The 55,206-nt window shown below is 66.2% G+C and carries 51 protein-coding genes, 1 tRNA gene, 2 pseudogenes and 1 riboswitch (2 of these 55 only partly in view); of the genes and pseudogenes, 26 read left to right on the top strand and 28 right to left on the bottom strand.

Features of this window, described 5'->3' with window-relative positions:
- A protein-coding gene (locus QYL93_RS19545; protein WP_305745204.1) for a TRAP transporter large permease subunit crosses the window boundary here: on the top strand, nt 1–1,708 show its 3' portion. Its footprint begins 74 nt before the window's first position; 1,708 of the gene's 1,782 nt are visible here — the last part of the coding sequence; its start codon lies off the left edge, out of view; the stop codon is at nt 1,706–1,708.
- 460 nt (nt 1,709–2,168) lie between these two features.
- Here QYL93_RS19545 and QYL93_RS19540 read toward each other — a convergent pair whose 3' ends face one another.
- The 5 genes from QYL93_RS19540 to xseB all read right to left on the bottom strand — a co-directional run bounded on the left by QYL93_RS19540 (nt 2,169) and on the right by xseB (nt 7,967).
- Nucleotides 2,169–3,251 (bottom strand): TRAP transporter substrate-binding protein, encoded by a 1,083-nt coding sequence (locus tag QYL93_RS19540; protein WP_305745203.1) that lies wholly within the window; start codon nt 3,249–3,251, stop codon nt 2,169–2,171.
- A gap of 218 nt (nt 3,252–3,469) precedes the next feature.
- The gene (locus QYL93_RS19535; protein ID WP_305745202.1) at nt 3,470–4,552 is read right to left on the bottom strand and encodes a TRAP transporter substrate-binding protein; all 1,083 of its coding nucleotides are present in this window, start codon (nt 4,550–4,552) and stop codon (nt 3,470–3,472) included.
- A gap of 181 nt (nt 4,553–4,733) precedes the next feature.
- Nucleotides 4,734–6,617 (bottom strand): 1-deoxy-D-xylulose-5-phosphate synthase, encoded by a 1,884-nt coding sequence (dxs, locus tag QYL93_RS19530; protein ID WP_305745201.1) that lies wholly within the window; start codon nt 6,615–6,617, stop codon nt 4,734–4,736.
- 166 nt (nt 6,618–6,783) lie between these two features.
- On the bottom strand, nt 6,784–7,728 hold the full coding sequence (locus tag QYL93_RS19525; protein ID WP_305745200.1) for a polyprenyl synthetase family protein: 945 nt from the start codon (nt 7,726–7,728) through the stop codon (nt 6,784–6,786).
- Entirely contained in the window at nt 7,725–7,967 is a 243-nt protein-coding gene (gene xseB, locus QYL93_RS19520; RefSeq protein WP_057264615.1) for an exodeoxyribonuclease VII small subunit, read from the bottom strand. The genes QYL93_RS19525 and xseB overlap by 4 nt, the downstream gene beginning before the upstream one ends.
- 332 nt (nt 7,968–8,299) lie before the next feature.
- Between xseB and QYL93_RS19515 the strand changes: the two genes are divergently transcribed.
- The 5 genes from QYL93_RS19515 (at nt 8,300) to flhC (ending at nt 12,626) form a co-directional block, all read left to right on the top strand.
- Complete coding sequence (locus tag QYL93_RS19515; protein ID WP_305745199.1) at nt 8,300–9,439, top strand: aromatic ring-hydroxylating dioxygenase subunit alpha; 1,140 nt, start codon at nt 8,300–8,302, stop codon at nt 9,437–9,439.
- 126 nt (nt 9,440–9,565) lie between these two features.
- The gene (locus tag QYL93_RS19510; RefSeq protein WP_305745198.1) at nt 9,566–10,477 is read left to right on the top strand and encodes a DMT family transporter; all 912 of its coding nucleotides are present in this window, start codon (nt 9,566–9,568) and stop codon (nt 10,475–10,477) included.
- 68 nt (nt 10,478–10,545) lie between these two features.
- Nucleotides 10,546–11,448, top strand: coding sequence for a sulfurtransferase (locus QYL93_RS19505; RefSeq protein ID WP_305745197.1), 903 nt, complete (start codon nt 10,546–10,548; stop codon nt 11,446–11,448).
- 247 nt (nt 11,449–11,695) lie between these two features.
- Nucleotides 11,696–12,022 carry a flagellar transcriptional regulator FlhD gene (gene flhD, locus QYL93_RS19500; protein ID WP_007853391.1) on the top strand — a complete coding sequence of 109 codons (327 nt, stop codon included), beginning with the start codon at nt 11,696–11,698 and terminating at the stop codon, nt 12,020–12,022.
- Nucleotides 12,023–12,071: 49 nt separating this feature from the next.
- The gene (gene flhC, locus QYL93_RS19495; protein WP_305745196.1) at nt 12,072–12,626 is read left to right on the top strand and encodes a flagellar transcriptional regulator FlhC; all 555 of its coding nucleotides are present in this window, start codon (nt 12,072–12,074) and stop codon (nt 12,624–12,626) included.
- 100 nt (nt 12,627–12,726) lie between these two features.
- Here the strand turns inward: flhC and QYL93_RS19490 are convergent, their stop codons facing one another.
- Together QYL93_RS19490 and QYL93_RS19485 are read right to left on the bottom strand one after the other, a co-directional pair.
- Nucleotides 12,727–13,293: a FlgO family outer membrane protein gene (locus QYL93_RS19490; protein ID WP_305745195.1), complete on the bottom strand. Its 567-nt coding sequence runs from the start codon at nt 13,291–13,293 to the stop codon at nt 12,727–12,729.
- Nucleotides 13,290–14,072 (bottom strand): hypothetical protein, encoded by a 783-nt coding sequence (locus QYL93_RS19485; protein ID WP_305745194.1) that lies wholly within the window; start codon nt 14,070–14,072, stop codon nt 13,290–13,292. Before QYL93_RS19485 ends, QYL93_RS19490 begins: the two co-directional genes overlap by 4 nt.
- Before the next feature lie 205 nt (nt 14,073–14,277).
- On the opposite strand from QYL93_RS19485, the gene QYL93_RS19480 reads away from it, so the two are divergent.
- A complete protein-coding gene (locus tag QYL93_RS19480; protein ID WP_305745193.1) occupies nt 14,278–15,609 on the top strand; it encodes an AI-2E family transporter in 1,332 nt (443 codons plus the stop codon).
- 86 nt (nt 15,610–15,695) lie between these two features.
- Here the strand turns inward: QYL93_RS19480 and QYL93_RS19475 are convergent.
- The 3 genes and pseudogenes from QYL93_RS19475 to ppc form a co-directional block, all read right to left on the bottom strand.
- A pseudogene (locus QYL93_RS19475) lies at nt 15,696–15,944 on the bottom strand (hypothetical protein); the annotation flags it as partial.
- A gap of 27 nt (nt 15,945–15,971) precedes the next feature.
- Nucleotides 15,972–16,322, bottom strand: coding sequence for a hypothetical protein (locus QYL93_RS19470; protein WP_305745192.1), 351 nt, complete (start codon nt 16,320–16,322; stop codon nt 15,972–15,974).
- Nucleotides 16,323–16,411: 89 nt separating this feature from the next.
- Nucleotides 16,412–19,201 carry a phosphoenolpyruvate carboxylase gene (gene ppc / locus QYL93_RS19465; RefSeq protein ID WP_370877005.1) on the bottom strand — a complete coding sequence of 930 codons (2,790 nt, stop codon included), beginning with the start codon at nt 19,199–19,201 and terminating at the stop codon, nt 16,412–16,414.
- A 112-nt stretch (nt 19,202–19,313) separates the two neighbouring features.
- Between ppc and hemC the strand changes: the two genes are divergently transcribed.
- The 7 genes from hemC to QYL93_RS19430 all read left to right on the top strand — a co-directional run bounded on the left by hemC (nt 19,314) and on the right by QYL93_RS19430 (nt 25,605).
- Nucleotides 19,314–20,264 carry a hydroxymethylbilane synthase gene (gene hemC / locus QYL93_RS19460; protein WP_305745191.1) on the top strand — a complete coding sequence of 317 codons (951 nt, stop codon included), beginning with the start codon at nt 19,314–19,316 and terminating at the stop codon, nt 20,262–20,264.
- Nucleotide 20,265: 1 nt separating this feature from the next.
- Nucleotides 20,266–21,069 (top strand): uroporphyrinogen-III synthase, encoded by an 804-nt coding sequence (locus tag QYL93_RS19455; RefSeq protein ID WP_305745190.1) that lies wholly within the window; start codon nt 20,266–20,268, stop codon nt 21,067–21,069.
- Nucleotides 21,066–22,142: a uroporphyrinogen-III C-methyltransferase gene (locus QYL93_RS19450; RefSeq protein WP_305745189.1), complete on the top strand. Its 1,077-nt coding sequence runs from the start codon at nt 21,066–21,068 to the stop codon at nt 22,140–22,142. The genes QYL93_RS19455 and QYL93_RS19450 overlap by 4 nt, the downstream gene beginning before the upstream one ends.
- Before the next feature lie 15 nt (nt 22,143–22,157).
- On the top strand, nt 22,158–23,435 hold the full coding sequence (locus QYL93_RS19445) for a heme biosynthesis protein HemY (RefSeq protein ID WP_305745188.1): 1,278 nt from the start codon (nt 22,158–22,160) through the stop codon (nt 23,433–23,435).
- Nucleotides 23,436–23,741: 306 nt separating this feature from the next.
- Complete coding sequence (locus QYL93_RS19440; RefSeq protein ID WP_305745187.1) at nt 23,742–24,317, top strand: cytochrome b; 576 nt, start codon at nt 23,742–23,744, stop codon at nt 24,315–24,317.
- A 62-nt stretch (nt 24,318–24,379) separates the two neighbouring features.
- Nucleotides 24,380–24,952 carry a YceI family protein gene (locus QYL93_RS19435; RefSeq protein WP_305745186.1) on the top strand — a complete coding sequence of 191 codons (573 nt, stop codon included), beginning with the start codon at nt 24,380–24,382 and terminating at the stop codon, nt 24,950–24,952.
- 68 nt (nt 24,953–25,020) lie between these two features.
- On the top strand, nt 25,021–25,605 hold the full coding sequence (locus QYL93_RS19430; protein ID WP_305745185.1) for a YceI family protein: 585 nt from the start codon (nt 25,021–25,023) through the stop codon (nt 25,603–25,605).
- A gap of 60 nt (nt 25,606–25,665) precedes the next feature.
- Here QYL93_RS19430 and QYL93_RS19425 read toward each other — a convergent pair whose 3' ends face one another.
- A complete protein-coding gene (locus QYL93_RS19425) occupies nt 25,666–26,418 on the bottom strand; it encodes an ATP-binding cassette domain-containing protein (RefSeq protein ID WP_305745184.1) in 753 nt (250 codons plus the stop codon).
- Between the two features lie 225 nt (nt 26,419–26,643).
- Here QYL93_RS19425 and QYL93_RS19420 point away from each other — a divergent pair, with 225 nt between their 5' ends.
- A complete protein-coding gene (locus QYL93_RS19420) occupies nt 26,644–27,264 on the top strand; it encodes a VOC family protein (RefSeq protein WP_305745183.1) in 621 nt (206 codons plus the stop codon).
- Nucleotides 27,265–27,333: 69 nt separating this feature from the next.
- Here QYL93_RS19420 and QYL93_RS19415 read toward each other — a convergent pair whose 3' ends face one another.
- From QYL93_RS19415 to QYL93_RS19405, 3 genes are read right to left on the bottom strand one after another with little or no spacing between them, the layout of a single operon-like run.
- On the bottom strand, nt 27,334–27,498 hold the full coding sequence (locus tag QYL93_RS19415; RefSeq protein ID WP_305745182.1) for a hypothetical protein: 165 nt from the start codon (nt 27,496–27,498) through the stop codon (nt 27,334–27,336).
- 39 nt (nt 27,499–27,537) lie between these two features.
- Complete coding sequence (locus QYL93_RS19410; protein WP_305745273.1) at nt 27,538–27,975, bottom strand: ATP-binding cassette domain-containing protein; 438 nt, start codon at nt 27,973–27,975, stop codon at nt 27,538–27,540.
- A 6-nt stretch (nt 27,976–27,981) separates the two neighbouring features.
- Entirely contained in the window at nt 27,982–28,110 is a 129-nt protein-coding gene (locus QYL93_RS19405; RefSeq protein WP_305745181.1) for a hypothetical protein, read from the bottom strand.
- Between the two features lie 36 nt (nt 28,111–28,146).
- Here QYL93_RS19405 and QYL93_RS19400 point away from each other — a divergent pair.
- Nucleotides 28,147–28,530 (top strand): annotated as a pseudogene (locus tag QYL93_RS19400) (aldehyde dehydrogenase family protein); the annotation flags it as partial.
- A 55-nt stretch (nt 28,531–28,585) separates the two neighbouring features.
- Here QYL93_RS19400 and QYL93_RS19395 read toward each other — a convergent pair.
- The 4 genes from QYL93_RS19395 to QYL93_RS19380 all read right to left on the bottom strand — a co-directional run bounded on the left by QYL93_RS19395 (nt 28,586) and on the right by QYL93_RS19380 (nt 35,930).
- Nucleotides 28,586–30,208 (bottom strand): SpoVR family protein, encoded by a 1,623-nt coding sequence (locus tag QYL93_RS19395; RefSeq protein WP_370877008.1) that lies wholly within the window; start codon nt 30,206–30,208, stop codon nt 28,586–28,588.
- A gap of 5 nt (nt 30,209–30,213) precedes the next feature.
- Complete coding sequence (locus QYL93_RS19390) at nt 30,214–31,485, bottom strand: YeaH/YhbH family protein (RefSeq protein ID WP_305745179.1); 1,272 nt, start codon at nt 31,483–31,485, stop codon at nt 30,214–30,216.
- A gap of 326 nt (nt 31,486–31,811) precedes the next feature.
- Entirely contained in the window at nt 31,812–33,734 is a 1,923-nt protein-coding gene (locus QYL93_RS19385; RefSeq protein WP_057201290.1) for a PrkA family serine protein kinase, read from the bottom strand.
- Between the two features lie 339 nt (nt 33,735–34,073).
- Nucleotides 34,074–35,930 carry a M48 family metallopeptidase gene (locus QYL93_RS19380; RefSeq protein ID WP_305745178.1) on the bottom strand — a complete coding sequence of 619 codons (1,857 nt, stop codon included), beginning with the start codon at nt 35,928–35,930 and terminating at the stop codon, nt 34,074–34,076.
- Between the two features lie 296 nt (nt 35,931–36,226).
- Here QYL93_RS19380 and QYL93_RS19375 point away from each other — a divergent pair, with 296 nt between their 5' ends.
- The gene (locus tag QYL93_RS19375) at nt 36,227–39,124 is read left to right on the top strand and encodes a valine--tRNA ligase (RefSeq protein ID WP_305745177.1); all 2,898 of its coding nucleotides are present in this window, start codon (nt 36,227–36,229) and stop codon (nt 39,122–39,124) included.
- 85 nt (nt 39,125–39,209) lie between these two features.
- Nucleotides 39,210–40,097, top strand: a complete 888-nt coding sequence (gene galU, locus QYL93_RS19370) for a UTP--glucose-1-phosphate uridylyltransferase GalU (protein WP_305745176.1) — start codon at nt 39,210–39,212, stop codon at nt 40,095–40,097.
- 124 nt (nt 40,098–40,221) lie between these two features.
- On the opposite strand, the gene QYL93_RS19365 is transcribed toward galU, so the two are convergent.
- From QYL93_RS19365 to cysM, 3 genes are all read right to left on the bottom strand, one after another.
- Complete coding sequence (locus tag QYL93_RS19365; protein WP_305745175.1) at nt 40,222–40,461, bottom strand: sulfurtransferase TusA family protein; 240 nt, start codon at nt 40,459–40,461, stop codon at nt 40,222–40,224.
- A gap of 5 nt (nt 40,462–40,466) precedes the next feature.
- Nucleotides 40,467–41,033 carry an NUDIX domain-containing protein gene (locus QYL93_RS19360; RefSeq protein ID WP_057201294.1) on the bottom strand — a complete coding sequence of 189 codons (567 nt, stop codon included), beginning with the start codon at nt 41,031–41,033 and terminating at the stop codon, nt 40,467–40,469.
- 124 nt (nt 41,034–41,157) lie between these two features.
- The gene (gene cysM / locus QYL93_RS19355; RefSeq protein ID WP_305745174.1) at nt 41,158–42,060 is read right to left on the bottom strand and encodes a cysteine synthase CysM; all 903 of its coding nucleotides are present in this window, start codon (nt 42,058–42,060) and stop codon (nt 41,158–41,160) included.
- 41 nt (nt 42,061–42,101) lie between these two features.
- Here cysM and QYL93_RS19350 point away from each other — a divergent pair.
- The 4 genes from QYL93_RS19350 (at nt 42,102) to QYL93_RS19335 (ending at nt 44,826) form a co-directional block, all read left to right on the top strand.
- Nucleotides 42,102–42,186: transfer RNA gene (locus QYL93_RS19350), tRNA-Leu, on the top strand.
- 455 nt (nt 42,187–42,641) lie between these two features.
- A complete protein-coding gene (locus QYL93_RS19345; protein ID WP_305745173.1) occupies nt 42,642–43,367 on the top strand; it encodes a DUF433 domain-containing protein in 726 nt (241 codons plus the stop codon).
- Nucleotides 43,368–43,372: 5 nt separating this feature from the next.
- On the top strand, nt 43,373–43,780 hold the full coding sequence (locus tag QYL93_RS19340) for a hypothetical protein (protein WP_145695279.1): 408 nt from the start codon (nt 43,373–43,375) through the stop codon (nt 43,778–43,780).
- Between the two features lie 821 nt (nt 43,781–44,601).
- Nucleotides 44,602–44,826: a hypothetical protein gene (locus tag QYL93_RS19335; RefSeq protein ID WP_305745172.1), complete on the top strand. Its 225-nt coding sequence runs from the start codon at nt 44,602–44,604 to the stop codon at nt 44,824–44,826.
- A gap of 12 nt (nt 44,827–44,838) precedes the next feature.
- Here QYL93_RS19335 and QYL93_RS19330 read toward each other — a convergent pair whose 3' ends face one another.
- Nucleotides 44,839–45,510 (bottom strand): GntR family transcriptional regulator, encoded by a 672-nt coding sequence (locus tag QYL93_RS19330; RefSeq protein WP_305745171.1) that lies wholly within the window; start codon nt 45,508–45,510, stop codon nt 44,839–44,841.
- A 164-nt stretch (nt 45,511–45,674) separates the two neighbouring features.
- Here QYL93_RS19330 and pcaC point away from each other — a divergent pair, with 164 nt between their 5' ends.
- Nucleotides 45,675–46,073 (top strand): 4-carboxymuconolactone decarboxylase, encoded by a 399-nt coding sequence (gene pcaC / locus QYL93_RS19325; RefSeq protein WP_305745170.1) that lies wholly within the window; start codon nt 45,675–45,677, stop codon nt 46,071–46,073.
- Nucleotides 46,074–46,422: 349 nt separating this feature from the next.
- Here pcaC and QYL93_RS19320 read toward each other — a convergent pair whose 3' ends face one another.
- From QYL93_RS19320 to QYL93_RS19310, 3 genes are all read right to left on the bottom strand, one after another.
- A complete protein-coding gene (locus tag QYL93_RS19320) occupies nt 46,423–46,629 on the bottom strand; it encodes a hypothetical protein (protein WP_305745169.1) in 207 nt (68 codons plus the stop codon).
- Between the two features lie 101 nt (nt 46,630–46,730).
- Entirely contained in the window at nt 46,731–46,964 is a 234-nt protein-coding gene (locus QYL93_RS19315; RefSeq protein ID WP_305745168.1) for a hypothetical protein, read from the bottom strand.
- A 226-nt stretch (nt 46,965–47,190) separates the two neighbouring features.
- Nucleotides 47,191–48,120: a LysR family transcriptional regulator gene (locus QYL93_RS19310; RefSeq protein WP_305745167.1), complete on the bottom strand. Its 930-nt coding sequence runs from the start codon at nt 48,118–48,120 to the stop codon at nt 47,191–47,193.
- Between the two features lie 209 nt (nt 48,121–48,329).
- On the opposite strand from QYL93_RS19310, the gene QYL93_RS19305 reads away from it, so the two are divergent.
- From QYL93_RS19305 to QYL93_RS19295, 3 genes are all read left to right on the top strand, one after another.
- Complete coding sequence (locus QYL93_RS19305) at nt 48,330–49,529, top strand: acyl-CoA dehydrogenase (RefSeq protein WP_305745166.1); 1,200 nt, start codon at nt 48,330–48,332, stop codon at nt 49,527–49,529.
- Nucleotides 49,530–49,631: 102 nt separating this feature from the next.
- Nucleotides 49,632–50,885 (top strand): CaiB/BaiF CoA-transferase family protein, encoded by a 1,254-nt coding sequence (locus tag QYL93_RS19300; protein ID WP_305745165.1) that lies wholly within the window; start codon nt 49,632–49,634, stop codon nt 50,883–50,885.
- Nucleotides 50,886–51,126: 241 nt separating this feature from the next.
- Entirely contained in the window at nt 51,127–52,728 is a 1,602-nt protein-coding gene (locus QYL93_RS19295; protein ID WP_305745164.1) for a methyl-accepting chemotaxis protein, read from the top strand.
- Between the two features lie 157 nt (nt 52,729–52,885).
- On the opposite strand, the gene QYL93_RS19290 is transcribed toward QYL93_RS19295, so the two are convergent.
- From QYL93_RS19290 to QYL93_RS19280, 3 genes are all read right to left on the bottom strand, one after another.
- Nucleotides 52,886–53,401: a 6,7-dimethyl-8-ribityllumazine synthase gene (locus QYL93_RS19290; RefSeq protein ID WP_305745163.1), complete on the bottom strand. Its 516-nt coding sequence runs from the start codon at nt 53,399–53,401 to the stop codon at nt 52,886–52,888.
- 179 nt (nt 53,402–53,580) lie between these two features.
- Nucleotides 53,581–53,778: riboswitch (FMN riboswitch) on the bottom strand.
- Nucleotides 53,779–53,862: 84 nt separating this feature from the next.
- Entirely contained in the window at nt 53,863–54,348 is a 486-nt protein-coding gene (locus QYL93_RS19285) for a hypothetical protein (protein WP_305745162.1), read from the bottom strand.
- Between the two features lie 175 nt (nt 54,349–54,523).
- A protein-coding gene (locus QYL93_RS19280; RefSeq protein ID WP_305745161.1) for a LysR family transcriptional regulator crosses the window boundary here: on the bottom strand, nt 54,524–55,206 show its 3' portion. 295 nt of this gene lie beyond the right edge of the window; 683 of the gene's 978 nt are visible here — the last part of the coding sequence; its start codon lies off the right edge, out of view; it ends in the stop codon at nt 54,524–54,526.

The raw sequence follows: 55,206 nt of genomic DNA, 5'->3' as shown, positions 1-55,206 counted from the left end.
CGTGGCCTTCAGCTTGGGGGCCTGCGGCCTGTTCTTCGCCTTCATCGGCGTGGAGCTGGGCGTCCTGCCCGAAGCCCTGCTGCAGGCCGTGCCGCTGCGGATCTTCGGCATCATGCAGAACGACACCTTGCTGGCCATTCCGTTCTTCACGCTCATGGGACTGATACTGGAGCGAAGCGGTATGGCGGAAGACCTGCTGGAGACCATTGGCCAGCTCTTCGGTCCCGTGCGCGGCGGCCTGGCCCTGGCCGTCATCTTCGTGGGCACCCTGCTGGCGGCCACGACCGGCGTGGTCGCGGCTTCGGTGATTTCGATGGGCCTGATCTCCCTGCCCATCATGATGCGCTACGGCTATGACCGGCGGCTGGCCACCGGGGTAATCGCTGCCTCCGGCACGCTGGCGCAGATCATCCCCCCGTCCCTGGTGCTCATCATCCTGGCCGACCAGCTGGGACGTTCCGTGGGCGACATGTACAAGGGCGCCTTCCTCCCTGGCCTGATGCTGTGCGGTTTCTATGCCGTGTACGTGATCCTGATCGCGATCTTCAAGCCCAGCTGGGTGCCAGCTCTGCCGCCAGAAGCCCGCACCCTGCGCGAAGACAACGGCAACAACGGACTGCCCTCGCTGGCGGTGCTGACCATCGTCTGCACGGCCGCTTCGGTGTACGTAGCCAAGAACATGCCCGCGCTGCACACCTGGTGGTCCGGCGAAGCGGTGGAGCGCGTGGCACTGGACGAAACCATCGTGGTGTCCATGTGCTTCGGCGTCGCCCTGGCATTCGTCGCGGCCATGGTCAACAAGATCACCCGCCTGGGCCTGCTCTCGCGAGTGGCCGAGCGCGTGACCTTCGTGCTGATCCCGCCGCTGCTGCTGATCTTCCTGGTGCTGGGCACCATCTTCCTCGGTGTGGCAACCCCCACCGAAGGCGGCGCCATGGGCGCGCTGGGCGCGTTCATCATGGCCCTGGTGCGCGGCCGCCTGAGCATGACGCTGCTCAAACAGGCCATGCAGACCACGACCAAGCTGTCGTGCTTCGTGGTGTTCATCCTGGTGGGCGCCACCATCTTCGGCCTGACCTTCCAGGGTGTCGATGGCCCGCTGTGGGTGGAGCACCTGCTCACCGGCCTGCCGGGTGGCCAGTTGGGCTTCCTGATCGTGGTGAACATCATGATCTTCTTCCTGGCCTTCTTTCTGGACTTCTTCGAGCTGTCGTTCATCGTGGTCCCGCTGCTCGCGCCGGTGGCCAACAAGCTGGGCATCGACCTGATCTGGTTCGGCGTGCTGCTGGGCATCAACATGCAGACCTCGTTCATGCACCCGCCCTTCGGCTTCGCCCTGTTCTACCTGCGCAGCGTGGCGCCGACCAAGGAGTACATAGACAAGGTGACCGGCAAGCTGACCCAGCCGATCACCACCATGCAGATCTACTGGGGTGCCGTGCCGTTCGTGATCATCCAGCTGATCATGGTGGGCCTGGTCATTGCGTTCCCGGGCATCGTCTCCAGCGGGCTGGACAAGGAGGTCGTGTATGACCTCGACAAGGTCCGCCAGGAAATGGAAGCCACCATGCAAACCGCACCTGACGCTGCGGACCCGACGGCAGGCATGGAAGGCAGCGCGCCAGCGGCCCCGTCCTCGGACGCCGCACCTGGGGCCGATGACCCGATGAAGGCACTGCAAGACTCGATGTCCACCGACAAGAAGTAGGCAATACACCAGCACCGGGTGGGACCATGACGGCCCCATCCAGCAGCCCCTGCAGATGGAGACATGCTCTCTGGACCTGCAGGGGCTTTTTTGTTGGCGGCCTGCATTCATTGCCCAGGCGCGCCCGGGCAGCGACTCCGTGGCATCAGCGTGCTTCGTTGCCCTGCCAACCTGGGCCTGTCTGCTTGTGCGCGCACAACAAGCGCGCACAACAAAATGGGCCGCTGGTGGCGGCTTCGGGGACTTGACCCCACGCGCGAGCCACTGGCATGCGCAGGAAACTGGCGCCATGGGGTTCGTGGGCAGAGCTCCCGCGATAGACAGGCCATCGGAGACCATGGCTGCACGTGCCATCGCGCTGCTCGGCATCAAAAGGCGGGCGAAAAAAAACCCGCCAATGAAGGGCGGGTTTTCGGGCCATGGCGCGGCAGCGGCTGCCGTCGCCACGCCTGGGCAGGCCTCAGAGCTTCTGGGCAGCCATGAAGGTGTCGAAACGCGATTCAGCGAAGCGGAACCACAGAACCTGGTCACGCTGGAAGGAGCGCATGTCCGCGTAAATCTTCTTCCACTCGGGGCTCTTGGCGTCGTTCTCGGCGAACACTTCCATCGAGGCCTTGAACGATGCCTCCAGGATAGGTTGCGAGAAAGGCAGCACCTTGGTCTTGGCGGCCACCAGTTGCTTGAGGGCCGTGGGGTTCAGCGCATCGTACTTGGCCAGCATGTCGACGTGGGCCACCTTCGTGGCGGCGTCGACGATGGCCTTGTTCTCGGCCGACAGGCCGTCGAAGGCCTTCTGGTTGACGTAGAAGTCCACTTCAGGACCACCTTCCCACCAGCCGGGGTAGTAGTAGAACGGAGCGACCTTGTTGAAGCCCAGCTTCTGGTCGTCGTAAGGACCCACCCACTCGGCGGCATCCAGCGTGCCCTTTTCGAGCGCCTGGTAGATTTCACCGCCAGGAATGCTCTGGGGCACGGCGCCCATCTTCTGCATCACTTCACCGATCAGGCCGCCGCCCAGGCGCATCTTCAGGCCCTTGAAGTCGGCCGCCGCCTTGATTTCCTTGCGGAACCAGCCGCCCATCTGGGTGCCGGTGTTGCCACCAGCAAAGCTGATCATGTTGTAGCCCGCATAGAACTCGTTCATGAGCGTGCGGCCGTTGCCGTGCATCATCCAGGCGGTCATCTGGCGGGCATTCAGGCCGAACGGCACGGCCGAACCCAATGCGAACGCGGGGTTCTTGCCATAGAAGTAGTACGGCACAGTGTGCGCCATTTCGACGGTGCCCTGCTGCACGCCATCCACCACGCCGAAGGGAGGCATCAGCTCGCCACCAGCATGCACGGAGATTTCGAACTTGCCGCCCGACATGGCCTTGACGGCCTTGGAGAACACATCGGCACCGCCGTAGATGGTGTCCAGCGACTTGGGGAAGCTGGAAGCAAGGCGCCAGCGAATGGCGGCCTGTGCGTGGACGGCCGGCGCAATGCCTGCGGCCAGCACGCCAGCGATGCCGGCATTCTTGATGATTGAGCGACGATCCATGAGGTTCTCTCCAATGTATTTGATTGCAAAACCCGGGCAGCACGCGTTGTGCACGAAAAGCCCAGGACTGGTTTCAGCCGAGATCATTGTAGGAACATGCCCCCCTGCAGATTTGCGGGTTTTCCCGTGAAATGCCGGCTATCGCACGAGGGCTTCAGGGTTCTGCAAGCAACAGTGCCAAGCCTCCCCGGCAGGCGAGGCCCATCAGGGCTGGCCCGTCAGATCTTCTGCGCCGACATGAAGGTGTCGTAGCGCGACTCGGCAAAACGGAACCACAGAATCTGGTCGCGCTGGAAGTTGCGCATGTCGGCGTAGATCCGCTTCCACTCAGGGCTCCTGGCGTCGTTGTGTGCAAAGGCCTCCATCGATGCGCGGAACGCCGCGTCCAGGATCGCGGAAGAGAACGGCAGCACCTTGGTCTTGGCGGCCACCAGTTGCTTGAGCGCATTGGGGTTGAGCGCGTCGTAGCGGGCCAGCATGTCAGCGTGCGCGAAGGAGGCCGCCGCTTCGATGATGAAGCGGTAGTCGGGCGTGAGCGCGTCGTAGGCCTTCTTGTTCACGAACAGGTCCACCTCGGGCCCGCCCTCCCACCAGCCGGGGTAGTAGTAGAACGGCGCAACCTTGTTGAAGCCCAGTTTCTGGTCGTCGTAGGGCCCGATCCACTCGGCCGCGTCGATGCTGCCCTTTTGCAGCGCCTGGTAGATCTCGCCGCCTGGAAGACTCTGGGGAATGGCGCCGAGCCGCTGCATGACCTCGGCCACCAAACCGCCGCCCACACGGATCTTGAGGCCCTTGAAGTCTGCGGGGGTCTTCACCTCGCGCAGGAACCAGCCGCCCATCTGCGTGCCGGTGTTGCCACAGGCAAAGCTCACGATGTTGAACCCGGCATAGAACTCGTTCATGAGCCGGCGCCCGTTGCCGTGCAGCATCCAGGCGCTCATCTGGCGCGCGTTGAAACCGAAGGGCACGGCGCACCCCAGGGCAAACGCCGGGTTCTTGTCGTAGAAATAGTATGGCACCGCGTGGCACATCTCCACCGCACCGCTCTGCACGCCATCCACCACATCGAAGGGCGGCATCAGCTCGCCACCGGGGTGCACGGAAATCTCGAACTTGCCGTTCGACAGGGTGCGCACCGCCTTGGCAAACACCTGGGCGCCGCCGTAGATGGTGTCCGAGGACTTGGGGAAGCTCGATGCAATGCGCCACCGCAGCGTGGCCTGGGCGTGCACGGCCGGCGCGACGCCAGAGGCCAGTACACCCGCCAGGCCGGTGTGCTTGATGAGCGAGCGGCGATGCATACGGCTGGTCTCCTGTTTCCGCGGGGGATGGATGCGGCAGCGACTGCTGCGCAGGGGCGCGCGTGCAGATCCATGCAGCGCGCCTGCATTGTAGGAGGTGCCCCGCCAGCGGCTGTGCGGGTTTTCGACAGCACCCGCGCAGCGGGACTGCCCAGGGCCGCACTTCTCAGGCCGTAGCCTTTCAGGCCAGGAAGCGGGCGCGTACCGCGCGCTCGATGCCTGCCGCATCCAGCCCCTGCAGCGACAGCAGCTTGGCCGGGTCGCCGTGCTCGATGAACACATCGGGCAGGCCCAATTGCAGCACCGGGCGCACGATACCAGCCTCGTTGAGCGCCTCGGTCACGGCGCTGCCGGCCCCGCCCATGGTGGCACCTTCTTCGAGCGTGACCAGCACGTCGTGGCGCTCGGCCACGTCGCGCAGCAACTCCACGTCGATGGGCTTGGCCCAGCGCATGTTGGCCACCGTGGCGTCGAGCGCCTCGGCGGCTTCGAGCGCGGGGTACAGCAGCGTGCCGAAGGCAAGGATGGCGATGCGCGGGCCCTGCGCCCCATCAGCGGCCTTGCGCTCGCGGCGGATCTCGCCTTTGCCGAAGGGCAGGCCTTCCAGGCCCGCGAGCGGCGCCACGCCGGCCCCGCTGCCGCGCGGGTAGCGCACGGCCACAGGGTGGCTTTGCCCGAAGGCGGTGCTGAGCAACTGGCGGCACTCGCGCTCGTCGGCCGGGCAGGCCATGCTCATGTTGGGGATGCAGCGCACGAAGGGAATGTCGTAGGCACCGGCATGGGTGGCGCCATCGGCCCCCACCAGGCCGGCACGGTCAAGCGCGAACACCACGGGCAGGTTCTGCAGCGCCACGTCGTGGATCAACTGGTCGTAGCCGCGCTGCAGGAAGGTCGAGTAGATGGCCACCACGGGCTTCAAGCCCTCGCAGGCCATGCCGGCCGCAAAGGTGACGGCATGCTGCTCGGCAATGCCCACGTCGTAGTAGCGCTCGGGAAAGCGCTTTTCGAACTCCACCATGCCCGAGCCCTCGCGCATGGCAGGCGTGATGCCCACCAGGCGCTGGTCCTGCGCGCCCATGTCGCACAGCCACTGGCCAAACACCTGGGTGAAGGTCTGCTTGGGGGTCGCCGTGCTCTTGACCAGGCCCACGGCCGGGTCGAACTTGCCCGGGCCATGGTAGGCCACGGGATCGGCCTCGGCCAGCTTGTAGCCCTGGCCCTTCTTGGTGACCACGTGCAGGAACTGCGGGCCCTTGAGGCCCTTGATGTTCTCGAGCGTCGGGATCAGCGAGTCAAGGTCGTGGCCATCGATGGGCCCGATGTAGTTGAAGCCGAACTTCTCGAACAGCGTGGCCGGCACCACCATGCCCTTGGCCTGCTGCTCGAAACGCTTGGCCAGTTCCAGCAGGGGCGGCACCGGGCGCAGCACGGTCTTGCCCACGTTCTTGGCGGCGGCATAGAACTGGCCGCTCATGAGCTGGGCCAGGTAGCGGTTGAGCGCGCCCACGGGTGGGCTGATGCTCATGTCGTTGTCGTTGAGCACCACCAGCAGGTTGGCATCGGCCACGCCGGCGTTGTTCAGCGCCTCAAAGGCCATGCCGGCCGTCATGGCACCGTCACCGATGATGGCCACGGCATGGCGGTTCTCGCCCTTGACCTTGGCCGCCAGCGCCATGCCCAGCGCGGCCGAGATGCTGGTGCTCGAATGCGCCGTGCCAAAGGTGTCGTAAGGGCTTTCGGCGCGCTGCGGAAAGCCCGAGATGCCGCCCATCTGGCGCAGCGTGGCCATGCGCTCGCGCCGGCCGGTCAGGATCTTGTGCGGGTAGGTCTGGTGGCCCACGTCCCACACCAGCCGGTCTTCCGGCGTGTTGAAGACGTGGTGCAGGGCCACGGTGAGCTCCACCGTGCCCAGGTTGGAACTCAGGTGCCCGCCCGTCTGCGACACGCTTTCGAGCACGAAGGCGCGCAGCTCGGTGGCCAGGGCCTTGAGATCGGCGCGCGACAGGGCCCGCAGGTCCGACGGGTCGTTCACGTTCTGCAGCAGGGGGTAGGAGGTCGTGGACATTGCTGTTCTTGTTGGATCATCCAGCGCATGCAGACAGATCTGCGGAGCTGGTAGTTTCGTCATGCATCGTATCAATCCGCGCGGCCCAGGCTGGGGGCGTCCCCCTCCCGACTCGCCCAGCGAGACGAGAGAGGGGGAAGGCGCGAAGCGACTCAGGGGGTGCCATTCAGTGGGTGCGGTCAACCACCATGTCCGCCAGGGCCGCCAGCGCGCGGGTGTCGGCCAGGCCGCTGCGCGCCAGGGCGGCATGGGCCTGCACCTGCAGCTCGCGAGCATAGGCCTGGGCGGGCGCCAGGCCGAGCAGCGAGACGTAGGTGGGCTTGTCGCTCGCGGCATCCTTGCCGGCGGTCTTGCCCAGCGTGGCGGAGTCTGCCACCACGTCGAGGATGTCGTCCACCACCTGGAAGGCCAGGCCCATGACGGCGCCGTAGTCGGACAGGGCCTCTTGCGCCTGCGCATCCGCCGGGCCGCAGGCCACGCCCATCATCACGCTGCCCTGCAGCAACGCGCCGGTCTTCAGGCGGTGCATGTGGCGCAACTGGTCCTCGGTGAGGGCCACGCCCACACTGGCCAGGTCGATGGCCTGGCCGCCGGCCATGCCGGCCGAACCGGCCGCACGCGCCAGCAGCCGGCACAGGGTGGCCTGCATCGCCGGGGGCACGCTGCCGTCGTCGGGGGTGAGCAGTTCGAAGGCAAAGGCCTGCAGCGCGTCGCCGGCCAACAGGGCCTGGGCCTCGCCGAACTGCACGTGCACCGTGGGCTTGCCGCGGCGAAGCACGTCGTTGTCCATGCACGGCATGTCGTCGTGCACCAGGGAATAGGCGTGGATCAGCTCGACGGCACACGCGGCACGCAGCGCCGCGCCGTCAGACACAGCATGGGCCGACGCCGCGATGTCGGCGCCACTGCACACGGCCTCCTCGGCCGCCAGCACCAGCAGCGGGCGCAGGCGCTTGCCGCCGTCGAGCACCGCATAGCGCATGGCCTCGCCCAAGCCGGCGGGCGCACCTTCGCCCACCCAGCGGGAGAGGGCTTCTTCGACGCGGGCCAGGTGCCGCTGGCTCCAGGAAGCCAGGTCCAGGGGGGAGTTCACCACGGGCGCCGCGCTCATTCGGGCGTCCAGGCGTGCAGGCCGCCTTCGTCCAGCACCTTGATCTGGTCCTGCACGGCATCCAGGCGCTTGCGGCAGAACGCCAGCAGCGCGGCACCACGCTGGTAGCCCGCGAGCATCTGGTCCAGGGGCAACTGGCCCGACTCGATCCGGCCCACGAGCTGCTCCAGCTCTTCCAGCGCCGCTTCGTAGCTGGCGGGTTCGGCGGGGGGCACGGGGGTGGCGGTGGCCTTGGGCATGGGTGGGGGCGGCAGCACCGCGAATGGAAAAACCCCTGATTTTAGGCCCAGCGAACCAGCGGCCGCCGCACAGGGCCCGGTTTGGAGAGCATTGCCGGCAAACGTTGCCACCGCATTGAACGCAGGCACGCCCGGCCGACCCCACACCATCGGCGCGCGCACCGCTGCCAGCGCACCAATACACGCAGGGGGGGTGCGGGAATGGGGGCACCGAATAACCCCATTGGCTATAATCCCATTCTCGTCCAGCCGGCCTATGCGCCGGTTTCTTTTTTCCAGATGTGCCAACCGTGGCACACCTCCCTGTGGGGAGTCTTTAGGTCAGGTCACCCATGTCTGATTTAAGTCTTCAACTGCAGCAGGCCGCAAGCCAACTACCAGTTTCAAGCTACTTTGACCCAGCGCTGTTCCAGCGCGAGCTGGACACCATCTTCCAGCGCGGGCCCCGCTATGTGGGGCACCAACTGTCCGTGCCCAACGCGGGCGACTACTACACCCTGCCTCACGAGGCCGAGGGTCGGGCCCTGGTGCGCAATGCCCAGGGCGGGGTGGAGCTCGTCTCCAATGTCTGCCGCCACCGCCAGGCCATCATGCTCAAGGGCCGCGGCTCGCTGCACACGCAGCAAAAGGGCAGCGCGGGCGGCAACATCGTGTGCCCGCTGCACCGCTGGACGTACAACGCCAAGGGCGAGCTGCTGGGTGCGCCGCACTTTGCCGATGACCCCTGCCTGAACCTCAACAACTACCCGCTGCGCGAGTGGAACGGCCTTTTGTTCGAGGACAACGGCTGCGACGTGGCGGCCGACCTGGCCCGGATGGGCCCGCGCGCCGACCTGGACTTCGGCGGCTACGTGCTCGACCACGTGGAGCTGCACGAGTGCAACTACAACTGGAAGACCTTCATCGAGGTCTATCTGGAGGACTACCACGTAGGGCCCTTCCACCCGGGCCTGGGCAGCTTCGTGACCTGCGACGACCTGCGCTGGGAGTTCGGCAAGAACTACTCGGTGCAGACCGTGGGCGTGGCCAACCGCCTGGGCAAGGCCGGCAGCCCCGTGTACGAGCGCTGGCACGAGGCGCTGCTCGCCTTCCGCGGCGGCAAGCCGCCCAAGCACGGCGCCATCTGGCTCACGCTGTACCCGCACATTATGGTGGAGTGGTACCCGCATGTGCTCACCGTGTCCACGCTGCACCCCATCAGCCCGACGAAGACGCTGAACATGGTGGAGTTCTACTACCCCGAGGAGATCGCCGCCTTCGAGCGCGAGTTCGTCGAGGCACAGAAGGCCGCCTACATGGAGACCTGCATCGAGGACGACGAGATCGGCGAACGCATGGACGCCGGCCGCAAGGCCTTGCTGGCACGCGGCGACAACGAAGTGGGCCCTTACCAGAGCCCCATGGAAGACGGCATGCAGCACTTCCACGAGTGGTACCGCAACGCCATGGGTGAGGCAGTCCCCCAGCGCTGAAAACCTGAACAGCAAGGTAAACGCCGCCGAATAGCGGCAATTGCCCAAAGCGCTCTCATTACAATAGCTGCCAGTGCTTGGCCTTCAAGCACTGCAGCTATTTTCACTTTCGAGTTCCATTTCCCCATGCAAGCCCTCTGGATGGTGTTGGCCGCGTTCCTCTTTGCGAGCATGGGGGTGTGCGTGAAGATCGCTTCGGCCCATTTCAATTCGGCCGAACTGGTCTGCTACCGGGGCCTCATCGGCATGGCCATCCTGTGGCTGCTGGCGCGCTCGCAGAAGGTCACCTTGGGCACCGCCTACCCGGGCATGCATGCCTGGCGCAGCCTGGTGGGAGTGTTGTCGCTGGGCGCCTGGTTCTATGCCATTGCCCACCTGCCCCTGGCCACGGCCATGACCCTGAACTACATGAGCAGTGTGTGGATTGCCGCCTTCCTTGTCGGCGGCACGCTGCTGGCGTGGCGCCCCTCGGCCGCCACGCCGCGCCCGGCGCTGCAGGGCACGCTGATCGTCACCGTTCTCACCGGATTCGTCGGCGTGGTGATGATGTTGCGCCCCAGCCTGGACCAGAACCAGGCTTTTGCCGGCATGATCGGGCTGATGTCGGGCCTGTCGGCCGCGTTTGCCTACATGCAGGTAGTGGCCCTGTCACGCCTGGGCGAACCCGAGTCGCGCACGGTGTTCTATTTCGCGGTGGGCTCGGCGGTGGCGGGCGGCGTGGCCCTGCTGTTCACGGGCACCTCGGCGTGGCCGGGCTGGCAGGCCCTGTGGCTGCTGCCCATCGGCATCCTGGCGGCCGGCGGCCAACTGTGCATGACCCGCGCCTACGCCAGTGCCAAGACGCAGCGCGGCACGCTGGTGGTGGCCAACCTGCAGTACTCGGGCATCGTCTTCGCGGCCATCTACAGCGTGGCGCTTTTCGGTGATGACCTGCCCCCGATCGCCTGGGCCGGCATGGCGCTCATCGTGGGCAGTGGCATCGCGGCCACCGTGCTGCGCGTTCGCGCGGCCCCAGGAGCGCCGGCAGAAGAACATTGATACGCCTTTCGGGGCCAACCATTGACACAATGCAGGGCATTCCCTTCGCCATTGCCCCAACCGCTGCCATGACCTACACCACCCTGATCTCCGCCACCGAACTGCAAACCCTGATCGCCAGCGGCGCGCCGCTGATGGTGTTCGACTGCAGCTTCGACCTGATGCAATCGAGCGCAGGCGCGCAGCAGTACGACCAGGCCCATATCCCGGGCGCGGTGTACGCCGATCTCAACGAGAACCTGAGCGCAAAACACGGCGTGCCCGGCGCCTCCGGCACCGTGTTGACAGCCCAGGAGGCGGACATGCCTGCATCGGGCGGCCGCCATCCGCTGCCCAGCCGCGAGCGCTTTGCCATCTGGCTGTCGAGCGTGGGTTTTGCCAATGGCATGCAGGCTGTGGTGTACGACCGCCAGGGTGCCAACTACTGCGGCCGCCTGTGGTGGATGCTCAAGTGGGCCGGGCACGATGCCGTGGCCGTGCTCGATGGCGGCCTGCAGGCCTGGCAGGCCGCGGGCGGCGCAGTAGCCAGCGGCGAAGATCCCGCGCACTTCCAGTCCAACTTCGAACTCAAGGAGCCGCTGCGCCGCCTTGCCACGGCCAGCGACGTGCTGGTCAGCCTGCAGCAACCCGGGCAGACGGTGGTGGATGCACGTGCGGCCCCCCGCTACCGGGGCGAGGTGGAGCCGCTGGACCCGGTGGCCGGCCATATTCCCGGCGCCTTGAACCGCCCCTTCGTCGAGAACATCGGCCCTGACGGCAAGTTCAAGCCTGCGGCGGTGCTGCGCGCCGAGTTCGACGCCCTGCTGGCGGGCCGCGATCCGGCCAGCGTGGTACACCAGTGCGGCAGCGGCGTGAGCGCGCTGCCCAACCTGATCGCAATGGAAGTCGCCGGACTCGGAAAAACATCGCTTTTTGCCGGCAGCTGGAGCGAATGGGTGAGTGATTCTTCGCGTCCGGTGGAACGCGGCTGAGCGGGTTGCATACGGTTTGAGCGCTGTGCGACAGCAGGCCGCAACACTCTCTTGCGCAGGACCGGGGCTTGGGCTCTTGTAAGGCAAATTCCTACACGCACCATCCCGAAACGAGACACTCGGCACAGAGCAACGCCGACTTAATTTTTGATTGGCCCGGTTTCACAATCCATTTCAACGGATCACGCAAAACATGCAAACAGCATGGCAAGGCGAGGACCCGGAACTGGAACAAAGGAACCCTGCCATGACCAACGAACAACTGCTCGCCGAAATCCGGGAAGCCAACCTGACCTACCTGATGCTGGCGCAGAACCTGATTCGCCACGACAAGGCAGAAGCAGTGTTCCGTCTGGGCATGAACGAAGACGCTGCCGATATTCTGGCATCGCTGTCGGCCGCACAAGTGCTGAAACTGGCCTCCAGAAACACGCTTCTTTGCAGCTTCCGCGTGGACGACAACCTGGTGTGGAGCTTGCTGACCAACCACACGGCCAAGAAGGTGGGCAACGAAGCCACCAACACCCTGCACGCCAACATCCTGATGGCCAGCCGCGTGTCGGAAGTGCTCTGAAGCACTGCCCTCCTGCCCCGTTCGTCCACCGCACCTCCGAAAGCCTGCCATGACCGCCACTCCCGCCAAAGCCCCAGCCAAGAGCGTTCTCAACGAATCCAAGCAGATCGAGCGCGCTGCGATGCTGATCGGCATGGGGGCTCGCATGCAGGTGCTGGAGTCCGAAACCACGCTGTCGTACGAACGCCTGATCCGCCTGTACAAGGAGATCGCTGGCAAGTCGCCTTCCAAGGGCCAACTGCCCTTCTCGACCGACTGGTTCCTGACCTGGCAGGAAAACATCCACAGCTCGCTGTTCCTGAACATCTACGAATACCTGTCCAAGGGCGTGGACCTGGACTCGGTGGAGCTGCTGACCAAGGCCTACCGGCTGTACAACGAGCAGGTCATCACGGCCGAGATCGAGCCCCTGCTGTCCTTCACCCGCGCCTGGCGCCTGGTGAAGTTCGTGGACGCCGGCATGCTCACCCGCACCCAGTGCTCTGACTGCAAGGGCCAGTTCGTGTCCGAACTCTATGAAAACCGCCACTACACCTGCGGCCTGTGCAACCCGCCCGCCCGTGCCGGCAAGAGCAAGAACGCTGGCGCCCTGATGTTGCATTGATCCCCCAGCCCGGCAACGCCGGACTGCACAAGAATGACAAAGCCCCGCCGGTTTCGCCGTGCGGGGCTTTTTGCTGAAAAGCGCCTGTACCGGCCGAGGCCTACCGCGCCGCCAGGAGCGAGCGCACGTTCTCGTCCACCGGCATCGCATAGTCGTGCGCGGCCACCACGGTGTTGCCCACGGGGTTCACGATCTTCAGGCTGATGAACAGCGTGGTGGTTGAAACGGCGTAGGTGCCCACCACTACGGCCTGCGCATCGTGCGCGCGGCTGACCTCGCGCACCTCGCGCGAAAGCAGCAGCTCGCCGGTGCCGCGCTGCATGGCCACGTTCTCGCGCAGCTTGAGTTCGGTCACGCGCAGGCCGCGCTGCACCAGGCGAGAGCCGATCTGCTCGGAAAAGATGCGCCCCAGGCGCGAGGATTCATTGAGCCGGTCCACATTCACCAGCGTGGCCACCAGCACCGCATGCTGCGGGTCCAGCGGCGCCTGCAGCAGCAATGCGTCGGCTGCGCGGTGGTTGCGTTCGATGGTGCTGGGGGTGATGAGGTCCATCAGCCCGCCACCGCCACCACCGGACTTGTCACCGTAATAGTACGAGGCACAGCCCGGCAGGGCCAGCACCGGCAGCAGCGCGCCGACCGTGCGCAACAGGGCGCGCCGCTTCATGGCGCCACCATCATCATCACCGGCGGGCTCACCACCTGCCAGGTCTTCACCGGGGTAGGCGGTGGTGGCGGCGGCGGTGGAGCGGGCGGCTGCTGCACCTGGTAGAGCACGGCATCGTCCTGCTCGATGTAGTACACGTCGGAGGTGCGGGCCAGGTAGCGGTCGCCGCTTTCCAGCGAGGTGGTGATGAGCACCTCGGTGCGCGTGGGGCCGCCTGCGGCGGGGCCGTCGGTGGTGTACTGCGCGGCATCGGCCAGCGCCCCGATCGCGATCGTCCCGGCCACGATGGAGCCGGCGCCGGGCGCACGGTGGGCCCAGTCGCGCGCCACACCCACGCCCAGGGCCAGCCGGGTCCAGGGCATGGGCAGGCTGTTGGAAACACGGGTGGGGTGCTGCACCAGCTGGGTTTCGAACGCCAGGGTCACGGCCGAGGGCTGGTTGGTGAGCACCACGCCCCGGTCCAGCAAGCGGGTGATCAGCAGCTTGCGAAAGCCGTTGTTGAAGCTGGTGTCGCCCGAGGCGGACACATAGATGGGATGTTCGCCCGCAGGCCAGTCGCGGATCTTGCCGGTGATGCGCGTGGCGACATCGTCGGCCAGCACGTCCCAATGGTGCACGGCACGCGCCTTCTTCTGATTCGATGCCGGGTAGTTGTCGGCGCGCGGTACGTCCAGCGACGAACAGCCGGCCACCAGCAGCGAGGCGACCGCCAGCAGCGGCACGACCACGCGGTGCACGACGGGTCGGGCACGGACATCGCCGCGCGCGGTCACTGCCATGCCGGACTGCCCGGCGGGTAGCCGTCCTTGGGATGGGCCTTGCGGCAGACCGCCAGGCAATGGTTCAACTTGCATGCAGCCATGCTAGCGGCCCGGTGGCGCCCCCATCGCGCGAATAACGAGGCATTTGCGTTGCATTTGCGCGGCCAGCGCGTTGGCGCCGGCACCTACACAACATTTGCTCACAGTGCGTGACAATCCCCGCATGACCGCCGTGCCCGCCCCCTCACAGACCAACGCTCCACCCACGGCTCTGCCGCAGCAGCCGCAGGCTGCCGACGCGCGCGAAGGAACAGCGCCGGGAGGCCCGCAGGCAACGTCCGGCACCGGCGATCAACAACCGGAACCGGAAACTGGGCCCGACCGCGTTGCCAGCCCGCCCGAGGCCGCTACCCTGGCCGCCTCGCCGGCTGCGGCGGCCCCTGCCACGCTCAGCCCGCTGATGCTGCAGATGCCGGTGGACGTGCGCAACATGTCCCTGGCGCTGTTGGCCCTGTTCGCCGGCGTGGCCCTGCTGCACTGGGCCAGCGCGGTGTTCATCCCCCTGATGCTCAGCCTGCTGCTGACCACGGCGCTGCGCCCTGCCGTCAACATCCTGCGCCGCTGGCACCTGCCGCGCCCCCTGGGCGCCGCCCTGCTGCTGATTGCCATCGTGGGCGGCATGGCCAGCATGGCCTGGTCCCTGAGCGACCAAGCCGTGCAACTTGTCGACTCGCTGCCCGTGGCGGCCAAGAAGGTGCGCGACAACCTGCGGGCCCAGGCCGGCATGCCCAGCAGGCTGGACACGATGCAGAAGGCCGCCGCCCAGATCGAACAGGCTGCCGCCGAGAACAGCGCCGCAGCCCCCGCCCGGCGCGGCGTGCAGCGCGTGGTGGTGGAGCGCCCGCCCTTCAACATCCGCGACTACCTGTGGAGCGGCACCATGGGCCTGGTCTCCGCCGTGGGCCAGCTCACGGTGGTAGTGTTCCTGACCTACTTCGCCCTCGCCTCGGGCAACCTGTTCCGCCAGAAGCTGGTGCGCATTGCGGGCAGCAGCCTGGAGCGGCGCAACATCACCATGCAGGTGCTCGACGACATCACCGGCCAGATCCAGCGCTACCTGCTGGTGCAGGTGTTCACCAGCATCCTGGTGGGCGTGGCCACGGGCTGCGCCTACTGGGCGTTGGGGCTGGAGAATGCCGCCGTGTGGGGCGTGGTGGCCGGCGTGCTCAACCTCGCGCCCTACATCGGCTCGGCCCTCACGGCCGGCGCGTCGGCGCTGGTGGCCTTCCTGCAGTTCGGCACCATCGACATGGCGTTGGCCATCGGCGGGGCCTCGCTTGTCATCCACACCCTCATCGGCAACCTGCTCACCCCCTGGCTCACCAGCCGCACCAGCAGCATGAGCCCCGTGGCGGTGTTCGTGAGCGTGCTCGCCTGGGGCTGGCTCTGGGGACTGTGGGGGCTGCTGCTCGGCATCCCGGTCATGATGGCCGTCAAGGCGGTCTGCGACCGGGTGGAAGATCTGAAAGCGGTGGGAGAGCTGCTGGGGGATTGAGGGACGCGGCGCCGGCTTGCGTCCCGGGTTGTCTCAGGGGCGATGGCAGGAGCACGGGAGCGCCCGTACATCTCGTCGCAGCGCACGATATCATCCTCGCCCGGGTAGTCGACCGACTGCACTTCGATGATCTCGACAAATTCCTTGCCGGGTTGGCCAGGCGATGCACCTGCCCCATGGGGGATGTAGGTCGATTCTTTAGGCCCCAGCGCGTTGGTACACATCCCGTTCGTGATCTCGGCAATACCGCTGACCACGACCCAATGCTCCAAGCGGCCGGCAGGCACCGATGGCGTCGAGCCACTGCCGCGCCCGCACCATGAAGAAGCTGCCATTCGAGGCCTCGAACACTGAGCGCCTGCTCAGCAGGGATATTTTTTGGCAAATGCCATGAACATGTAGGTGGTCCCGCCTTGATCAGTCTCTGGAAAACCAGCAGGGTCCAGCTCGTTGATCGCCTTAATGGCATCCCAATTCGCGGGCGCACATATCATTTTGGGCACAGCACCGATCGATTGCAGAGTATCGACAGTGCTCAAGAACCCAGCCGTATACCCCATAAACATCAACAGCTTGGAGGATTCTGTAAACATATCCGCATTAGCCCATTTCTTCAGCAGCGATGGCGGATAACCACCCACCGCCATGGCGGCGGGTATGGTCAGCATCAAGCTGAAAGCAACAATCGCACGCTTCACAAACCTTCTTGTCATGTAATTTCCTCCTGGCTCTGCTTGTAGCGCGCAGAGCTACGACAGTCAAGGAAGCACGGCCCGAAAATCGGGCCCTGTGCGATAGGGCCTCAGCCCGTATTGCGCAGCCCCGCCGCGATCCCGTTGATGGAGATGTGGATACCGGTCTGCACGCGCTCGTCGCCCTGCCCTGCACGCCAGCGGCGCACCAGCTCGACCTGCAGGTGGTGCAGCGGGTCGATGTACGGGAAACGGTGCTTGATGGAGCGTGCCAGCGCCGCGTTGTGCGTCAAGCGCTGCTTGTCGCCGGTGATGCGCGTGAGCGCCTCGGCCGTGCGGTGCCACTCGGTCTCGATGGCACTGAAGACCTTCTTGCGCAGGCGCGCATCGGTGACGAGTTCACTGTAGCGCGAGGCCAGGGCCAGGTCGCTCTTGGCCAGCACCATGTCCATGTTGGACAGCAGGGTGCGAAAGAACGGCCACTGGCGGTACATCTTCTGCAGCAGCGCCAGCTGTGCCTTGGGGTCCTTGCCTTCGGCGTTCACGAAGGCGTCCACCGCCGCGCCGAAGCCGAACCAGCCCGGCAGCGTGAGGCGGCACTGGCCCCAGCTGAAGCCCCAGGGGATGGCGCGCAGGTCCTCGATCTTCTGGCTGGCCTTGCGCGATGCGGGGCGCGAGCCGATGTTCAGTTCGGCGATCTCGCGGATGGGCGTGGAGTTGAAGAAATACTCGGTGAAGCCCGGGGTCTCGTACACCAGCGCGCGGTAGGCGCCCATGCTGGCCAGCGAGAGCTGCGCGGCGGCCTCCAGGAAGGCCTTGGTGGCCGGCTTGGTGGGCTGCAGCAGCGTGGCTTCGAGCGTGGCGGCGACCAGAGTCTCGAGGTTGCGCCGGCCGATCTCGGGGTTGGCGTACTTGGAGGCGATGACCTCGCCCTGCTCCGTCAGGCGGATCTGGCCGCGCACGGTGCCCGGGGGCTGGGCCAGGATGGCCTGGTAGCTCGGGCCGCCGCCGCGGCCCACGGTGCCGCCGCGGCCATGGAACATGCGCAGCTGGATGCCGTGGTTGGTGGCCAGCTCGTCGAACAGCTCCACCAGCGCGATCTCGGCGCGGTACAGCTCCCAGTTGCTGGTGAAGATGCCGCCGTCCTTGTTGCTGTCGGAGTAGCCGAGCATGATGTCCTGCTCGCTACCGCTCCTGTGCACCAGGCCCGCCACGCCGGGCAGGGCATAGAACTCGCGCATGATGGGCGCGGCATTGCGCAGGTCTTCGATGGTCTCGAACAGCGGCACCACGATGAGGTCGTTGCGCGCATCGCCATCCAGCGTGCCGCGCATCAGGCCCACTTCCTTTTGCAGCAGCAGCACTTCGAGCAGGTCGCTCACCGTTTCGGTGTGGCTGATGATGTAGTGGCGGATGGCCTCGTGGCCATAGCGGTAGCGCATGGCCAGCGCCGCCTCGAAGATGGCCAGCTCGCCCCGGGCGTGGTCCGAGTAGCTGGCGCCCATCACGCGCAGCGGGCGCGCGTCGTTGAGCAGGCGCAGCAGCAGCGCGCGCTTGTCGGTCTCGGACAGCGCGGAGTAAGCCGTCTCGATGCGCGCCGTGGCCAGCAGTTCGGCCACCACCTCTTCGTGCTTGTCGGAGCTTTGGCGCAGGTCCACCGTGGCCAGGTGGAAGCCGAAGACCTGCACGGCGCGGATCAGCGGGTGCAGGCGCTCGGCGGCCAGGGCCTCGCCATGGTGCGACTTGAGCGATGCCTCGATCACGCGCAGGTCGGCCAGGAAGGCCTCGGCGCTCACGTACGGGTTCTGCGGGGCCACGGCATGGCGCGCCGCCTCGCCGCCCGTCAGTTCCTTGAGCGACGCGGCCAGGCGCGCGTACACGCCGGTCAGGGCGCGGCGGTAGGGCTCGTCCTGGCGGTGCTCGTTGGTGTCGGGCGAGCGCGCGGCCAGGGCCTCCATCTCGGCCGACACCTGCACCAGCCGGGCCGACAGCGACAGCTCGCCGCCCAGGTAGTGCACCTCGGTCAGGTAGTGGCGCAGGGCCACCTCGGCCTGGCGCCCCAGGGCGTACTGCAGGGTCTGCGCGGTGACGTTGGGGTTGCCATCGCGGTCGCCGCCGATCCACTGGCCCATGCGCAAAAAGCTGTGCACCGGGTACTGGCCGAGCTCGGTCTCGAGGTCGGCATAGATCTTGGGGATTTCGCGCAGGAAGGTGGCTTCGTAGTACGACAGCGCGTTCTCGATCTCGTCGGCCACGGTGAGCTTGCTGTAGCGCAGCAGGCGCGTCTGCCACAGCTGGGCCACGCGGGCGCGCAGTTGGGCTTCGTTGGCGGCCAGCTCGCGCGGGGTGAGCGCGTCCTTGGCGGTGTTGTACAGCTGGGCGCGCACCTGGATGTCGTCGCGCGCGGCCAGCAACTGGGCGATGTCGCGCTCGGCATCGAGAATGCTCTTGCGCTGCACCTCGGTCGGGTGGGCCGTGAGCACCGGCGCCACATAGCTGCCGGCCAGGGTCTGCGAGATGGTCTTGGGCGCGATGCCGGCCCAGCGCAGGCGCGACAGGGCGACTTCGATGCTGCCCTCCTGCGTGTCGCCTGCGCGCTCGTGCACGGCGCGGCGGCGGATGTGGTGGCGGTCTTCGGCCAGGTTGGCCAGGTGGCTGAAGTAGGTGAAGGCGCGGATCACGCTCACCGTCTGGTCGCCCGAGAGGGTCTTGAGCAGCTTCTTGAGCGCCCGGTCGGCCTCCTGGTCCGCGTCGCGGCGAAAGGCGACCGAGAGCTTGCGCACCTGCTCCACCAGCTCATAGGCAGCCACCCCCTCCTGGTCCCGGATCACGTCGCCCAGGATGCGGCCGAGCAGGCGGATGTCGTCAATCAGGGGCTGGTCCTTGTCGGATCGTTTCATGCGAGGGTCTCCGGGATGAAGTGCGGCGGCCCGCAGGCGTACCCTGAAAACCACCAGTGCGGGCGCATGCTAGCATCGCCCGCCCCTGAATAATTACAAACAGGTTACGAACTTGAGCCGCCATTTGCCCCACCCCATCGTGATCGCCACGCGCGAAAGCCGCCTGGCCCTCTGGCAGGCAGAGCATGTGCAGGCCCTGCTGCAGGCCCGCGGCCACACCGTGCAGCTGCTGGGCATGACCACCAAGGGCGACCAGATCCTGGACCGGTCGCTCTCCAAGGTAGGCGGCAAGGGCCTGTTCGTCAAGGAGCTTGAAGTTGCGCTCGAAGAAGGCCGCGCCCACATCGCCGTGCATTCGCTCAAAGACGTGCCCATGGAGCTGCCCGAGGGCTTTGCCCTGGCCTGCGTGATGGAGCGCGAGGACCCGCGAGATGCCTTCGTCTCCCCCCGCTACGCCTCGCTCGACGAACTGCCCCAGGGCGCGGTGGTGGGCACCTCCAGCCTGCGCCGCCAGGTGCTGCTGCAGGCGCTGCGGCCCGACCTGCGCATCGAGCCGCTGCGCGGCAACCTTGATACGCGCCTGCGCAAGCTCGACGAAGGCCAGTACGACGCCATCGTGCTCGCGGCCGCAGGCCTCAAGCGCCTGGGGCTCGAATCACGCATCCGCCTGGCTTTCGAGCCCGCGACAATGCTGCCCGCCGCCGGCCAGGGTGCCCTGGGCATCGAGGTGCGCAGCGACCGGCAGGACCTGATCGCCGCATTGGAGCCCCTGGCACACCAGGCCACCTGGCTCACCGTGGCCGCCGAGCGCGCCGTGAGCCGCGCCATGGGCGGGAGCTGCTCCATGCCCCTGGCAGCGCACGGCACCCTGGGCGCCGACGGCACGCTGCAGCTCGATGCGGCCTGGGGCGACCCCGAAGATGCCCATGCGCCGCTGGTGCGCGCCCATGCCAGCGCCCCCGTGGCCACCCTGGCCCAGGCCGAGGCGTTGGGTGACGAGATCGCCCAGCGCCTGCGCGCGGGCGGTGCACGGGGCGTGGACCCGGCAACTGCCGCCGGCTGACATGGCCACCGCGGCGCCCCGGGTGATCGTCACGCGCCCCGAGCGCGAGGCGGCCCAGTGGGTGGAACAACTCACCGCGCGCGGCCTGGCCGCCACGGCATTGCCCCTGATCGCCATCGGTCCCTGCACCGACCCTGCAGCCCTGCAGGCCATGGCCGATGCGCGCCAACGTCTGGCACGTGCGCCCGGCTACCGTGCGCTGATGTTCGTGAGCAGCAATGCCGTGCTGCATTTCCTGCACGGGGCCTTGCCCCTGCCGGCCAACACCCGCGCATGGGCCCCCGGCCCGGGCACGGCGCGCGCGCTGGAACAGCTGGGCGTACTGCCTGCCGCCATCGACGGCCCCGCCGCCGATGCCGCGCAGTTCGACTCCGAATCACTGTGGCAGCAGGTGGCTCCCCAGATCCGGGCCGGGGACCGCGTGCTCATCGTGCGTGGCCGTTCGGCTGGGGTGCATGAATCCTCCGAGGGTTCGGGCCGCGACTGGCTGGCGCGCCAGGTGCAGGCCGCAGGCGGCCAGGTGAACTGGGCCGTGGCCTACGAGCGCGGCGCGCCCAGCTTCACCCCCGAGCAGACCGCGCTGGCAGAGGCGGCCACCCAGGACGGGTCCCTGTGGCTGCTGAGCAGCTCCGAAGCGGTGGCAAACCTGGCCGAGGCCCTGCCCGGAAGGTCCTGGAACGCTGCACGGGCCCTGGCCACTCACCCGCGCATCGCCCAGACCGCCCGCGCCATGGGCTTTGGCCATGTAAGGGAGTGTCGGCCGGCGCTGGAAGACGTGGTGGCCTCGATAGAATCGGCCCCATGAGTTCCGCGCCCCCCAACGACCTGCCCGCCGCAGCCCCCTCCACCCCCGTCGCCCCTCGTGGCAGCAGCCTGCCCACCCTGCTGGTGGGCGTGCTGGCCGTGGCCGCCGTGGCCAGCAGTGGGCTGCTGTGGCAAAAACTGAGCGTGATCCAGGAGCAGTTGGCGCGCCAGTCGGCCGACTCCGGGGCGCTGGCCATCGAGGCACGCACCATGGCCCGCCAGGCCGAGGAACTGGTGCGCGAGACCGCCGCCCGCCTCTCGGTGGCCGAGGCGCGCGTGAGCGAAGTGGCGCTGCAGCGCAGCCAGCTCGAAGAATTGATGCAGAGCCTGTCGCGCTCGCGCGACGAAAACCTGGTGGTGGACATCGAATCGGCCGTGCGCCTGGCGCAGCAACAGTCCCAGCTCACCGGTAGCCTGGACCCGCTGGTGGCGGCCCTCAAAAGTGCCGACCAGCGCATCGAGCGCGCCGCACAGCCGCGCCTGACCCCCGTGCAGCGCGCCATCAACCGCGACCTCGATCGCCTGACTCGCGCCGTGGTGACCGACACCGCCGGCCTGCTGGCCCGCCTGGATGACCTGGTGCGCCAGGTGGACGAACTGCCCGTGCTCAACGCCGTGGCCCAGGCCGCAGCTACGCGGCGCCTGGGTTCGCCCACCGCATCGAGCGCCCCGGCGGGTTCTGCGCCGGGTGCCGAGTTGCCATGGTGGCGGGCCACCCTGCAGCGCAGCTGGGAGGTGGTGCGCGACGAAGCCCGTAGCCTGGTGCGCGTGAGCCGGGTGGACCAACCCGAGGCCATCCTGCTCGCCCCAGAGCAGACCTTCTTTTTGCGCGAGAACTTGAAGCTCAAGCTGCTCAATGCGCGCCTGGGCGTGCTGGCCCGCCAGTTCGACTCGGCGCGCGCCGACCTGGCCGCAGCCACCACGGCGCTCAACAAGTATTTCGACCCGGCCTCGCGCCGTACGCAGGCGGCAGCCACGGTGCTGCAACAGGCCCAGGCGGGGATGAAGGCAGCCGAGCTGCCGCGCCTGGACGATACTCTCTCCGCGCTGGCCACGGCCGCGGCGGGGCGCTGAGAGAGGGCAGCACGCATGCGCGCAGCACTCTGGCTCCTGGCGTTGTTTGGCGTGGCCGTTGCGGCCGCGCTGTTTGCGGGCAACAACCAGGGCACCATCACCCTTTACTGGCCTCCGTACCGGGTCGATCTGTCGCTGAACATGGTGGTGCTGCTGCTCGTGGGCGGCTTCGTCACCGTGCATGCCGCCCTGCGGGCCCTGGCGGCCCTGCTGGAGCTGCCGCACCAGGCCCGCCGCTGGCGCTTGCAGCAAAAGGAACGCGCCATGCACAGCGCGCTGCTCGACGCCATGACGCACCTGCTGGGCGGGCGCTTCATCCGCTCGCGCAAGGCCGCCGTGGCCGCGCTGGCCCAGGAAAACGCCCTGGCAGCCGCTGGCGAATCGGTGCCGCACAGCCACCAGTTGCGCTCGCTGGCCCACCTGGTGGCGGCCGAGGCCTCGCACGCCCTGCAGGACACCGCCACGCGCGACAGCCACCTGCAGCGCGCGCTCGACGATGCGCCCGCGCGCGGCACGGCCCTGGAGCTGGAACTGCGCGAAGGCGCCCAGATGCGCGCCGCGCGCTGGACGCTGGACGACCGCGACGCCGATGCGGCCCTCCAATGGCTCGCCGCCCTGCCCCAGGGCGCCGCGCGCCGCACCCTGGCGCTGCGCATCAAGCTCAAGGCCACGCGGCTGGCCCGCCGCACGCAGGAAGCGCTGGACACGGCCCGCCTGCTGGCCAAGCACCGCGCCTTCTCCCCCACCGCTGCACAGAGCATCGTGCGCGGCCTGGCCACCGAGCTCATCCAGAGCGCCCACGACACGGCGCAGCTGCGCCGCGTGTGGGACGACCTGGAAACCGCCGAGCGCAACATGCCTGAGCTGGCCATCCAGGCCGCGCAGCGCATGGCCACCCTGGGCGGTGACGCCACGCAGGTGCGCGCCTGGCTGCTGCCGGTGTGGGAGCGCATGGTGGACCTGCCCGATGCGCTGGCCGAGCACCATGCCCTGAAACTGGTGCGCGCACTGGAATCGGGCCTCGATGCCCTGGACGCCCCCTGGCTGGCGCGCATCGAAGCCGCCCAGCAGGCCAACCCGCGCGATGCGCGCCTGCAGTACATGGCCGGCATGGCCTGCCTCAAGCGCCAGCTGTGGGGCAAGGCCCAACAGTTGCTGACCCAGGCCGCCCACCAGCTCGCCGACGCCAGCCTGCGCGCCAGCGCCTGGCGCCACCTGGCAGAGCTGGCCGAGCAGCGCGGCGACGAAGCCGCCGCCGCCGAGGCCTGGAAGAAAGCCGCCCTGGCGCGCTGAGCAATCAAGCGGCGGGCGCACCCACCCATCCCCGGGCCATCTACCGGCCATCCATCTGCGCCCACCTTTTGGTGAACCAGAGGGAACTTTGAGCGCACAGCCCCAATCAATTCAGTTTTTTTGAACTGAAGCATCAATCCTGCTGAAGCCGAACGGGCTGGCAGCTTCCTACACTGCGCTCATCGCGGAGCCTTGTGCGCACAGCACGGGGTGCGGCGTGCGAGGCAGCGACGGATGCGTCGGCCCGTAAACCTGCTCCAGCCGCTTGCTGCCACCCCCGCCACCTCACCCGCCAACCCACCCACGATGCCTTCCTCCACGCCGTCCCCCACCAGCCGACCGGCCCGCTACACCCGCACCGCCATGCTGATGCACTGGGTGCTGGGCCTGGCCCTGATCAGCGCTTTTGGCGTCGGTCTGTACATGACCGGCCTGCCGTTCTCGCCGCAGCGCCTCAAGCTCTACAACTGGCACAAGTGGGCGGGTGTCACCATCCTCACGCTGTCGGTGCTGCGCATCCTCTGGCGCCTGACACACCGCCCCCCCGCCCTGCCGGCGGCTATGGTGCAGGCCATGCCGCGCTGGCAGACGCTGGCCCACCATGCCACGCACGGCCTGCTGTACGCGCTGTTCCTGGCCGTGCCGCTGATCGGCTGGGCCTACAGCTCGGCGGCGGGTTTTCCCATCGTGTTCCTCGGCATGTGGCAGTTGCCCGATTTCGTGCCCGTGAGCAAGGAGCTGGCCGAGGCCATCAAGCCCTGGCACCAGTACACCGCCTTTGCCATGGCGGGCCTGGTGGTGCTGCACGTGGCCGCTGCGCTCAAGCACCAGTTCATCGACCGGGACGGCCTCATCGGCCGCATGCTGCCCGTCCCGCGCTGAGCCGCCGCCCAAGCCCCCCGCCCTCTTCCTTGTTCTTCCGCACCGATTTTTCAGGAGCCTTCATGCAAGCATCTTCCTTCGCCTCGGGCCTCGTGCTGGCTGCCGCCGTGCTGGCCGCACCGTCCGCCTTCGCCCAACAGCAACTGGTCCCCGCACAGAGCGAGGTGCAGTTCACCGCGCGCCAGATGGGCGTGCCGCTCGAAGGCCATTTCAAGAAGTTCGATGCCAAGGTGGCGTTCGACCCGGCCAAGCCCGATACCAGCAAGATCAGCTTCACGGTGGACACCGGCAGCGCCACGCTGGGCTCGCGCGAGACCGATGCCGAGCTGCCCAAGCCCACCTGGTTCAACGTGCCCAAGTTCCCCCAGGCAGCGTTCGAGTCCACCACCATCAAGGCGCTGGGCGGCGGCAAGTTCGAAGTGGCCGGCAAGCTCACCATCAAGGGCAATGCGCAGAACGTGGTCGTGCCCGTGGCGCTGGCCCAGAGCGGCGCCACCACCACGGCCACCGGCACCCTGCCCATCAAGCGCCTGGCCTTCAAGATCGGCGAGAACGAGTGGGCCGACACCTCCATGGTGGCCGACGACGTGACCGTCAAATTCAAGCTCGCCCTCACCGGCGTGGGCAAGCTCTGATCGCCCTGCACCCTCCCTTTTCCGCGTTCCCTGTTCCCTTGACCCTTCCTTTTTCAGGAGTTGTTTACATGCGCAAGTCTTCGTTCGCCCTGCTCGCCCTGGCCGCAGCCGCCGTTCTGTCCACGGGCGCAGCCCAGGCCCAGAGCGCCGCCTACGCCATCGATCCGACGCACACCTTCGTGACGTTCGAGATCAGCCACTTCGGCGCCACGACCAACCGCGGCCGCTTCGACAAGAAGGAAGGCACTGTGCAGTTCGACCGCGCCGGCAAGACCGGCAAGGTGGAGATCACGGTGGACACCACGTCGATCAACTCCGGCACGCCCCCGTTCGACAAGCACCTGCAAAGCCCTGACATCTTCAACGCGGCCAAGTACCCGACCATCAAGTTCGTGTCCGACAAGTTCACCTTCAATGGCGACAAGGTCAGCGAAGTTGCCGGCCAGCTGACGCTGCTGGACAAGACCCTGCCCGTGACCCTGAAGGCCACGCAGTTCAACTGCTACCAAAGCCCCATGCTCAAGCGTGAAGTCTGCGGCGGCGACTTCGAAGCCACCATCGACCGCACCCAGTGGGGCCTGGACTACGGCGTGCAATACGGCTTCCCCAAGAACGTGCGCCTGGTGGTGCAGATCGAAGCCATCAAGCAGTAATCCACGACGGGCCTTCTGGTCCGCACAAGCCACCCGCGGCACGGCCACGGGTGGCTTTTTTCATGCCAGGCGTGCATCGAGCCGCCAGCCTTCGGCATGCCATGCCCAGACATGCGTGGGCGCCAGCGCCGCCAGGAAATGCAGATCGTGCGACACCACCAGCAGCGCACCGGTGAAGCCCTGCAGCGCCACCTGCAAGGCCTCCACCGAGGCCAGGTCCAGGTGGTTGGTGGGCTCGTCGAGCACCAGCACCTGGGCGTCGCAGACGAAGGCCCCGGCCAGCGCCACGCGCATGCGCTCGCCGCCGCTCAGGCCTTCCGCACTGGCGTCGGCAGGCAGATGCCCCAGGTCCAGCGCCTGCAGCGCGCGCTGCCAGCGCGCGGGCAGGTCCCACTGGCCATCGGCCCGCAGCAGGTCTTCGGGCGTGCCCTGGCCCGCCTCCAGGCGCGCCAGCGCGCGCAGCACGGGTGCCAGGCCCGCGAGGTCGGCCACGGTGCTGCCGGGGCTGCCCTGCACCTCCTGCGCCACGGCATGCAGGCGTGCGCTGCGCAGCACCTTGCCCGTGGTGGGCTGCAGCCGGCCCAGCAGCAATTGCAGGAACACGCTCTTGCCCACGCCGTTGGCGCCGACGATGCCAGTGGACCCGGCGCCCAGGGCGATGTCCAGGGGCTGGCTCCACAAGGGCTGCCCATCGGGCAGCGCCCAGACAACGCCCTGGAGCTGGAGCGAAAGAGAAGAAGAAAAGGAAACAGAAGCGGCAGCAGCCTTGCTGCCGCCACGGGCGCGCTGGCCCGAATGATTGGTCGTCGCCATACCTGAAGCACTCCACGGTCACCACAAGACCGCACCAGCCTTCGGGCAGGTGCGGGACAGCGTGAAAACGGGCTTACAGGCGCATCGGTGAAAACACCTCGGGGGGATGGCGAGGACCGCAATGTACCGCAAATGGCCCTTTTTCTAAAATTCCCTTTACGTAAATCAATTACGAATAGTAGAATTTCCACATCGACACCAGCATCGATCCAAGGAGACAACCGCATGAATGCCGTTCTGAAGCCCGACCTCGCCAGCCTGCCCGCACCTGCCGCCTTCCAGCAGCTGCACCACTACGCCTACAAGGCGCGCGACGCGGAGGAAACGCGCCAGTTTTACGAGGACATCCTGGGCCTGCCGCTGTACCACATCATCCAGAGCGACCACGTGCCCAGCACGGGCGAGTACTGCCCCTACACGCACTTCTTCTTCCGATTGAAGGATGGTTCGTTCATCGCCTTCTTCGATCTGGGCGACGACGTGAAGGCCGAGCCCTCGCCCAACACCCCGCTGTGGGTCAACCACATCTCGTTCCGCGTGGACACGGTGCAGGAGCTGCAGAACACCAAGGAGCGGCTGGAGGCTTTCGGCATCGAGGTGCTGGGCGTGACCGACCACCACATCTTCAAGAGCATCTACTTCTTCGACCCCAACGGCATCCGCCTGGAGCTCACGGCGCAACTGGCCGATGCCAACGCCATGGCCAAGGACAGCACCGTGGCCCATGCGCGCCTGAAGGAGTGGACGGCCCGCAAGGAGCAGTGGCGCAAGGAGCGCGCCGAAGGCAAGGCAGCCGAGCCGCTCAAGCCCCAGACCAACGACCGGCCTGAATTCGCCAAGGGCTGAATTCGGCCTCGGCAAAAAAGGCGCCACCCTTGCGGGCAGCGCCTTTCGCATTTCTGCACAGGCCGGTCGCTAAGCAGCGTCCAGCTCCGCCAGCAAGTCGCTGGTGGTGGCCGCCCCCAGCAGCGCACGCGTGTAGGGCTGCTGCGGCCGGTCGAAGATGTCGGCCACGCTGCCCTCCTCCACGATGCGGCCGTTCTCCATCACGATGATGCGGTCGGCGATCTCGGACACCACGGCCAGGTTGTGCGAGATGAAGAGGCAGCCGAAGCCGCGCTAGGCCTGCAGGCGCCGCAGCAGCTCCAGCACCTGCTTCTGGATGGTCATGTCCAGGGCCGAGACGCGCTCGTCGGCCACCACAAAGGCGGGCTTGCGCACCAGGGCCCGTGCAATCGCCACACGCTGGCGCTGGCCGCCCGACAGGGCATGCGGGTAGCGTTCGCCGAAGCCGGCCAGGCCCACCTCGCCGAGCATGGCGTCCACCGTGGCCTGCAGCGCATCGCGCGTGAGCGGCGGGCCGTGGCGCAGCGGCTCGGCCACGATGTCGCGCACGCGCTGGCGCGGGTCGAGCGAGGAATACGGGTCCTGGAACACCAGTTGGCAGGCCAGGCGGAATTCGCGCCGCCCCGCCGCATCGGCCTGACCCAGCGGCGTGCCGCGAAAGCACACGTCGCCGCCCGCCACGGGCAGCAGGCCGATCATGGCGCGTCCCAGCGTGGTCTAGCCCGAGCCCGCCCCCCCGACCACAGCCACCACCTCACCCGGCTGGATGGTCAGCGACACACCGCGCACCGCCAGCTTGGGCGTCGCCTTGGACAGCCAGCCCTGGCGTGCGCCGGGAAAGCTCACATGCACCTCCTTGGCCTCGATCAGCGGTGCCTGAACGAGGGCCTCACCCACGGCTACTTTGTGCAGCCCACGGTGTTTGCCGATGTGCGCAACACCAAGGCCATCGCGCGCGAGGAGGTCTTCGGCCCAGTGCTGTGCATCCTGCCGTACACCACAGAGGAAGAGGCCATTGCGATCGCCAACGACACGCCCTACGGCCTGTCGGCCTATGTGAGCGCGCCCGACCTGGCCCACGCCCGCCGCATCGCCCGGCGCCTGCGCGCCGGCATGGTGCACCTCAACGGCGCACGCGCCGACCACGCAGCGCCCTTCGGCGGCTACCGGCAGTCGGGCAACGGCCGCGAGTGGGGGCGCATGGGCTTCGAGGAGTACCTGGAGGCCAAGTCGATGTTCGGGTACGAGGAAGCACTGGCCGCCTGAGCAGGCGTGCCTGGCGCATGAAGCGGCAGGCACGTCCAGCCCTTCATCCATCCCTTCATTCCGTGGGCGCGGGCACCGAGTGCAGCAGCACCGGGTGGTTGCCATAGGCGTCCACGCTCTCGATCTGCACGCCAAAGCCCCACAGGCGCGCCACATGCCGCAGCACCTCCTGCGTGCCGTCGGCCAGCGGGCGGCCCTGGTACTGGGTGTGGCGCAAGGTCAGGCTGCGGTCACCGCGCAGGTTCACGTTCCACACCTGGATGTTGGGCTCGCGCGTGCCCAGGTCGTACTGCTGCGACAGCAGCTGGCGCAGGTTGCGGTAGCCGTTTTCGTCGTGGATTTCGCTGACCAGCAGCTCGCTCTGGCGCGTGTCGTCGTGCAGGGCGAACAGGCGCATCTCGCGCATCAGGTGCGGGCTCAGGTACTGGCCGATGAAACTCTCGTCCTTGAAGTTGCGCATGGCATGGTCGAGCGCGGGCAGCCAGGGGGTGCCCGCGATGTCGGGGAACCATTGCCGGTCTTCGGCCGTCGGGTTCTGGCAGATGCGCTGGATGTCGCGGTACATGCCAAAACCCAGTGCGTAGGGGTTGATGCCGCTGTAGGCGCGGTGCCCCACGGGGGGCTGGAAGATGACGTTGGTGTGCGAGCCCAGCCACTCCATCATCACCCCGTCGCTGAGGTAGCCCTCGTCGTACAGCGAATTGAGCAGGGTGTAGTGCCAGAAGGTGGCCCAGCCTTCGTTCATGACCTGGCTCTGGCGCTGGGGGTAGAAATACTGCGCGATCTTGCGCACGATGCGCACGATCTCGCGCTGCCAGGGCTCCAGCAGCGGCGCGTGCTTCTCGATGAAGTACAGGATGTTTTCCTGCGGCTCCTGCGGAAAGCGGTTGTGCTCCAGCGCCGCGCCGTCCTTGCCGGGGCGCGTGGGCAGGGTGCGCCACAGGTCGTTCACCTGCTGCTGGGCATAGGCCTCGCGCTGCGCGCGCTCCAGGCGCTCGCGCGCCAGGTTTTTCTTGGACGGGCGGCGGTAGCGGTCCACGCCGAAGTTGGCCAGCGCATGGCACGAGTCCATGAGCCGCTCCACCTCGTCGAAGCCGTAGCGCTCCTCGCACTGGGCCACGTAGTCCTTGGCGTAGACCAGGTAGTCGATGATGGAGGAGGCGTCCGTCCACATGCGAAACAGGTAGTTGCCCTTGAAGAAGCTGTTGTGCCCGTAGGCGGCATGGGCGATCACCAGGGCCTGCATGGCCGTGGTGTTCTCCTCCATCAGGTAGCTGATGCAGGGGTTGGAGTTGATGACGATCTCGTAGGCTAGGCCCATGTGGCCGCGCCGGTAGCGCCTCTCGGTGGCCAAAAATTCCTTGCCGTAGCTCCAGTGGCGGTAGTTCACCGGCATGCCCACGCTGGAATAGGCATCCATCATCTGCTCGGCGGTGATGACTTCGAGCTGGTTGGGGTAGGTATCGAGGCCGAAGCGCTCGGCGGTGGCGGCGATCGCAGCGTGGTAGCGCTCGATCAGTTCGAAGGTCCAGTCGCTCGGATCGGGCAGCGGCTGCGCGGGCCGCGCCCCGGCGGGCAGGGGCTGCTCGGGCACGGTGCGGTGGCGGCGCTCACCGACGACGGCGGTCTTCCAGGGGTTGTCGCGCAGGCGCCGCTCCAGCACCGGGTACTGGGCCATGTGGTTCATAACTGCACCCCCTCTTTCTTGAAGAGGTCGCGGAACACGGGATAGATATCGCCCGGCTCGGAGACCTTGCGCATGGCGAAGTTGGAAAACTGCGACTGCAGCAGGCTGTACTCCTCCCACAGGTTCTGCTCTTCCTGGGCCACCTGCACATAGGCGAAGTAGCGCACCAGTGGCAGGATCCGGTCCACCAGCAGGTTGCGGCAATTGCCGCTGTCGTTGGTGAAGTTGTCGCCATCGCTGGCCTGGGCGGCGTAGATGTTCCAGTCCCCCGCAGGGTAGCGCGCGCGGATGATCTGGTCGAGCAGCACCAGCGCGCTGCTGACCACCGTGCCGCCGCTCTCGGTGGAGTGAAAGAACTGCTCCTCGCTCACCTCGGCGGCCTGCGTGTGGTGGCGGATGAAGACGATGTCGATCTTCTCGTAGTGCCGCGTGAGGAACAGGTACAGCAGGATGAAGAAGCGCTTGGCCAAGTCCTTGCGCGCCTGGTCCATGGAGCCCGAGACGTCCATCAGGCAGAACATCACCGCCTGGCTGTTGGGCACCGGCACCTGCACGCGGGAGCGAAAGCGCAGGTCGATGGGGTCCAGGTAAGGGATGCGACCGGTGCGCTCCTTGAGCTCCTCGATGCGCAGCCGCAGCGCGGCCGCTTCGTCGGTGGTGCCGTTGCCTTCTTGCACCAGGGCATCGAGCTGCACCTGCATAGCCGCCCGTTCGCGCTGCGCCGACTGGCCCAGGGCGATGCGCCGCCCCAGCGCTCCGCGCATGGTGCGCAGCACCGCCAGGTTGTTGGGAATGCCGTTCTGGCTGTAGCCGGCGCGGCGCGGCTTGTACTTCGGGGTCTCGCCGATGTGCGTGCGCAGCAGGTTGGGCAGCGCCAGGTCCTCGAAGAAGAGCTGCATGAACTCTTCCTTGGTCAAGGTGAAGGTGAAGTCGTCCTCCCCCTCCCCGCTGTCGCTGGCCTGCGAGCCGCCACCGCCCCCCGCCCCGCCCTGGGGCCGCTGGATGCGGTCGCCGCGCACATGCTCCGCGTTGCCCGGGTGCACCATGTCGCGGATTCCGCCCTGGCCATGGTGGAACACCGGCTCGCCGATGTCCTTTTTGGGAATGCTGATGCTCTCGGCCTGCTCGATGTCACGGATGCCGCGCTGCGAAACCGCACGGCGCACGCTCTCGGCGATCTGCTCCTTGAAGCGTCGCACAAAACGTTCGCGGTTACCCACCGATTTGTTCTTGCCGGCGAGCCTGCGGTCGATGATTTGCAATGCCATCCCTTGCCCCCATCATGGGCCAGCGCCCCTTAGAACCTGTTCAATATCTTTTTGCAGCCGCGTTGGAGTGCAATCGGGATGAGTGGATGCTTCGGATGCGCCGCATGGGCTCATGCCCATGCAAGCAGCCGGGGCGTCCAATCGCCCGATTTCACTCCAACCCGGAGGGCAAGTCGCTTTTCGGGCGGTCTGCGGCGTTGCGGCGCTTGCCAATAGCCGAGCTATTGGCTGCTCACCGCGCCTAGCATCCCATCCCGAAAAGGGGCTTGCGCGGCTCCAAAAAGATATTGAACAGGTTCTTAGAGACACGCTGGCATTCCGGTCCATCAACTGCTTTTGCGCACGCGCAGGTACCACTCGCACAGCAGCCGCACCTGCTTGGGGGTGTAGCCCTTTTCCACCATGCGGGTGACGAAGTCCTCGTGCTTGCGCGCCTCCTCGGCGCTGCCCTTGGCGTTGAAGCTGATGACCGGCAGCAGCTCCTCGGTGTTGGAGAACATCTTCTTCTCGATCACCAGGCGCAGCTTCTCGTAGCTGGTCCAGCTCGGGTTGTTGCCCTGGTTGTTGGCGCGTGCGCGCAGCACGAAGTTGACGATCTCGTTGCGAAAATCCTTAGGGTTGGCAATGCCCGCCGGCTTCTCGATCTTTTCGAGCTCGGCGTTGAGCGCGCCGCGGTCGAAGACCTCGCCGGTATCGGTGTCGCGGTACTCGTTGTCCTGGATCCAGTAGTCGGCGTAGGTGACGTAGCGGTCGAAGATGTTCTGCCCGTACTCGCTGTAGCTCTCCAGGTAGGCCGTCTGGATCTCCTTGCCGATGAACTCGGCATAGCGCGGCGAGAGGGACTCCTTGATGTAGCTGGTGTACTTGGTCTCCAGCTCGGCAGGGAACTGCTCGCGCTCGATCTGCTGCTCCAGCACGTACATCAGGTGCACCGGGTTGGCCGCCACCTCGGCACTGTCGAAGTTGAACACCTTGGACATGATCTTGAACGCAAAGCGCGTGGAGATGCCGGTCATGCCCTCGTCCACGCCCGCGTAGTCGCGGTACTCCTGGTAGCTCTTGGCGCGCGGGTCGGTGTCCTTCAGGCTCTCGCCGTCGTACACCTGCATCTTGCTGAAGATGCTGGAATTCTCGGGCTCCTTCAGGCGCGTGAGGATGGCGAACTGCGACATCATCTTCAGCGTGCCCGGCGCGCACACGGCGTTGCCCAGCGACGATTCGCGGATCAGCTTTTCGTAGATGCGGATCTCCTCGCTCACGCGCAGGCAGTACGGCACCTTGACGATGTAGATGCGATCGAGGAAGGCCTCGTTGTTCTTGTTGTTGCGAAACGCCTTCCACTCGCTCTCGTTGCTGTGGGCCAGCACCACGCCATCGAACGGGATGGCGCCAAAGCCTTCCGTGCCCTTGTAGTTGCTCTCCTGGGTGGCGGTGAGCAGCGGGTGCAGCACCTTGATGGGCGCCTTGAACATCTCCACGAATTCCAGCAGGCCCTGGTTGGCCAGGCACAGGCCGCCGCTGTAGCTGTAGGCATCGGTGTCGTCCTGGGCAAAGGTTTCGAGCTTGCGGATGTCCACCTTGCCCACCAGGCTCGATATGTCCTGGTTGTTCTCGTCGCCCGGCTCGGTCTTGGCAATGCCCACCTGCTTCAAGATGCTGGGGTAGCGCTTGACCACCTTGAACTGGCGGATGTCGCCGCCGAACTCCTCCAGCCGCTTGACCGCCCAGGGCGAGAGCACGCGCTGCAGGTAGCGCCGGGGAATGCCGAACTGCTCCTCGAGCACCGGGCCGTCCTCCACCGCGTCGAAAAGGCCCAGCGGCGACTCGTTCACCGGCGAGCCCTTGATCGCATAGAACGGCACCTTCTGCATCAGGTACTTGAGCCGCTCGGCAATGGAACTCTTGCCACCGCCCACCGGGCCCAGCAGGTAGAGGATCTGCTTGCGCTCCTCCAGCCCCTGCGCAGCGTGGCGAAAGAAGCTCACCACCTGCTCGATGGAATCCTCCATGCCGTAGAACTCGGCGAACGCGGGGTAGCGCTTGATCACCTTGTTGGCGAAGAGGCGCGACATGCGCGGATCGTTGCGCGTGTCGACCGTCTCGGGATCTCCAATGGCGGCCAGCATGCGCTGGGCCGCCGTGGCATACGTCATGGGATCACGCTTGCACTCGGCGAGGTACTCGTCGATCGACATTTCCTCTTCACGGCTACGGGCGTAACGCGAGGCGAAATTGCTGATGGCATCCATACGACCTCCTGTGGTGGCACCCTGCGCATGGGTGCCACGGTTTGCAGTGGGAATCGCTAACGGCTCAGTCCTTTTTAGCACCACCGCCTGCCTTTGAACAGGTAATTCGTGTAGGCGCGCAACGCTTTTATCGCCGCCTGCACATGCTTCGATAGAGCATGGCACACTGCACAAGTTCACTCGCTTTGCGCATTCAGTGAACGTGGAACGCCAGGGATTTCCCGGGTATATGCATATGCCCGGCTGTGGTGCCGCACTGCGCCTGACCTCGCTGTGGCTCGATGCCATTGCCATGCCCTGATGGCACCCATCGACGCGCCGGAGCACAAGGCGCCGGAATCAGCCTTCGTTCTGGTGCGCGCGCATGATCTGGTGGCGCTGCCAATAGTGGCCCACGGTGGCGTTGAAGTCGTCTTTCTCCTTCTTCAGGCCACCGAGTTTGATCTTGCTGGTCTTGGCGCCAAGGCCCAGGGCATTTTTCTCGGGGTGGGTGACGACGAGCGCATTGCCAAAGCTGCTTTCCTTGAATTCCAAGGCCTTGACCGCGTCCCAGAACACGGTGGTGCCGTCGGCAGAAGTGCTGATGCCGTCGATGCTGACCGTCACCGTCTCGCTGCCTTTCAAGGCAAACTGCACCGGCGGAAAATACTGCAGCACCAGCGCCCGCTCCTCGTCGGTGGCGGGCTCGTAGCGGTAGGCCAGGCTGCGTTCGTGGTCGGCCGCAAAGGCCTGCTCGTATTCGCCCCACATGCGCTGCTCGATGGCATCGGCCGTGAGGATCTGCTGCGCCCAGGTGGCCACAGGTGCCCGCGTGACGATGGCGCCATAGGCGCTCTCGGGCAGCCTCACCCCCACGGCGCGCATGCGCTCGGTCATGGCAGGGTGCGAGTCGAATGGGTGGGGCACGTTGGCGGTCTTCATCTCCTGCAGGAAGTCGGCCGATGCGGCATAGGGTGGCAGCCCCTGGGCCACGTAGCTGGCAATGCCCAGCGCCGCAGAATCGTGCCTGCGGTTCTGGCCGAAGAGCTCGCTCTCGATCCTGGAGCGGTACTGCGCATAGGCAGCAATCTTGATCAGCGACTGCGCGATCGCCTCGGGCGAGATGAGCTTGGCGGCGATGCGGTCGGCCTTGAACTCGCGCTCGCGGCTCTCGCGCGCCAGGGCCACCTCGAAGATCATGCGGTACAGGTCCAACAGCGGTGCGACCACCGCCGTGAGCCCGCCGGTGCGCATGGCGTGGCGGTAATGGTCGTACTGGCTGATCTTGGGGCCCAGCAGCGCGCTGCTCTTGGTGTCGCCACCGCGCAGGTGGGCCAGTTCATGGCCGAAGACGGCATCGGCTTCCGACTGGTCCAGCAGGCGCAGCAGGGGGATGCTCACGAACAGGGTGCGCCCCGTGAGCTGCTGACCGCCCACGGTGAGCGGCGCCTCGGTGACGAAGAAGTTGGCGTCGATGCCGGCCACGATGTGCCTGGGCGGCTCGGTCTTGAGGCGGCCGGCCATGTGGCGGATGCGCTTCCACAGCAGCGGCGCATCGGCCTCGGTCACAAGCTCTCCGTCCACGCGGTTGTTCAGCTGCACGCGCTTGAAGATGCCCTTGACGGCCAGGAACACGCCGCCAGCGACCAGAATCCCCACCAGGATGATGAGCTTGGGCGAATACTTGTGAAAGAAGAAGGCCGTCACCCAGAACGACAGCCACACCGCCAGCGCCCCCTGCACCACCAGCGAGGCGGCGCTGGCCCAGGTGGTCAGGTGCCAACCGGTGACGAAGCTGGTGTACTGCATCTTGCGGTCGACGAAGGCCAACGCGCCCAAGCCCAGCACCGCCGCCAGCAGGACGACCCCGGCCACCATGCTCCACAGCGAGACCTTGCGCACCAAGTTGAACTGCCATAGCTCGCCATAGGTCTCGCACATCGACTCGCGGTATTCCGCCACCTGAGGGCTCTTGTTGGTACAGATGGTGGACGGCGGGTGGGCGCGGTAGAAGTCTTTCTGCGCCTGCTTCTCGGCCGCGGGCATGCCCTTTTCGGCATCGATGCGCTGGCTGATGCGGGCGATGAACTGGGCGTCCTCGTCGCGCTGCGTGTAGCCGGTGAACAGGTAGGCGGCCAGCGGGACCAGGAGCAGCGAGACCAGACAGTAGGCGAAGGTCTTGGCCAGGCCCACGCGCAGGGCGGAGGGGATGTTCATAGGAAAAGCGGACAGGATGTTGGAATGTTTTTGGGATCCGGCAAGGCACCAGGGGTAGGCACGCCCCCTTTGGGCCGGATTATCGGCAAACATCTGCTTTCCGCCAGCCGCACAAGGTAACAATTGGACAAGTGGCAGAACGACCTGTCTGAGAGGCAAAAACCCGCCAACCACCCCCTGCCACCCGCCCGCGCAGAGCGCTGCCGGACCTGGCTTGCAGCTGACTTAAAATGGCCGGTTCCACCCTCTCGAACGTGGAGGCAGCCCCCGGGCGGCCCCACCACCAGCCCTACCCCATGAGCTCGCCCCTGCAACAAACCGGCCTCGACAGCCTTTCCAAGTCCTTTGAACCCGCCGCCCTGGAGGCCCATTGGGGCCCCGAATGGGAACGCCGAGGCTACGGTGTAGCGGGCTTTCGGGGCACCGGCGCAGCGCAGGCGGGCGAGCCGGCGTTTTCCATCCAGTTGCCGCCACCCAATGTGACCGGCACGCTGCACATGGGCCATGCGTTCAACCAGACGATCATGGACAGCCTGACGCGCTACCACCGCATGCGCGGCTTCAACACGGTCTGGGTGCCCGGCACCGACCACGCCGGCATCGCCACGCAGATCGTGGTGGAGCGCCAGCTGCAGGAGCAAGGCATCAGCCGCCACGACATGGGCCCCACCCCGCACGAAGCACGCAAGAACTTCGTCGCCAAGGTCTGGGAGTGGAAGGAGCAGAGCGGCAACACCATCACCACGCAGATGCGCCGCATGGGCGACAGCGTGGACTGGAGCCGCGAATACTTCACCATGGACGACAAGCTGTCCAAGGTGGTGACCGACACCTTCGTGAAGCTCTACGAGCAGGGCCTGATCTACCGCGGCAAGCGCCTGGTGAACTGGGACCCCAAGCTGCAGTCCGCCGTGTCCGACCTGGAAGTCGAGAGCGAAGAGAAGGACGGCTCGCTGTGGCACATCGCCTACCCGTTGGCCGACGGTTCTGGCAGCCTCACCGTGGCCACCACCCGCCCCGAGACCATGCTGGGCGACGTGGCGCTGATGGTGCACCCTGAAGATGCGCGCTACACGCACCTGATCGGCAAGAACGTGGTGCTGCCCCTGGTGGGCCGCGAAATCCCCATCATTGCCGACGACTACGTGGACAAGGAGTTCGGCACCGGCGTGGTCAAGGTCACGCCCGCGCACGACACGAACGACTATGCCGTGGGCCAGCGCCACAAACTGCCGATGATCGTGGTGCTGACGCTGCAGGCCACCATCAACGACAACGCCCCCGAAAAGTACCGCGGCCTGGACCGCTTCGTGGCGCGCAAGGCCATCGTGGCCGACCTGGAAGCCTCGGGCGCCCTGGTGGAGACCAAGAAGCACAAGCTCATGGTGCCCATCTGCACCCGCACCGGCCAGGTGGTGGAGCCCATGCTGACGGACCAGTGGTTCGTGGCCATGAGCAAGGTGAGCGAGCAGGACCCCACGGGCAAGAGCATCGCGCAGAAGGCCATCGACGCGGTGGCCACAGGCGAGGTGCAGTTCGTGCCCGAGAACTGGGTGAACACCTACAACCAGTGGATGAACAACATCCAGGACTGGTGCATCAGCCGCCAGCTGTGGTGGGGCCACCAGATTCCGGCCTGGTACGACGAAGACGGCAATGTAATCGTGGCCCGCAACGAAGCCGAAGCCCAGGCCAAGGCCCCGGGCAAGACGCTGCGCCGCGATGAGGACGTGCTGGACACGTGGTATTCCTCCGCCCTGGTGCCTTTCAGCACCATGGGCTGGCCTGAACAGGGCGATGCGCCCACCGACGACTACAACCTGTACCTGCCCTCTTCGGTGCTGGTGACGGGCTACGACATCATCTTCTTCTGGGTTGCCCGGATGATCATGATGACCACGCACTTCACGGGCCGCGTGCCCTTCAAGCACGTGTACATCCACGGCCTGGTGCGCGACGCGCAGGGCAAGAAGATGAGCAAGTCCGAAGGCAACGTGCTCGACCCGGTGGACCTGATCGACGGCATCGCCCTCGACCCGCTGCTGGACAAGCGCACCACCGGCCTGCGCAAGCCCGAGACCGCGCCCACGGTGCGCAAGAACACGCAAAAGGAGTTCCCCGAGGGTATCCCCGCCTACGGTGCCGATGCGCTGCGCTTCACCTTTGCGGCGCTGGCCAGCCTGGGCCGCAGCATCAACTTCGACAGCAAGCGCTGCGAGGGCTACCGCAACTTCTGCAACAAGCTGTGGAACGCAAGCCGCTTCGTGCTGATGAATTGCGAGGGCCAGGACTGCGGCCTCAAGGAGCACACCAAGGAAGAGTGCCAGCCCGGCGGCCCCGCCCACGGCTACATGCACTTCAGCCAGGCCGACCGCTGGATCTCGTCGCTGCTGCAAAAGACCGAGGCCGAGGTGGCCAAGGGCTTTGCCGAGTTCCGCCTGGACAACGTGGCCAACACGATCTATGACTTTGTCTGGAACGAGTTCTGCGACTGGTACCTGGAAATTGCCAAGGTGCAGATCCAGACCGGCACCGAGGCCGAGCAGCGCGCCACGCGCCGCACGCTGATCCGCACGCTCGAAGCCATCCTGCGCCTGGCGCACCCCATAATCCCGTTCATCACCGAAGCCCTGTGGCAGACGGTGGCGCCGGTAGCCGGCCTGAAGGGCGACTCGGTCAGCATCGCCCGCTACCCCGAGGCGCAGCCGAGCAAGATCGACGAAGCCGCCATTGCGCACATGCAGCGCGTCAAGGGCCTGGTGGACGCCTGCCGCACCCTGCGCGGCGAAATGAACGTCTCGCCATCCACCCGCCTGCCCCTTTACACCGTGGGCGACACCGAGTTCATGCGCGGCGTGGCACCGGTGTTGCAGTCACTGGCCAAGCTCAGCGAAGTGAAGGTGTTCGACGACGAGGCCGCGTGGGCCGCCGCCGCACAGGCCGCCCCCGTGGCCGTGGTGGGCGAGGCGCGCATGTGCCTGCACATGGAGATCGACGTCGAAGCCGAGAAGGCCCGCATCGCCAAGGAAATCGCGCGCCTGGAAGGCGAATTGGCCAAGGCCAACGCCAAGCTCGGTAACGAGGCCTTCGTGGCCAAGGCCCCGCCCGCAGTGATCGACGAGGCCAAGAAGCGCATCGCCGATTTCACCGCCACGCTGGGCAGATTGCGCGATCAGCTGACACGCCTGGGGTAAAAATCCCGCGATACTGAGGGCAGATACGCCCGGCTCCGTGCCGGGCCCTGCCCTCTTTCTATTTCCCATTCCTGCAAGGAGCCCCATGACCGCTGCATCCGCCATCCGCAAAGCCGTTTTCCCCGTTGCCGGTCTGGGTACGCGCTTTCTGCCCGCCACCAAGGCATCGCCCAAAGAGATGCTGCCCGTGGTGGACAAGCCGCTGATCCAGTACGCCGTGGAAGAGGCCTACGCCGCCGGCATCCGCCACATGATCTTCGTGACGGGCCGCAGCAAGCGCGCCATCGAGGACCATTTCGACACCGCCTACGAGCTCGAAAGCGAGCTGGAGGCTGCCGGCAAGCACGAGCTGCTGGCCCTGGTGCGCTCGGTGCAGCCCGACGACATGGACTGCGCCTTCGTGCGCCAGCCCCGCTCCCTGGGCCTGGGCCATGCCGTGCTGTGCGCCGAGCCCCTGGTGGGCAAGGAGCCGTTCGCCGTGCTGCTGGCCGACGATCTGATGGTCGGCCCCAAGGGCGGCCAGCCGGTGCTGGCCCAGATGGCAGCGGCCTTTCGCCAGCAGGGCCGCTCGGTCATCGCCGTGCAGGAGGTGCCCGAGGACCAGGTGCACAAGTACGGCATCGTGGCCGGTGAATCCGCCGGGGGCCCGCTGATCCGCATCGAGCGCATCGTCGAAAAGCCCAAGGCCGACGTGGCCCCCTCGCGCATGGGCGTGGCCGGCCGCTACATCCTCACGCCCGGCGTGTTCGACGAGATCCGCAACCAGCCGCGCGGCGTGGGCGGCGAGATCCAACTCACCGACGGCATCGCCCGCCTGATGCAGCACGAAGCGGTCTACGCCTTCCAGTACGAAGGCAAGCGCTACGACTGCGGCAGCAAGGAGGGTTTCCTCGAAGCCACCGTGGAGTTGGCCCTGGAGCACCCACAGGTGGGCGCCCACTTCCGTGAATACCTCAAGGGGCTGAGCCTGTAAGGCAGCAGCCCTTGCCGCAGTCGATGCGGCAGACCCCATTTGAAAAATCCTCCCATTGCCAACGCAGTAGGAGGATTTTTAACTGGGACGGGCATTCTTCTCGCCCGCGTTCAAGCCGCCTTCTTCAGCGGCGGCGCAGGATGTGGATGAACTCTTTGCTTTCGTCTTCGCCCTCGGTGGTCTGCTCCACCAACTCGTTGCCGGTCTGCTTGGCAAACGCCTGGAAGTCACGCACCGAGCCCACGTCGGTGGACACGACCTTGAGCAACTGGCCGCTGGCCAGGTCGGCCAGCGCCTTCTTGGCCTTGAGGATGGGCAGGGGGCAGTTCAGTCCGCGCGTGTCGATTTCTTTGTGGATGTCCATGGTCGTCAGTCCTTTGGCGGCAGGTCCAGGCCGCGGCGTCGCTCTGCATTTTCTTCGGCGGTGAAGAACACCGGCTCGTGCCCGCGCGTGCGCAGCCAGTCGGCCAGCGCATAGCCGGTGCCGGCAGGCCAGCACTTGAGGTCAGCCAGATCGTACATCCGGTAGTCCACCAGCTCGGGCGATAGCTTCACCTCGCCATGGGCCACCACATGGTAGGCAATGATGACCTGGTTCATGCGCATGAACTCGTAGGCTCCCACCAGCGTGGTGGCGGTCACGTCGAGGTTCGTCTCTTCCTTTACCTCGCGCGCGATGCCTTCCTGCGGCGATTCGCCCGCCTCCATGAAGCCGGTGATCAGCGCAAACATCTTGCCCGGCCACGCCGCATTGCGCGCCAGCAGCACCTGGCCATTGACCTCCACGATGGCGGCGAGCACCGGCGTGGGGTTGTTCCAGTGCGTCCAGCCGCAGGCCGGGCAGCGAAGGCGCTGCTTGTCGCCACCATCCTCTGCCACGGTGATGAGGGCCAGCGGTGTGCCGCAATGGGTGCAATGGCGGGGTTCGTACTGCATGTTGCTCTTGATTTTATAGCGTCAGCCGCCCCGGATACGGGCCGGCTGCTGCCTGGATTGGTTCATCGTGCGGGGCCAGCGGGCCACGCCACCACAGCGTAGCAGCGGTGGCCGGCCAGCGCCGTCACGCGGGGAACACCCCGGTGGAGAGGTAGCGGTCGCCCCGGTCACAGACAATGAAGACGATGGTCGCATTGCTCACGCGCTGCGACAGCTGCAGCGCCGCCCAGCAGGCCCCTGCCGCCGAGATGCCGCCGAAGATGCCTTCCTCGCGCGCCAGGCGCCGGGCCATGTCCTCGGCATCGTCCTGGCTCACGTTCACGGTTTCGTCCACGGCACTCGGGTCGAAAATCTTGGGCAGGTATTCCTGCGGCCACTTGCGGATGCCGGGGATGCGCGAGCCCTCCTGCGGCTGCGCACCGATGATCTGGATCCCGGCGTTCTTTTCCTTCAAGAAGCGCGACACGCCCGTGATGGTGCCCGTGGTGCCCATGGCGCTCACGAAGTGGGTGATGCGCCCATCGGTCTGCTCCCACAGCTCGGGGCCCGTGGTCTCGTAGTGGATGCGCGGGTTGTCGGCATTGGCGAACTGGTCGAGCACCTTGCCCTCGCCACGCTTTTGCATGGCCTCGGCCAGGTCGCGCGCATGCTCCATGCCACCGCTCTTGGGCGTGAGCACCAGGTCGGCGCCAAAGGCCTTCATGGTCTGGGCACGTTCGACCGACAGGTCTTCGGGCATCACCAGCACCATGCGGTACCCCTTGATCGCTGCCGCCATGGCCAGCGCGATGCCGGTATTGCCCGAGGTCGCCTCGATGAGGGTATCGCCCGGGCGGATGTCGCCGCGCTCTTCGGCGCGGCGGATCATCGACAGCGCCGGCCGGTCTTTCACCGAGCCCGCAGGGTTGTTGCCTTCGAGCTTGCCCAGGATCACGTTGCCCCGCGCGGTGCTGTCTGCCGCCCCAATGCGCTGCAGCGCCACCAGCGGCGTCTTGCCAATCGCGTCTTCAATCGTCGGATATTTCATGCGCCCTACTGTGCCATAATTTGAGTCTTCACGAATTCCCTGCCCGGGTGGTGAAATTGGTAGACGCAGGGGACTCAAAATCCCCCGCCGCAAGGCGTGCCGGTTCGATTCCGGCCCCGGGCACCATGGCTTGCTTGCTATGGTTTTAGGAATGTGTTCCGCAAAGTGGAATGAGCTGAGCGCTATCGATGCGCCATTGCCCGCCCGCTGGCGGCAGCTTCACCCTCCTGCTGAGAGTTTTTGTGCAGCGCCATCAGCTCCTGAGCCCGGCCCTCGGCGCTATCGTGCATCTCCTCGGCCGTCACGCTGCAGCTATATTGCGCAGCGGGTTCTCGGCCACCAGCAAGATGGCACCTCGGATATTGCAGGCCTCCCAGGCGCCTGGCCGCGACTGCCTGTTACTCGGCAGCCCGGCTTTGCAGGTCAGGTCTCAGGCCACGCCCACGACGTTCCCGCCCTCCATGGCAGCGCGTGAAGCAGCACCGCCAGCCGGGCCACCACGCGCCGCGGCACTCTCGCCCAATGAGAGATGTCACCCGTCCCTAGGAACACGAAATCCATTCCTGTAAACTTTCATTCACATGTATCTCGGCACCGGAATCTATTCAGTCCTTGAGGCCTCCCGGCTCATTGCCGTGCCAACAAGGGACATTCGGCGCTGGCTTTTCGGGTATCACTACCGGAAGACGCCTGGCGATGCCGAGTCGCGGGTAGATATCGCCCCCCTGTGGCAGACACAACTGGTGGGCGAAGACTTCGAAGAAGATGTCATCGGGTTCCAGGACCTGCTTGAACTGCGTTTCATCCGGGAATTCATGCGCAACGGTGTTTCCCTTCGGGTGGTCCGGCACTGCTTGAATTCCGCAAGGGATCTCTACGGCGTCTCGCACCCGATGTCTTTGCCCAAGTTCATGACCGATGGCCGCACGATCTATGCGGAGGCAGTTTCAGAAGAGCACATTGCCGCGTCCATGGTGGACCTGAGGAGCAAGCAAACGGTATTCAAGGACATCATTCGTCCCTCGTTGTATTCAGGGATCGTCTATGACGGTGACCGAGCATCAAAGTGGTACCCAGAGCGCTCCGCAAGACGCTCCTCCCCGATCGTGATCGATCCCAAGCGACAGTTTGGCAGTCCCATCGTTGAGGAAACGGGCACACCTACCAGTGTGATCTACGCCTCCTATGTCGCGGAGGGAGGCGACCACCAAGCCCAAGCTGTCACAGCCCGCGTCTACGAGATGCCCGTCAAGTATGTAGAAGCTGCAGTCCGCTTTGAGGAAAGTCTCAAGCGGACCCTACATTGAACTTCTTGTTCGACGCCAACATGCCGCCCGGCAACTGGGTGGCAGGCATCGCTTCCCTCAGCGTTGCGCGCTTCGAAGACAACCAGATCGGCGAGGTTGTTCACCTGACCTCCAAATTCAAGCGGAACACGCCCGATGTGGAATGGCTTGAGGCATTGGGGCAGGAGCGCGGCAAGTGGACCATCATCTCTCAGGACGCATTCCGAAAGCGGAATGGCGCCGAGCGCGAGTTGCTTCGCCGCTATAACCTCTCCGTGTTCGTCTTGCAGAAATCGTGGGCCAGTCGGCAGTACTGGGACAAGACCGCACAGTTCGTTCATTGGTGGCCCCGAATCGTCATACAGGCGTGCACTACGGAACGCGCCGCCCTCGAGGTTCCCTGGAACACTTCGGGGAAATTTCAACAGATCTAGCGAGTCAGAGCACTCTGCCTATTCCCCGAATCGAGGAGACCCCTCATGGGAACATCCAGCCTCATACATGGCTCATCGTCGAGTGGGAAACCGGGCGGCTTGACCAGCACATCCCCGGGCGTTGCGCGCGCCGCAATGGCGCATCTTGGCGATCTCGTCCAAGGTCATGAGGTCGTTCATCTTGCGTATCCCTGCCGGGTGGCGTCCTACAGCGAACCGCCCGCACCGCACCCTGATATCGCACGATGTTCCTCAAGCTTCACGTGACCTCGCTACCCGACTTTGGAGCCGGCCTACGAGCACTGGAAGCCGCCCGCGCCGCGTGCACCGCAGCAGGAGCGCCGCCCCTCATCGCCTGACGCGACAGTATGGCGCTCGAAGATTGGTATGCCGGCGCCCCCCTGACAGCAGGGTGTCCGATGATGAGCTAATGGCGGCCGATGCATGGGGATCCAGCGCATTGTGGTGGCCTACTCAACTTAGGAGCCCGCGATGCGTGACCTTGAAACCTTCGCAGGCCTGCTGCTCATGAATTCCCACCGTGTCCAGTACCTCCTGTACAAGAACGGGCCAACACACATGCGCGAAGGGGAGGCTAATGAAGTACGCCGCATCGTCCACAAGCGCGCACCGTGGCTCACGGTGATACCAGTGCCACCGCAGCGCTGCCGCATCGCTGGCCGATGGGGATGCGGGATTCACGGCGGGGCGTAAGGCATCCCGGATTTGCCCTCTTTCAGAGCCCAAAGAACCATCAGAGAATGTTCGTTGGCTTGAGTACTGATCCGACAGTGAAACAGCAGCAAATCAGGAGATTTCTCATGTTCGATACCGGCCGATGGAATGTGACCGACCCCACCGGGAAACACGTGGGCGTGGTCGATGGCGACGAGTACGTGCGCGATGGCGAACACCTGCTCTACCGCATCGACGGCAATGAACTCTACTCCGCGGGTCCCGAAGGGCGCCTCTACGGCTTCATCGAGGGCGACCTGGTGATCGCCCCGGCGACCAGCGCGCTGCTGCTGCGCTTCATCCAGGAATAAGCCAGCGCCCTGTTACCCCTTGTGCTCCATGCTCCGGAGCACGTTCTCCCCGGCCTTCTGCACATGCGCGGCCGACAGCTTGGCCGCTGCCTCGCCATCGCCGCGCTCGATGGCCGACACGATGGCGTTCAACTCCTGCAGCGTGTGGGGCAGCCGCTCGGGCTGGGCCATGGAGATGCGGCGCAGCACCGTCACGCGGTTGTTGAGCTGGCGCAGCATCTGGCCGGCGACGAGGTTGCCGCAACCGTCGACGAGGATTTCGTAGAACTGGTTCTTGGCCTGGAGCAGCCGGACCCGGTCCTGCGCCAGGGCGGGTTTGGCCAGTTCGTTGAGCTTGGCGCGCAGGGCGCGCACCTGCTCGGGCGGGGCGTTGAGCGCGAATCCCCTGGCGGCCAGGCTTTCGAGGTGGGCGCGCACTTCGTAGATGTCGCGCACCTCACTGGGCGAGATGGTGCTCACTTCGGGCCCGCGGTGCGGGACGGTAGTGATCAGCCCTTCGGCCTGCAGGTGCTGCAGGGATTCGCGCACGCAGGAGCGGCTGACCTCCAGGCTTTCACACAGCTCGCGCTCCGAGAGCTTCTGGCCGGGCGAAAAGACCCCGTCGAGGATGGCCTGGCGCAGCGCGCTGGTGGCGCGCTCGCGCAGGGAGGTTTCTTCACGGGGCACACGGAGCATGGCGGTCATCGCGGCATCCTAGCGGATCTTCCTGCAAACAGATTGTCCGACAACCATACAGCGCTTGCTCAAGACCGATCGCCATCATATGATTGTCTGACAATCTTATTGTATTTAATCTGCAGCACAAGCTTCCGCTGCGCTTTTCATTCCTTTGCCCTCCAGGAGTTTTCATGACCCGAGCCTTCGCACCGAAGAACCCCGCCCTGTTCGACCAGGGCCTGTCTACCCGCCGCGAGGTGTTGGGTGCCGCCTACGTGGATGCCGCGATCCAGAACGCGACGGACTTCAACATCGACATGCAGGAGATGGTGACCCAGTACTGCTGGGGCGATGTGTGGAACCGGCCCGGGCTGGACCGCAAGACGCGCTCGTTCCTGAACCTGGCCATGCTCACGGCGTTGAACCGCCCGCACGAACTCAAGCTGCATGTGCGCGGCGCCATCAACAATGGGCTGACGCGTGACGAGGTGAAGGAAGTGTTCCTGCAAACCGCGATCTACTGCGGCGTGCCCGCAGCGATCGACTCCTTCCGCGTGGCGGCGGAGGTTTTCAAAGAAATGGACCAGTAACGGAGACGAACCAAGGCACCACACCGGGGTGTGGCGCCTTGCGCCCACGGGCCCTGCAACCGACCCTGAGGGCCGGGCGGGCTAGGGCCTGTTCACACTAATTTCGGGGATCGCGTTGCCCGGCCTGGGGGCTGGATGCAAGGCGCCCGCGTGCAGCAAGGTGTGCACCTTGCAAGCGCGGGCAACGCCGCAGACGGCACCCAGGCCGGGCAACCCGAAGGGAAGGCCCTTGCCGGCGCGCCACTCGTCGCTGCGCTCCTTGCGTGTGCACATGCACACGCTGCGTCACGCGCCTAGACTGGCACGCCGGCAAGGGCCTTCGCGACCCCGAAATTAGTGTGAACAGGCCCTAAGGCTTGCGCGCGCCCGACGCAATCTCGTCCAGCGCCTGCATGGCCTCTTCGCGGCTGGCCCAACCGTCGTTGGTCACGAGGGTGTTGTGCCCATCGATCACCAGGTTGCTGCAGTAGTACCGGCCCGCCTGCTCGCGCAGCGTGGCCGAGTAGGTCGATCCGTCGTACTCACCGAAATCGTTCTCTTCGCGCGGGTCTTGCATCATGGCCTCCTTGTGTTTGCCATTGTGCGATGACCTGCTGCCCCGGTGTGTAGGCGCAGTGCGCAGGGCCTGCCCAAGACGGCAGGCCGCGAGCGCCGTGGTCAGTTGTTCTGCCTGCGCACCAGATGGCGGCCGGTGTCGGTGATGGCCAGTTGGCCCGAGGCGTTCTTGGTGATGAAGCCGTGCTCGTACAAGCGCCCGGACAGATGCTCCTTGAGCGCCGAGGTGACGCTGATGTTCTCCATCTCCAGGTGCTTCAAGGCGGCGAGTTCGTCCACCGTAGGCTCGAAATGGGGGGCATGGTAGACGGGGCTGTAGTTCGCGTTCAATGTCATGACGGCTCCTTGATGAAATAGTGAAGGTATGAGGTGCCCGCATGGCCCCGAGGACTCTTTTCTCCCCGAAGCCACACACGGGTGTGACCCGCGCACCGCGCATACGTTCCGTCCATCTTTCCAACCGGGCTGTAGGATCAGGGAGGACGCGGCCCTCACCCCACCATTGCCCGCGCCACCAGCGTAGACCTGTCCGCCGCAAGGCGCAAGCGGGGGAGCCCCTTGCTCAGGCACTGCCCTGAGCGGCCTCCCGCAGCCATTGCGAAAACGCCGCCAGCACCGGCGACTGCACATGCGCGGGGCTCACCAGGTAGTAGCCGCGCTCGCCCTGCAGCGGTTGGTTGCAGGCGACCACCAGTTCGCCGCGTGCCAGCTCCGCCTCGATGAGCAGGGGCGGGATCAGCGCCACGCCCAGGCCGCAAGTGGCGGCCACGGCGAGCATGGAGAACAGCTCGTAGCGCGGGCCGTCGAGCGCATGCGGCGCATCGACGCCCATGGCCTCGAACCACTGGCGCCAGCCATAGGGGCGCGTGCTTTGCTGCAGCAGGGGCAGCTCGGTCAGCACGGCAGGGGCCACGGGCTGGTAGGCGCGGCCCAGGCCGCGCTGGGCGGCGGCTTCGAGCAGGCGCGGGCTGCATACGGGCACCACGTCCTCGTGCATGAGCAACTGCGCCTTGATGCCGGGCCAGTTGGCCACCTGCTCGGCGGTGCCGGCGTACAGGGCGGCGTCGAACGGGGCGTCGGCAAACAAAAAGGGCCGGGTCTGCGTCTCGATGTGCACCACGATGTCGGGGTGCTGCTGCGCCAGTTGCGGCAGGCGCGGTATCAGCCAGCGGGTGGCAAAGGTGGGCACCGCCGCCAGCGACAGCGTGCCGCCCTGGCCCTGGTGGGCCATCACATCGAGCGTGTCGCGCTCCAGACCCTGCAGCCAGCGTGCGACCTGGCGGCCATAGTGCGCGCCGGCAGGCGTGAGCACCACGCCATGGCGTGTGCGCCGGAACAGCGCTACGCCCAGAAACTCCTCCAGCGCCTGGATCTGGCGCGACACCGCGCTTTGGGTAAGCGACAGCTCCTGCGCAGCACGGGTGTAGCTCTCGTGGCGGGCGGCGACTTCGAAACAGGCCAGGGCCTGGGTAGAGGGAATATTGCGGCGCATGCTGAACAGGAACTTGAAAACACCGAATCGGCAGCCAACCGACCTTGGACCACCTAATTGCGCAGTATTCCATACATTCCAAAAACGCATTTCTGGATGAAAAGAACTCGCTTGCTGACAAGCAGCGACAGGCCTACGATGGCACCCACTCGCAGCACGGCCCGTACCGTGCCCCCTCTTTCATCTGCTTCTTCACGGAGACACGCACCATGGCCAAAAACGCCGCTTTCCATTGGGACGACCCCTTTCTTCTCGACCAGCAACTGAGCGATGACGAGCGCATGATCCGCGACGCGGCTGCGGCCTACTGCCAGGACAAGCTGGCGCCGCGCGTGCTCGACGCCTTCCGCCACGAGAAGATGGACGTGAGCATCTTCCGCGAGATGGGCGAAGTGGGCCTCTTGGGCCCCACCATCCCCGAGCAGTACGGCGGCCCGGGCCTGAACTATGTGGCCTACGGCCTGATTGCCCGCGAAGTGGAGCGTGTGGATTCGGGCTACCGCTCGATGGCCAGCGTGCAGAGCTCGCTGGTGATGGTGCCGATCTATGAATTTGGCACCGAAGCCCAGCGCCAGAAGTATTTGCCCAAGCTGGCCAGCGGCGAGTGGATCGGCTGCTTCGGCCTGACCGAGCCCGACCATGGCTCGGACCCCGGCAGCATGGCCACGCGCGCCTACAAGGTGGACGGTGGCTACAAGCTCAAGGGCAGCAAGATGTGGATCACCAACAGCCCCGTGGCCGACGTTTTCGTGGTCTGGGCCAAGGAAGTTTCCGAAGGCGGCGCTGTGGGCCCCATCCGCGGCTTTGTGCTCGAAAAGGGCATGAAGGGGCTGACGGCCCCCGCCATCCACGGCAAGGTGGGCCTGCGCGCCAGCGTGACGGGCGAGATCGTGATGGACGACGTGTTCGTGCCTGAAGAAAACGCCTTCCCCGAAGTGCAGGGCCTCAAGGGCCCCTTCACCTGCCTGAACAGCGCACGCTACGGCATTGCCTGGGGTGCCCTGGGCGCAGCCGAGTTCTGCTGGCACACCTCGCGCCAGTACACGCTGGACCGCAAGCAGTTCGGCCGCCCCCTGGCTGCCAACCAGTTGATCCAGAAGAAGCTGGCCGACATGCAGACCGAGATCGCCATCGGCCTGCAGGCCTGCCTGCGCCTGGGCCGCATGAAGGACGAAGGCACCGCCGCCGTGGAAGCCACTTCCATCATCAAGCGCAACAGCTGCGGCAAGGCGCTGGACATCGCTCGCCTGGCCCGCGACATGATGGGCGGCAACGGCATCAGCGATGAGTTCGGCGTGGCCCGCCACCTGGTGAACCTGGAAGTGGTGAACACCTATGAAGGCACGCACGACGTGCATGCGCTGATCCTGGGCCGTGCGCAAACCGGTATTGCTGCATTCAGCAACTAAGCCCAACAAAGGCGCGCCAGCGCGCCCTGCCCTTTTACGGCCGCTGCCCCATGCATGGTGCGGCGGCCGTCTGTCCTTTCACGATTTGCAGTTCCTGACCCTATGACCACACCTTCTGTCGGCGCCCTCGATGGCATCAAAGTCCTGGACCTCTCGCGCGTGCTGGCGGGCCCGTGGTGCACGCAGATCCTGGCGGACCTGGGCGCCGACGTGGTCAAGGTGGAGCGCCCCGGCGCGGGCGACGACACGCGCCACTGGGGCCCTCCGTTCCTGAAGGACGCCGAGGGCAACGACACCAACCAGGCCAGCTACTTCACGGCCTGCAACCGCAACAAGCGCTCGGTCACCATCGACATGGCCACGCCCGAGGGGCAGCAGCTCATCCGCGACATGGCGCTGCAAAGCGACATCGTGGTGGAGAACTTCAAGGTCGGGGGCCTCAAGCAGTACGGGCTGGACCATGCGAGCCTGCGCGCGCTGAACCCACGCCTGATCTACTGCTCGGTGACCGGCTTCGGGCAGGACGGGCCGTATGCCGAGCGCGCGGGCTACGACCTCATGATCCAGGCCATGACCGGCATGATGAGCATCACCGGCCGGGGCGACGCCGAGCCCGGCGGCGGCCCGCTGCGCGTGGGCGTGGCGCTCACCGACCTGTTCACGGGCGTGTACGCCAGCACGGCCATCGTCGCCGCGCTCAACGTGCGCCACAGCACGGGTGAAGGTCAGCACATCGACATGTCGCTGCTGGACGTGGGCATGGCCATCCTGGCCAACCAGGCCGCGGGCTTTCTGGCAACGGGCAATGCCCCCACGCGCCAGGGCAACAGCCACCCGAGCCTGGCGCCCTACCAGGACTTCCCCACACAGGACGGCGCCATGCTGCTGGCCATTGGCAACGATGGCCAGTTCGCGCGCTTTTGCACCGCCGCTGGCCAGCCCCAGTGGGCCAGCGACGAACGCTTTGCCACCAACACGCTGCGCGTGAAGCACCGCGCCGAACTGATCCCTGCCATGGAGGCGCTGACCCGCACGCGCACCACGGCCGAGTGGATCACCCTGCTCGAAGACAAGGCCGTGCCCTGCGGCCCCATCAACACCATTGCCCAGGCCTTCGACGACGCGCAGGTCAAGGCGCGCGGCCTGGCCGTGGCCCTGCCGCGCTGGAAGGACGGCGAGGCCGGTGACGGCGTCACCCACATCACCGGCGTGGCCAGCCCGCTGCGCCTGTCGGCCAACCCGCCGACGCTGCGCAATGCGCCGCCGGCGCTGGGGCAGCACACCGACGAGGTGCTGGCCGAGCTGGGGCTGGATGCGGCGCGCATTGCGCAGTTGCGCGCATCCGGCGTACTGTGAGACCCGCCCTCGCACGCATCAGGGCGCTCGTTGCCCCGCCGCAACGGGCGATGGGCTGTGCCCAACCGTCGCCAGCAAGATTTGTGCAATACCCCTGCTGCAGCGCAGCAAAAAGCGCACACAAATTTTTACAACACCCATAATGAAGCCACGAGCCGGGTGCTGATCGCCCGCACCGGGGGACGCGCCGGGCTCCAGATCCACCGACACGGTGGCCCATGGCATGCAAGGAGCCTCCTCCATGAAGCTCAGTCTCAAACTTCCCCTGGCCTTCACGGCCTCTCTGCTGCTGTTGTTCGCCGCCGCCCTGTTCGGCATCAGCCGCCTGAACCAGGCGCTCGACACCTACCAGACGACCGTGGCGCAAAGCTACCTGCACGAGCGCATGGCGTCGGATGTGCTCAATGGCTTCAAGGTGCAGGTGCAGGAATGGAAGAACGTGCTGATCCGCGGCAAGGACCCGGCCCAGCTCACGCGCTATTGGGCCGCGTTCGAAAAGCAAGAGAAATCCGTCAGTGACCAGGCGCAAAAACTGATCGCCGCCCTGCCCCCTGGCGAGGGACGCGAGCGCGTGGTGAAATTTGCGCAGGCCCACGAGCGCATGGGCACGGCCTACCGCAAGGGCTTCGAGGCATTCAAGGCGGCTGGCCAGGACGTGGAAGCGGGCGACAAGGCCGTTCAGGGCATGGACCGCGAGCCATCGCAGTTGCTCGACCAGGCGGGTGAGCTGATCGCCAAGGCCAGCAGCGAAGTGGCCGACCGCGCGGCCGCCACCGCATCGCGCGCCACGACCATCAGCCTGGCGGTGATGCTGGTGGTGTGCGCCCTGGGCATAGCCGGCGCCATCATGTTCAGCCGCACCGTGACGCAGCCGCTGGGCAATGCCGTGCTGGTGTCGCAGGCCGTGGCCAGCGGTGACCTGACGGTGGCCACCGAGGTGCGTGGTAAGGACGAGATTGCGCAACTGCTCAACGCCCTGCACACCATGCAGGACAGCCTGTCGAACGTGGTGAGCAATGTGCGCACGAATGCCGACAGCGTGGCCCTGGCCAGCGCCGAGATCGCACAGGGCAACAACGACCTGTCGGCCCGCACCGAGCAGCAGGCCAGCGCGCTGGAAGAAACCTCGGCTTCGATGGAGGAGCTCAACTCCACCGTCCAGGCCAATGCCGACAACGCCCGCCAGGCCAACCAGTTGGCGATGAGTGCATCGACCGTGGCCGTTCAGGGCGGGGACGTGGTGTCCGAGGTGGTGAAGACCATGAAGGGCATCAACGACAGCAGCAAGAAGATCGCCGACATCATCAGCGTGATCGACGGCATTGCCTTCCAGACCAACATCCTGGCGCTGAACGCGGCGGTGGAAGCCGCCCGCGCAGGCGAACAGGGCCGGGGCTTTGCCGTGGTGGCCAGCGAGGTGCGCAGCCTGGCCGGCCGCAGTGCCGAGGCCGCCAAGGAGATCAAGAGCCTGATCCACGCCAGCGTGGAGCGCGTCGAGCAGGGCACCACGCTGGTCGACAAGGCGGGCGCCACCATGACCGAGGTGGTGGCCTCGATCCGCCGCGTGACCGACATCGTCGGCGAGATCAGCGCCGCCAGCAGCGAGCAGAGCCTGGGGGTGTCCCAGGTGGGCGAAGCCATCACGCAGATGGACCAGGCCACGCAGCAGAACGCGGCCCTGGTAGAAGAAAGTGCGGCCGCGGCCGACAGCCTCAAGGTGCAGGCCCAGCAACTGGTGCAGGCCGTGGCCGTGTTCCGACTGCGCCCGGGTGCCGGTAAAGCCCAGGGCAGCAACGCGCCCACAGTCCCGCTGCACCAGGTGCCCCGGCTGGCGGCGGGCTGAGCGCTTCAGGCCCCGCCGCAAGCGGCCAGGGCCTGCGGAGCCTTGGAGCGGACAACAAAACTCAGCGAAGCGGTTCTGGTTAGGCGCAGCGTCGCAGGCAGTACGAGTAGTACGACAAGGCGCTGCAACGACGCCAGAAGAGTTTTTTTAGCCGCTCTTAGTCTCCGTGGGCGGGCTCCAGCGCGCGAAGGTGGGCCATGGTGGCAAGGCAGGCCTGGGCCACTTCCGTGCCCTTCTTCACGAAGTGCTCGCGGAAGAAGCGCAGGTGCTCTTCGTGCTCGTGGAAGTCGCGCGGCGTGAGCACGGCGCTCATCACTGGCACCTCGGTATCGAGCTGCACGCGCATCAGGCCGTCGATGACGGCCGTGGTCACGAATTCATGGCGGTAGATGCCGCCGTTGACCACCAGGGCACAGGCCACGATGGCGTCGTAGCGCCCGCTTTGCGCAAGCTTCTTGGCCAAAAGCGGGATCTCGAACGCACCCGGTACGTCGAAATGCTCGACCTGGCCAGCGGGCAGGCCGCTGCGGGCGAATTCCGCCACGGCCGCATCGCGGGCCTGGTGGACGATGTCCCGGTGCCAACTGGCACAGATCAGCGCCACGCGCTCGTTGCGCGCTGCGCCGTTGTCGCCTATCGCGGTGACTGCACGGGAAGGGAAGGGCTGATTCATGGATTTTCTCGTATCGAAGAAAAGGATTACCAGAATCAGGGCGCGCGCGAACAAGGCGGCTGCACACGGCATGGCGCACGCGCGGGCAGGCCGCACGGCCGTGCCGGTCCGAAAACCGGCAGCGCCTAGCGGCAACTTGCCCACGCGGGCGCCCACACCTGCGGCAGGGGCCCATGGTTTCGCGATCTCTTTCATCCGGACTGTGACCGTCGGCTCTGGCATCGCACCAGATCTGCTGACCCCGCCGCGTCTGGCGTGCATCCGAAGATCCACCGGCCAGTTGCCACGGGCGCTCGCGGGCTGCTGTGCGGCCCCGGATGGCCCAAGACTGCACAGATACCGCCGGTGGGGAATTGCACCCCGCCCTGAGAACGCTGCCGGACGGAAAGCTTTTCTGCCCGGCACCTCCATTCTAGGGAAAAACCCGCACTTTTGCAGTCGCGAGCAAGACCGGCGCGCTGTCAGCGCGGCTTTTCGAACCCGCTCTCGACCCAGGCCGTGGCGCTGGCCACGGTGAGCTTGAAGCCCGGCGACACGGGCACGCGCGCCAGCTCTTCGCCCAGCTCGTCCTGCGCGCTCAGCGTGGCCGTAGCGCCCTCCTCGTCGGGCACGATGGCCAGCGCAACGCGCAGGCGCTGACCCTGGGCGGTGGTGATGGCCAGGTTCTTGTTGAGCTGGGCGTGCAGCTGCTGCTCATGCCGGCGGAGCACCTCGCTGGCGGTCTTCACCAGGGTGTTGAAGGCCGATACATCGAGCGGCTTGGGGTTCTTCTTGTCGCGCCCCATGGTCCAGGGGCCCACCAGCGCGGGTTCGGCCTCGCCGTGCAGCGTCATGGACACGGCCCAGCCATCGTCGTCCTCGTTCTTGATGACGCGCGCCATCCAGCGCTCGTCGCTCCACAGGCGGGGTTCGTTGATGGGTTCGGGGATGTCCGGGTGATCTGGCATGGGGGTCCCGCAGGGATTCAGAGAGAGAGAGAGAGAGAAAGAAACAAAGAAAGGGCGCAGAGCATAACGGCCTGCGCGCCGGCACCCCTGTACATGCAGGGCTGCAGGCGAAGAGATTGCCTGCATTTTCCAACAAGCTTTTGTTATCGAAGCAGGAGGCGCGGCTGCAGCCGGATCACGGCGCGGTGTCGATGGACGGGGCCGCCACCGCGCGCAGCACGTCGATGAACGCCTGCGCGGCCGGTGTGGGTGGCTCGCCCAGCCGCGTGATGAGGCCATAGTCCGGCATGCGGTCCGGCAGCTCCACCGGAATGCGCGCCAGCAGCCCCTTGTGGATGTAGCGCTCCACCAGCGCCGAGGGCTGCAGCGAAAGCATGTCGGTCGCCTGCATCATCTCCAGCGCGAAAAGGAATGAGGGGGTTTCGACCACCCCCGAAGCGAGTGCCAGCCCGTTGCGCCCGAAGATGTCGTCGGATACCTTGCGCAAGGCCGTCGAGGCGGGGTACAGGATCCAGGGCCAGTGGGACAGCTCCGCCATGCCAAGGTCGCGAACGCCGCGCAGCGGGTGGTGTACGCCCGCAACCACCTGCAGCGGCTCGCTGGACAGGCGCTCGTACTGGAACTGCGTTCGCTGCGTGTCGTCGGTGAAGCGCCCGATCATGAGATCGATCTTGCGCTCCGCCAGCCAGGCGACGAGCTGATCGCTGCTCTGCTCCAGCACCTTGAGCACCAGCAGCGGGCGCAGGCGCTGTATCTCGGCCACGGAGGCGATCAGCACGTGCGCAGCCGACCCTGTGATGGCGCCTATGGTGAGGTGGCCGTGCCCGCCTTGCTTGAGCGCATTGAATTCTTCGACGA

This window comes from Acidovorax sp. A1169, assembly GCF_030704685.1.
In the GTDB taxonomy this organism is placed as follows: domain Bacteria; phylum Pseudomonadota; class Gammaproteobacteria; order Burkholderiales; family Burkholderiaceae_C; genus Acidovorax.
The sequence above is the reverse complement of the archived record's forward strand: the minus strand, read 5'-3'. Positions and strand labels throughout refer to the sequence as shown.

Bases quoted from the DNA above. Each gene is read 5' to 3' on its own strand.
- QYL93_RS19455 (WP_305745190.1), top strand. From the start codon at position 20,266: ATGGCCACCGCGGCGCCCCGGGTGATCGTCACGCGCCCCGAGCGCGAG.
- QYL93_RS19380 (WP_305745178.1), bottom strand. From the start codon at position 35,930: ATGAACATCCCCTCCGCCCTGCGCGTGGGCCTGGCCAAGACCTTCGCC.
- QYL93_RS19540 (WP_305745203.1), bottom strand. From the start codon at position 3,251: ATGGATCGTCGCTCAATCATCAAGAATGCCGGCATCGCTGGCGTGCTG.
- QYL93_RS19310 (WP_305745167.1), bottom strand. From the start codon at position 48,120: ATGCGCCGCAATATTCCCTCTACCCAGGCCCTGGCCTGTTTCGAAGTC.
- QYL93_RS19345 (WP_305745173.1), top strand. From the start codon at position 42,642: ATGTATCTCGGCACCGGAATCTATTCAGTCCTTGAGGCCTCCCGGCTC.
- QYL93_RS19365 (WP_305745175.1), bottom strand. From the start codon at position 40,461: ATGGACATCCACAAAGAAATCGACACGCGCGGACTGAACTGCCCCCTG.
- QYL93_RS19485 (WP_305745194.1), bottom strand. From the start codon at position 14,072: ATGGCAGTGACCGCGCGCGGCGATGTCCGTGCCCGACCCGTCGTGCAC.
- QYL93_RS19330 (WP_305745171.1), bottom strand. From the start codon at position 45,510: ATGACCGCCATGCTCCGTGTGCCCCGTGAAGAAACCTCCCTGCGCGAG.
- QYL93_RS19480 (WP_305745193.1), top strand. From the start codon at position 14,278: ATGACCGCCGTGCCCGCCCCCTCACAGACCAACGCTCCACCCACGGCT.
- QYL93_RS19470 (WP_305745192.1), bottom strand. From the start codon at position 16,322: ATGACAAGAAGGTTTGTGAAGCGTGCGATTGTTGCTTTCAGCTTGATG.
- QYL93_RS19490 (WP_305745195.1), bottom strand. From the start codon at position 13,293: ATGAAGCGGCGCGCCCTGTTGCGCACGGTCGGCGCGCTGCTGCCGGTG.
- QYL93_RS19505 (WP_305745197.1), top strand. From the start codon at position 10,546: ATGACCTACACCACCCTGATCTCCGCCACCGAACTGCAAACCCTGATC.
- QYL93_RS19295 (WP_305745164.1), top strand. From the start codon at position 51,127: ATGAAGCTCAGTCTCAAACTTCCCCTGGCCTTCACGGCCTCTCTGCTG.
- QYL93_RS19360 (WP_057201294.1), bottom strand. From the start codon at position 41,033: ATGCAGTACGAACCCCGCCATTGCACCCATTGCGGCACACCGCTGGCC.
- QYL93_RS19425 (WP_305745184.1), bottom strand. From the start codon at position 26,418: ATGGCGACGACCAATCATTCGGGCCAGCGCGCCCGTGGCGGCAGCAAG.
- QYL93_RS19390 (WP_305745179.1), bottom strand. From the start codon at position 31,485: ATGGCATTGCAAATCATCGACCGCAGGCTCGCCGGCAAGAACAAATCG.
- QYL93_RS19510 (WP_305745198.1), top strand. From the start codon at position 9,566: ATGCAAGCCCTCTGGATGGTGTTGGCCGCGTTCCTCTTTGCGAGCATG.
- QYL93_RS19515 (WP_305745199.1), top strand. From the start codon at position 8,300: ATGTCTGATTTAAGTCTTCAACTGCAGCAGGCCGCAAGCCAACTACCA.
- QYL93_RS19525 (WP_305745200.1), bottom strand. From the start codon at position 7,728: ATGAGCGCGGCGCCCGTGGTGAACTCCCCCCTGGACCTGGCTTCCTGG.
- xseB (WP_057264615.1), bottom strand. From the start codon at position 7,967: ATGCCCAAGGCCACCGCCACCCCCGTGCCCCCCGCCGAACCCGCCAGC.
- QYL93_RS19435 (WP_305745186.1), top strand. From the start codon at position 24,380: ATGCAAGCATCTTCCTTCGCCTCGGGCCTCGTGCTGGCTGCCGCCGTG.
- QYL93_RS19375 (WP_305745177.1), top strand. From the start codon at position 36,227: ATGAGCTCGCCCCTGCAACAAACCGGCCTCGACAGCCTTTCCAAGTCC.
- flhD (WP_007853391.1), top strand. From the start codon at position 11,696: ATGACCAACGAACAACTGCTCGCCGAAATCCGGGAAGCCAACCTGACC.
- QYL93_RS19535 (WP_305745202.1), bottom strand. From the start codon at position 4,552: ATGCATCGCCGCTCGCTCATCAAGCACACCGGCCTGGCGGGTGTACTG.
- galU (WP_305745176.1), top strand. From the start codon at position 39,210: ATGACCGCTGCATCCGCCATCCGCAAAGCCGTTTTCCCCGTTGCCGGT.
- QYL93_RS19385 (WP_057201290.1), bottom strand. From the start codon at position 33,734: ATGGATGCCATCAGCAATTTCGCCTCGCGTTACGCCCGTAGCCGTGAA.
- pcaC (WP_305745170.1), top strand. From the start codon at position 45,675: ATGACCCGAGCCTTCGCACCGAAGAACCCCGCCCTGTTCGACCAGGGC.
- flhC (WP_305745196.1), top strand. From the start codon at position 12,072: ATGACCGCCACTCCCGCCAAAGCCCCAGCCAAGAGCGTTCTCAACGAA.
- QYL93_RS19335 (WP_305745172.1), top strand. From the start codon at position 44,602: ATGTTCGATACCGGCCGATGGAATGTGACCGACCCCACCGGGAAACAC.
- QYL93_RS19305 (WP_305745166.1), top strand. From the start codon at position 48,330: ATGGCCAAAAACGCCGCTTTCCATTGGGACGACCCCTTTCTTCTCGAC.
- QYL93_RS19450 (WP_305745189.1), top strand. From the start codon at position 21,066: ATGAGTTCCGCGCCCCCCAACGACCTGCCCGCCGCAGCCCCCTCCACC.
- QYL93_RS19440 (WP_305745187.1), top strand. From the start codon at position 23,742: ATGCCTTCCTCCACGCCGTCCCCCACCAGCCGACCGGCCCGCTACACC.
- dxs (WP_305745201.1), bottom strand. From the start codon at position 6,617: ATGTCCACGACCTCCTACCCCCTGCTGCAGAACGTGAACGACCCGTCG.
- QYL93_RS19285 (WP_305745162.1), bottom strand. From the start codon at position 54,348: ATGCCAGATCACCCGGACATCCCCGAACCCATCAACGAACCCCGCCTG.
- cysM (WP_305745174.1), bottom strand. From the start codon at position 42,060: ATGAAATATCCGACGATTGAAGACGCGATTGGCAAGACGCCGCTGGTG.
- QYL93_RS19395 (WP_370877008.1), bottom strand. From the start codon at position 30,208: ATGGCCCAGTACCCGGTGCTGGAGCGGCGCCTGCGCGACAACCCCTGG.
- QYL93_RS19430 (WP_305745185.1), top strand. From the start codon at position 25,021: ATGCGCAAGTCTTCGTTCGCCCTGCTCGCCCTGGCCGCAGCCGCCGTT.
- QYL93_RS19420 (WP_305745183.1), top strand. From the start codon at position 26,644: ATGAATGCCGTTCTGAAGCCCGACCTCGCCAGCCTGCCCGCACCTGCC.
- ppc (WP_370877005.1), bottom strand. From the start codon at position 19,201: ATGAAACGATCCGACAAGGACCAGCCCCTGATTGACGACATCCGCCTG.
- QYL93_RS19290 (WP_305745163.1), bottom strand. From the start codon at position 53,401: ATGAATCAGCCCTTCCCTTCCCGTGCAGTCACCGCGATAGGCGACAAC.
- QYL93_RS19320 (WP_305745169.1), bottom strand. From the start codon at position 46,629: ATGCAAGACCCGCGCGAAGAGAACGATTTCGGTGAGTACGACGGATCG.
- QYL93_RS19445 (WP_305745188.1), top strand. From the start codon at position 22,158: ATGCGCGCAGCACTCTGGCTCCTGGCGTTGTTTGGCGTGGCCGTTGCG.
- QYL93_RS19315 (WP_305745168.1), bottom strand. From the start codon at position 46,964: ATGACATTGAACGCGAACTACAGCCCCGTCTACCATGCCCCCCATTTC.
- QYL93_RS19300 (WP_305745165.1), top strand. From the start codon at position 49,632: ATGACCACACCTTCTGTCGGCGCCCTCGATGGCATCAAAGTCCTGGAC.